Genomic DNA, 57,671 nt, shown 5'->3' with positions numbered 1-57,671 from the left:
CCCCGAACGCCATGTCGGCCGCGATCCCGGCCTCGCGCAGCTCCGCGACCAGGTCGAACACGCGCCGCTCGGCGCCCTCGCCCAGCGCCACGCCGAAGACCTCGCAGCGCGGCTTGGGCGTGAACTCCGCGCTCCGCTCGCCGGACTCGGACTCGGCCTCCAGGGCGAGGATCGTCCGGTCCAGGCCGAGGCCGAAGCCGATGCCGGGCAGCTCGGGGCCGCCGATGTCCTCCGACAGGCCGTCGTAGCGTCCGCCGCCGCCGATGCCGGACTGGGCGCCGAGCAGGGGGTGGTCGAACTCGAAGGTGGTGCGGGTGTAGTAGTCCAGCCCGCGGACCAGGGTCGGGGTGTCCTCGAAGGCGATGCCGAGGCCCGTGAGCAGCTCGCGGACCCGGTCGTGGTAGGCCTTGCAGTCGCCGCACAGGTGGTCGGCCATGAGCGGGGCGCCCACGAGCTGCTCGCGGACGGCCGGACGCTTGTCGTCCAGGACGCGCAGCGGGTTGATCTCGATGCGCTCGCGGGTCGCCTCGTCCAGGTCCAGGCCGCGCAGGAACTCCTGCAGCAGGGCCCGGTAGGCCGGACGGCACCGCTTGCAGCCGAGCGAGTTCAGCAGCAGCCGCACCTGGGTGAGGCCGAGGGCGCGGTACCAGCCCGTCGCGATCGCGATCACCTCGGCGTCGACGGCCGGGTCCTCGCTGCCGATCGCCTCGAGGTCGAGCTGGTAGAACTGCCGGTAGCGGCCCTTCTGGGGCCGCTCGGCGCGGAAGGCGGGGCCGGTCGTCCACACCTTGACCGGCAGCGCGCCCTGCTTGTGCAGGCCGTGCTCCAGGACGGCGCGCAGCACCCCGGCGGTGAACTCCGGACGCAGCGTCAGCGACCGGTCGCCCCGGTCGGTGAAGGTGTACATCTCCTTGGAGACCACGTCGGTGGACTCGCCGACCCCGCGCTTGAACAGGTTGGTGTCCTCGAACACCGCCAGTTCCAGATAGCCGTATCCGGCCAGCCGGGCGCGCTCGGCGAACGCCTCGCGCACGGCGTAGAGGAGGTCCGCGCGGGGCGGCACGTACTCACTGATGCCCTTGGGGGCCTGGAAGCTCGAACTCATGTCTGTGGGTCAGAATCCCTTGTGCGGGCCGTCGGCGGGTTTCAGATCCGCCAGGTTGCGATCCTCGTCAGTCCCCGGGGACTGACGCCACTGGGCGAGGAAGGGGTTGGTCGCGCGCTCACGGCCGATGGTCGTCTGGGGTCCGTGGCCGGGCAGGACCGCGGTCTCGTCGGGCCTGCTGAGGCACACCCGGGAGAGGCTGTCCAGGATCTGCTCGTAGGAGCCGCCCGGCAGGTCGGTGCGTCCGATGGAACCGGCGAACAGCAGGTCCCCGGTGAACATCACGTCGGGGATCTCCTGCGTGGCCGGGGTCCGGAAGGTCACCGACCCGCCGGTATGGCCCGGCGCGTGGTCGACGGTGATCTCCAGCCCGGCCAGTTCCAGCGTCGCGCCGTCGGCCAGCTCGCGGACGTCGTCCGGCTCGGTGAGCGTCAGGCCGCCGAGGAACTGCTGCCTGGTGGCCAGGGACAGGCCCTTGCCGGGATCGGTCAGCAGGTCCCGGTCGTCCGGGTGGACGAACGCGGGGACGTCCCTGGCGCCGCAGACCGGCGCGACCGACCAGACGTGGTCGATGTGGCCGTGGGTGAGCAGCACGGCGACCGGCTTCAGCCGGTGCTCGCGCAGGATCTCGTCGATCCCGGCCTCGGCGTCCTGGCCGGGGTCGATGATCACGCACTCCTCGCCCGCGGCGGGCGCCACGACGTAGCAGTTGGCGGCGAACGATCCGGCGGGGAACCCGGCGACGAGCACGGCCGTCCTTCCTGTGAATTCGCTGAGTGTGCGGTGGGCGCGGGGCGCCCGCGCCCCGTCCGGATCCGGACGGCGCGGCGGGCCCGGCGTTCTGGCCGGGGAAACGGCCCGTCACCGCCGCACACGCGGTCCTACGAGGGTACCGGCGCGGCCGGTCCCGCCGCGAACGAGATCCCGGGATCGCCGTGTCGGCGGGCCTCCGGGCCCGTCCGGCGTGGTCGGAGGGGCCAACGACAGCCCCGGTACCGCTACTATGCGCTGCACGTTCACCTGATCACACGGTGATCAAACGGAGGGGCAGGCACGTGGCGGCGAAGGACCGCAAGAAGCAGCTCGCGCGTCAGCGCTATGAGCGCCAGCAGGCACGCCGCGAGGCCGAGCAGGCCCGCGCCCGTAACCTGCGGATCGTCGGTGCGGCCGTCGCGGCCGTCGTCGTCATCGGCGGTGGCTCGGCCGCCGCGTTCGCCCTGAACAAGGACGACAAGAAGAAGGACGACGCCAAGGCCTCGGCCACGGCCGACCAGTCCAAGGCCAAGCCCGGCGAGTGCGCCTACAACGCCTCCCAGGACCAGGGCGCCCTGAAGGACGGCTCGAAGCCGTCCGTCAAGCCCGCCTACGCCGGCGCGGTGAAGGCGACGGTCAAGACCTCCCAGGGCGACATCGGCCTGACGCTGGACGGGGCGAAGGCCCCCTGCGCCACCAACTCCTTCGCGTTCCTCGCGAACAAGAAGTTCTGGGACGCCAGCCACTGCCACCGGCTGTCCACGGGGACCGGCCTGCAGATGCTGCAGTGCGGCGACCCGACCGGCACCGGCCAGGGCGGCCCGGGCTACAAGTTCGCGAACGAGAACACGACGGGCGCCAAGTACACCGCCGGTACCCTCGCCATGGCGAACGCGGGCCCGGACACCAACGGCAGCCAGTTCTTCCTCGTGTACGGGGACTCGCAGCTCTCGCCGGACTACACCGTGTTCGGCAAGATCACCTCGGGTATGGACGTGCTGTCGAAGGTCGCCAAGGCCGGCATCGCCAAGGCGGGTGACGACGGCACGGGTGAGCCCAAGAAGAAGGTCACGATCGAGGACGTCGCGATCGCCGGGAAATAGGGGATCGGGATACTAAGGTGTGGAGGGTCCGATGAGTGTGGACACGACCGCGCACTCCGGCGCGCACACGATCGGACCCGCGATTCAGGAGGCAAGGGTGTCCAGCGCGACCGATCCCTGGGGCCGGGTGGACGAGGACGGCACGGTCTACGTGCGTACCGCTGACGGCGAACGCGTCGTCGGGTCCTGGCAGGCCGGGGCCCCGGATGAGGCCCTCGGCTACTTCCGGCGCAAGTACGACGCTCTCGTCACCGAGATCGGGCTCCTGGAACAGCGGGTCCGGACCACCGACCTGCAGCCCCAGCAGGCGCAGCAGAGCATCGCCAAGCTGCGCGAGCAGGTCACCGAGGCGCACGCCGTCGGCGACCTGGACGCCCTGGTGCGCCGGCTGGACGGCCTGGACGGGCTGGTCGGCAAGCGCCGCGAGGAGGTCAAGGCCCAGCGCGAGCACGCCCGGTCCGAGGCCCGCGAGGTCAAGGAGCGCATCGTCGCCGAGGCCGAGCGGATCGCGGCCGAGGAGACGCACTGGAAGAACGGCGGCGAGCGGCTCCGCGAGCTGGTCGAGGAGTGGAAGGCCGCCGAGCGCGTCGACCGTCCCACCGAGACCTCGCTGTGGAAGCGGCTGTCGACCGCCCGCAACGCCTTCACCAAGCGCCGCAAGGCCTACTTCGCCACGCTGGACGACCAGCGCGAGGACGCCCGGCGAGAGAAGGACCGCCTGGTCGCCGAGGCCGAGGCCATGTCCCGCTCGACCGACTGGGGCGAGACGGCCGCCGCCTACCGCGACCTGATGCGCCGCTGGAAGCTCGCCGGACGCGCCTCCCGGGAGGCCGAGGAGGAGCTGTGGGCCCGCTTCAAGGGCGCGCAGGACGTCTTCTTCCAGGCCCGCAGCGCGGCGTTCGCCGAGCGCGACGCCGAGTTCCAGGGCAACGCCGAGGTGAAGGAGCGCATCCTCGCCGAGGCGGAGAAGCTGGTCCCGGTCTCCGACGTCCGGGCGGCCCGGCAGGCGCTGCGCGGCATCCAGGAGCGCTGGGAGGCCGCCGGGATGGTCCCGCGCGAGATGCGGGACCGGCTCGAGGGACGGCTCCGGAAGGTCGAGGAGACCGTCCGGACGGCCGAGGAGTCGGAGTGGCGGCGCACCAACCCCGAGGCCCGCGCCCGCGCCGAGGCCACGGTGAACCAGCTGCGGTCCTCGATCGAGCAGCTGGAGAAGCGGCTGGAGAAGGCCCGCGCGTCGGGCCGCGACAAGGACGTCCGGGACGCCGAGGAGTCCCTGGAGGCCCGCCGCGCCTGGCTCTCGGAGGCCGAGCGCACCCTCGCCGAGTTCTCCTGACCCGATCTCGCACGAGCTGAGCCCGGCGGGCCCTTCGGGGCCGCCGGGCTCACGCGTGTCCCGGGGCGATCGTTCAGGGAACGCTCATGGTGCGGTCCGGTGTCCGGCGGGGTCGCGGCCGAGGAAGGACAGCAGCCGGGTCTGCTCGCCCGAGCCGGGCGGGGCGGTGAGCGGCGCGCCGAGACGACCTTCGGCGCGCATCGGCGCGGCGATCACGCGCGCGGTGGCGAAGGCGTGGTGCACCAGGTCCGGGTCCAGCCGGGACGGCTGCCCGGTGGCGACCGCGAGGTCCCAGGCGTGGACGAGCGGCTCCAGGATGTACCCGCCGAGGAAGTCGCCGAGCGGGAGGTCGCCGAGCGGGCCGAGGTGGACGGGCCGGGCGAGCGCCTCGTCCGACAGCGCCGCCGCGCAGCCCTCGCGGGCGTCGCGCCAGGCGAGCAGGACGTCGCCCGGGCAGAACCGCTCGGGACCGGTGTTGACGTCGGGCCGTGGCGCGCCGGCGGCGAGGGCTTTGATCATGTGCTGGCCGCCGGTGACGTGCCCGGCCACCTGGCGGGTCGTCCAGCCGGCGCACGGGGTGGGCGCGTCCCAGCCGCCCGGGGGGACCGCGCCGACCACGTCCTCGAACAGGTCCAGGGCCCTCTGGTAGCCGCTGGGGAGTTCGCGGGAGCCGGGGCGGGCGCCTCCGCCGGTTCGCCGGACCTGACCGCCGTCTGTGCTGCCGCTCGCTCCGCTGGACGTCATGCCGCCCAGTCACCCGCGATCGGCGGGCGGTGTCAAGCGGGATGCCGGGGCCGGTCCGCGTGGACCGGCCCCGTCCCGTCAGGCCGCCGGGCGAGGCCCCGGCACGCGCCGCCTCACGTGGTGGGTCACACCGCCGGGGCGCCGCGCTCGCCGAGCATCCGCTCCATCAGCGTGATCTCCGCCTGCTGCCCCTCGACCATCGTCCGGGCGAGCCGGGTGACCTGGGCGTTCCCGGTCCGGCCGAGGACGGCCTCGGCCATCGAGACGCCGCCCCGGTGGTGGGCGATCATCAGCCGCAGGTACAGGGTCTCGGCCTGCCGCCCCGACGCCCTCCCCAGCTCGGCGAGCTGCGCGGGCGTCGCCATGCCGGGCATGGAGCCGTCCGCGGGGAGGGACGTCCCGCCGTGCCCGCCGTGGCCCATCCAGCGCATCGGCCCGGCCGGGTCGGCCTTGGGCAGGCCCCAGCCGTCCAGCCAGGCCGTCATCATGCCGATCTGGGCCCGCTGGGTGTTGATGATGTCGTACGCGAGCAGCCGGACGGGCTTGTCCTGCGTCCGGTCGCGCACGATGAACGACATCTCGACGGCCTGCGCGTGGTGGACGCTCATGTCCCGCGCGAACCCGGCCTCCGGCCCCTCGGCGGCGGGCTTGCCGGACCGCTGCGTCCAGACGGCGAGGGCGGCGGCGACCGCCACGACGGCCGCCACCAGGATGATGATCGTCCGCCGTCCGCGCGGGGGCCCGGAGGCGGTGGCACCGGGCTCGGGTTCGGCCTCGGTTTCGGGGAGCGCGGTCACGGGGTGGCCTTGCCGCCGGTGCAGGCCGCGCCCGGCTCCTGCGTCTGCGGGCCCTGTACGAACGCGCGCAGGAACTCGTCCACCCGCTTGTCGTTGGCGCTCTGGACCTTGAGCTGCTTGCCCCACGCGCTCAGCGCGACCGGGGTGTCCAGGCCCGGGTAGGGGCTGAGCAGCGTGTAGGCGGTCGCGCCGACCTTCGCCGACAGCTTGACCACCTGGTCCTTGGGCAGGTCGGGCCGGTAGGTGATCCACACCGCGCCGTGCTCGAGCGCGTGGACGGCGTTCTCGTTGCGGAGCGCGCTGGTGTAGACGCCGCAGTTCTGCCAGAGCGGGTCGTGCGCCCCGCCCATCGGCGGGGTGGAGTCGTACTTGACCGAGGTCTGGACGTGGTCGCGGTTCGTCTCCTCCTTGCTGACCAGGCCCGCGATCTTGGCTCCGTCGGCGGACGAGCGGGCCTGGGTGAACGCGAAGCCGATCGCGACGGCCGCGACCAGCCCGATCACGGTGAAGAAGGCGATCGTGCCCCACGGCGTCTGCCGCTCCGTCAGGGCGTTCTTCCTCTGCGGGGGCTTCTTGCCCCCGGACTTGCCTGACGCGGGCTTCGCGGCAGCGGATTTGGCGGCGGTGGCCTTACCGGCGGCGGGCTTGCCCTTGTTCGGGGTGTTCTTGGGCGCGTTCGGACGCGCGTTCTCGGACATGGCTGTAGAGGTCCTCTCGGATGGCCGTGCTCAGGGATGTCGAGGCGAGGCCGCAGGGGGTGCGGCCGGGGCCCCTACAGCCGGAGGACCTGCAGGGCGGCCAGGGAGAGGGGCGCGGGGGACGGACGGGCCGGGTCGGCGGAGCGCCAGCCCACGCGGGCGGGCAGCAGCAGCTGCCAGCGGCCCGGACGCGCCGCCAGCGCGAGCAGCATGATGCCCAGCAGGACGGCCAGGCAGAGGCAGGTGTCGATGGGGCTGGGCGGCGTCCGGTCGTGCGAGGTGAAGGTGGCGAACGGCGCCCCGCCGTCGCCCGGGGCGGGCCGGTGGTGCGCGCCGTCGGCGCCCGGGACGAACCAGGTGACGACGTCGTGCGGGTGGCAGAGGTCCGGTGGCGGGGCGTGCTCGAGCCCGTAGCTGAACATGAGCCCGGCAACGGCGAAGAGCACCACGAGCAGGCCCGCCAGTCCGTGGCGTCGCTGTGGTGTGCCCTCGAGGCCCTGGGACGCGCGCTGCCGCGCGAGCTGGGCCACCGTTCCGGTCACCGGGTTCGGTTCACCTCCCGGGACGGACCAACGCCGCTCTCGTTCCCGGCGTTCCCGATCAACCAGACTTGTCACCGAACCGAGATACTGTCGGAAGGTGACGAGCAGCCTGGGAGCAGGGGAGCCGGAGGGGCTCTTCGACGATCCGACCGCCGCCGAGCCGGAGCCGGCCCGGGGCCCCGAGCCCCTGCCGAGGAACGGCGCGGTCGCCGCCGACCCCCACCAGCCGCTCGCGGTGCGGATGCGCCCGCGCGGCCTGGACGAGGTGGTCGGCCAGCAGCACCTGCTCGGCCCCGGCACCCCGATCCGGCAGCTCGTGGAGCGCGACGCCCCCATGTCGCTGGTGCTCTGGGGGCCGCCCGGCACCGGCAAGACCACCCTGGCGACCGTCGTGAGCCACGTCACCAGCCGCCGGTTCGTGGAGATCTCCGCCGTCACCGACGGGGTGAAGCGGGTCCGCGCCGAGATCGACCTGGCCCGCCGCGAGCTCGGCATGACCGGCCGCCAGACCGTCCTGTTCGTGGACGAGGTGCACCGCTTCAACAAGGCCCAGCAGGACGCGCTGCTCCCCGCCGTGGAGAACCGCTGGGTCTCGTTCATCGGCGCGACCACCGAGAATCCGTTCTTCTCGGTGATCAGCCCGCTGTTGTCCCGGTCGCTGCTGCTCACCCTCGAGCCGCTCGCCGAGGACGACCTGCGCGAGGTGATCCGCAGGGCCCTCGCCGACGAGCGCGGCCTCAAGGGCGAGACCGGGCTCGACCCGGCCGCCGAGGACCACCTGATCAGGCTCGCGGGCGGCGACGCCCGCCGCACCCTGACCTACCTGGAGGCGGCCGCCATGGTCGCCGAGCCCGGGACGACCGTCGACGTGGGGGTGCTGGAGCGCGCCGTCGACCGGGCCGCCGTCCGCTACGACCGCGAGGGCGACCAGCACTACGACGTCATCAGCGCGTTCATCAAGAGCATCCGGGGCAGCGACGCCGACGCCGCGCTGCACTACCTCGCCCGCATGATCGAGGCGGGGGAGGACCCGCGGTTCATCGCCCGGCGGCTGATCGTCCACGCCAGCGAGGACGTCGGCATGGCCGACCCGACCGCGCTGCAGACCGCCGTCGCCGCCGCCCAGGCGGTCGAGTTCGTCGGGCTGCCCGAGGCCCGGATCAACCTCGCCCAGGCGGTGATCCACCTGGCGATGGCGCCCAAGTCCAACGCCGTGATCAGGGCCGTGGACGAGGCGATCGGCGACGTCCGCAAGGGCCTGGTCGGGCCCGTCCCGGGGCACCTGCGTGACGCCCACTACAAGGGCGCGGCGAAGATCGGGCATGGTGAGGGGTACAAATACGCCCACGACCACCCCGGCGGGGTCGTCCGGCAGCAGTACGCTCCCGACAACGTGCACGGGCGTGAGTACTACCGGCCGACCCGGCACGGCGCCGAGGCCCGGTTCACGGAGGTTCTGGGACGAATCCGCGCCGTTCTGCGAGGTACGTCCCGTCCGAAGGAGAACTGAACCCGGCCCGGGACCCGGACCCGGACGGGCCCGAGATGATCTTCGGTGGAGGGTCGGGGAGGTGGCCCGCCGCCGGGGCCGGACCACGGTAAGGTCTGTCAGACCAGCCCGGCCATGGCCGAAACCGCGTACAGACGACACAGCGAACGGAAAGCCCTGATGCTCACTGGTGGACAGCTTGCAGGTCTCATCGTGGCCGTGTTCTGGGCGGTGCTGGTGTCCTTCCTCGCCTACACCCTCCTCAAACTCGCCCGGCTGATCGGGGAGGCGACCAAGATGGTCGCCGACCTCGGCGAGCAGGCAGGGCCGCTGATGGACGACATGGCCCGCACCGTCCGCCGCGCCAACGAGCAGCTCGGCCGCACCGACGTGATCACCAAGCAGGTCGGCACGGTCACCCAGAACGTCTCGGCGGTCACCACCGTGATGACCTCGGTCGTCGGCGGGCCGCTGGTGAAGGCCGCCGCGTTCTCCTACGGGGTGCGCAAGGCCCTCGGCAACCGGGCGGGGGAGGAGCGGCCGCCGAGCCGTCCGCAGCTCCCGGCCCAGGCTTCGCGGAGCACCGCGCGCGGCGGCTCGGGCACCACGCGCGGCGGGTCCGGGACGTCCGGACGCGGCGGGAGGCGGCGGTGAAGCGGCTGTTCTGGCTCACGCTCGGCGCCGGGGCGGGCGTCTACGCCTCGCACCGGGTCAAGCGGCGCGTCGAGCGCCTGGCCCACGAATGGTCGCCGGAGGGCGTCGCCGTCCGGGCCGTCCACGCCGGGCAGGGCGCGGGCCGCAGGCTCCGCGACTTCGCCGCCGACGTGAAGGCCGAGACCTCCGCGCGCGAAGAGGAGCTTCGGGAGGCGGTCGGGCTCGACCAGACCCCTCCCGAACCCGAGGAGCCCCGCGCCCGGCGCCGGGTCCTGCGGGCGCGTTACACGATCGTCAACGACAAGGATGGCCACTGATATGGAGTCGGCAGAGGTCGCACGCCGCTTCCTCAAGTTCTTCGAGGAGCGCGGGCACTTGGTGGTGCCCTCGGCCAGCCTGGTCGCCGAGGACCCGACCCTCCTGCTGGTGAACGCCGGGATGGTCCCGTTCAAGCCGTACATGCTCGGCCAGCGGACGCCGCCGTCGCAGCGGATGACCAGCGCCCAGAAGTGCGTGCGCACCCCGGACATCGACGAGGTCGGCCGGACCACCCGGCACGCCACGTTCTTCCAGATGCTGGGCAACTTCTCGATCGGGGACTACTTCAAGGAGCAGGCGATCCCGTTCGCCTGGGACCTGCTGACCAAGCCCCGCTCCGAGGGCGGGTTCGGGTTCCCGGAGGAGAAGCTCTGGGTCACCGTCTTCCACGACGACGACGAGGCCGCAGAGATCTGGCACAAGAAGGTCGGCGTCCCCACCGAGCGCATCCAGCGCCGCGGCATGGCCGACAACTTCTGGTCGATGGGCGTCCCCGGGCCGTGCGGCCCGTGCTCGGAGATCTACTACGACCGCGGCCCGGAGTACGGCCGCGAGGGCGGCCCGGTCGTCGACGAGGACCGCTACCTCGAAGTGTGGAACCTGGTGTTCATGCAGTTCGAGCGGGGCGCGGGCGAGGGCAAGGAGGACTTCCCGATCCTCGGCCCGCTCGCGCACAAGAACATCGACACCGGCATGGGCCTGGAGCGGATGGCCGCGATCCTCCAGGGCGTCGACAACATCTACGAGACCGACACGCTGTGGCGGGTGCTCGACCGCGCGGCCAAGCTCACCGACACCTCCTACGGCCGCGAGCACCGCGCGGACGTGTCGCTGCGGGTCATCGCCGACCACGTCCGGTCCGGCACGATGATGGTCGCCGACGGCATCCGCCCCGGCAACGAGGGCCGCGGTTACGTGCTGCGCCGCATCCTGCGCCGCTCGATCCGCAACCTGCGGCTGCTCGGCGCGCAGGACGCCGGCCTCATGCACGAGCTGACCGACGTCGCGATCAAGGCGATGGGCGAGCAGTACCCCGAGCTGGTCCGCACCGCCGCGAACATCCACACGGTGATCGACGCGGAGGAGGAGTCCTTCCTCTCCACGCTGCGCACCGGGACGACGATCTTCGACACGGCCGTCGCGGAGACCAAGGGCTCCGGCGCCAAGGTGCTCGCGGGCGACCAGGCGTTCAAGCTGCACGACACCTACGGCTTCCCGATCGACCTCACCCTCGAGATGGCCGCCGAGCAGGGCCTGTCGGTGGACGAGGACGGCTTCCGCCGGCTGATGAAGGAGCAGCGCGACCGCGCCAAGCAGGACGCGCGCGAGAAGAAGACCGGCAACCTGGACGTCTCCGTCCTGGACGCCCTGCTCACCGAGGCGGGCGGCAGGGTCGACTTCATCGGCTACGGCCAGCTGATCGGCGAGGCCCGCCTGGTCGGCCTGCTGGTGAACGGCGCGAACGTGCCCGCCGCGGGCGAGGGCGCCGAGGTCGAGGTCGTCCTCGACCGCACCCCGTTCTACGCCGAGGGCGGCGGCCAGCTCGCCGACACCGGCGTGATCCGGCTCGGCAACGGCGCGTCCATCGAGGTCCGCGACGTCCAGTCGCCGCTGAAGGGCCTGACCGTGCACCGGGGCGTCGTGCGCGGCGGCGAGGCGCGGGCGGGCGACACCGCCCACGCCGAGGTCGACGTCGAGCGCCGCCACGCGATCTCCCGCTCCCACTCGGCGACGCACATGGTGCACGCCGGGTTCCGGCGGGCGCTCGGCGAGTCCGCGGCCCAGGCCGGTTCGGAGAACTCGCCCGGCCGGTTCCGGTTCGACTTCACCGCCTCCGGCGCCGTCCCGGTCAGCGTGCTGCGCGACGTCGAGGACGAGGTCAACGAGGTCCTGGTCAACGACCTGGACGTCCGGGCGTTCCACACCTCGATCGACGAGGCCCGCGCCATGGGCGCGCTCGCCCTGTTCGGCGAGAAGTACGGCGACGAGGTCCGGGTCGTGGAGATCGGCGAGTACTCCCGGGAGCTGTGCGGCGGCACGCACGTCGCGCGCTCCGGGCAGCTCGGCCTGGTCAAGGTGCTCGGCGAGTCGTCCATCGGCGCCGGCGTGCGCCGCGTCGAGGCGCTGGTCGGCATCGACGCGTTCCGCTTCCTGGCCCGCGAGAGCGTGCTGGTCAACCAGCTCTCCGAGCAGCTGAAGGCGCGCAAGGAGGAGCTGCCCGAGCGGATCTCCGGCATCGTCACCCGGCTGCGCGACGCCGAGAAGGAGCTGGAGAAGGTCCGCGCCCAGCAGGTGCTGCAGGCCGCGGCCGGGCTCGCCGAGCAGGCCGTGGACGTGAACGGGATCGCCTTCGTGGGTCACCGCGCCCCCGACGGCACCGGCGCGGACGACCTGCGCAAGCTCGCCGTGGACGTGCGCGGACGCCTCCAGGGCCGTCCGGCCGTGGTGATGGTCGCGGGCGCGCCCAAGGACCGTCCGGTCGTCGTGATCGCCCTGACCGAGGGCGCCCGCGAGCGCGGCCTGAAGGCCGGGCAGCTGGTCGGTCTCGCCGCCAGGACCCTCGGCGGGGGCGGCGGCGGCAAGGACGACCTTGCACAGGGCGGAGGCGCGGACGCCGGCAAGATCGGCGAAGCGCTGGCCGCCGTCGAACGAGCCGTAGGGGCCGCATGAGGATCGGAGTCCGACTCGGAGTCGACGTGGGCAGCGTCCGGATCGGCGTGGCCCGCAGCGACCCCGGCGGCGTCCTCGCCTCTCCCCTGGAGACCGTGAAGGCGGGCAAGGGGGACGTCGACCGGCTGGTGAGGCTGGTCGAGGAGAACGAGGCGATCGAGGTCATCGTGGGACTTCCGACGTCGCTGTCGGGCCGTGAGGGCCCGGCGGCGGCGTCCGCCCGCAGGTTCGCCGCGATGCTGGCGGGCCGTCTATCCCCGGAGGCGGTCCGGTTGTACGACGAGCGGCTCACCACCGTCACCGCCGAGAGCGGTCTACGCGCGGGCGGAGTCCACGGCCAGGCCCGGCGGAAGGTCGTCGACCAGGCCGCCGCGGCGGTCCTGCTCCAGGCGGCCCTGGACGGCGAGCGGCTGACCGGGCGTCCACCGGGCGAGAGCGTCCCGGGGAGCGGGTGAGTGACGTGGACTTCTTCCCCGACCCCCAGAACGGTCCCGACCAGCGCGGTCCCGACCAGGGTGCCCCCGACCGGCGCGGCCGTGGACGCCGGGCCCGCCCCCAGGGCCGACACCCCCAGCACCCCCAGGGCCAGGTCCCCCAAGAGCAGCATCCCCAAGGCCAGTACCCCCAGGACCAGTTCTCCCAGGAGCAGTACGGCCAGGGACACGGCGGCGCCCGCCAGCACGACCCGCGGCAGTACGAGCAGCAGCAACAGCACCAGTACGCGCAGCCTCAGCAGTACGAGCAGCAGCAGTACGGCGGCCAGGGGCAGTACGACCAGTACGGTCAGCAGGGCCAGGGCCATCCGGGGCAGCATCCCGGTCAGCAGCGGCACGCTCAGTCGCAGTACGAGCAGGACGAGTACTACGACGACGAGTACGACGAGTACGAGGAACAGGCCCAGAGCGGTCAGGGCGGCAACCTCCTCGACGACCAGCTGAACCGGGGCGGCGAGCTCAGCCGCGACGACCAGCGCCGCTCCCGCAAGAAGCAGCGCCGCCGCAAGGGCAAGGGACGCGCGGCGGTGCTGTTCGCGCTGGCGTTCCTGGTCGCGATCGTCGGCACGGGCGGCGTGCTCGGCTACGCCTGGCTCGACGGGCGGATGCACCCGCCGGACTACGCCGGCCCGGGGTCGGGCAACGTGATCGTCCAGGTCAAGGAGGGGGCCACCGGCTCGTCGATCGCCGCGACGCTGCAGCAGCACGACGTGGTGAAGAGCGTCCGGGCGTTCCTGAAGGTGTACGCCAAGGAGCCGAAGGCGTCGAGCCTCCAGCCGGGGTACTACCAGATGCGGCTGAGGATGTCGTCCAAGGCGGCGATGGCGCTGCTGCTGGACCCGAAGGCCCGCGCCGGCAACATGATCACGCTTCCGGAGGGGCTGCGCGCGACCGAGGTCTACGCCAAGCTCTCGAAGAAGACCGGCATCCCGGTGCGCAACTTCGTGACCGCCGCCAAGGACGCCAAGGGTCTCGGCCTCCCGTCCTACGCCAAGGGCAAGGTGGAGGGCTACCTCTACCCCGGGCAGTACAACCTGAACCCGAACGCCCCGGCCAAGGACATCCTCAAGATGATGGTGGAGCGGTTCAACGAGGAGGCGCGCGAGCTCGACCTGGTCAACAAGTCCAAGTCGGTCAAGCTCGACCCGGGACAGGTCGTCACCCTCGCCAGCCTGCTGCAGGCGGAGGGCGGCACCAAGGCGGACTACCCGAAGATCGCGCGGGTGCTCTACAACCGCATCAAGATCGGCCGTCCGCTTCAGCTCGACACGACCGTCCTGTACGCGCTGAACAAGCGGACCCTCGCCGTCACCTACAAGGACACGGAGATCAGGTCGCCCTACAACTCCTACCGGGTGAAGCCGCTGCCGATCGGCGCGATCGACAGCCCGGGCGCGGAGGCGCTGAAGGCCGCGCTGAACCCGACGCCGGGCGACTGGCTGTACTTCGTGACCACCGACCCGTCCACCGGGTTCACCGAGTACGGGACGACGGACGCGGAGTTCAGGAGGATGAAGGCCAAGTTCGACGCCTGGCTGGCCAAGCACCCGGGGGGCAAGTGAGCGCCGCCCGCGCCGCGGTCCTGGGATCGCCGGTCGCCCATTCGCTGTCCCCGGTGCTGCACCGCGCCGCGTACGCCGGGATGGGCCTGGACGACTGGTCCTACGACGCGTTCGAGGTCGGCGAGGACGCCCTGGAGGGGTTCCTCGCCGACCTGGACGGATCGTGGCGCGGGCTGTCGCTGACGATGCCGCTGAAGCGGGTGGCGCTGTCGCTCGCCGACTCGGTGTCCGACCTCGCGGCCAAGGTCGGCGGCGCGAACACGCTCGTCCTGCGGGACGGGCGGCGCGCCGCCGACAACACCGACGTGCACGGGATCGTCACGGCGCTGCGCGAGGCGGGGCTGGACGGTGTCGCGTCCGCGCTCGTGCTGGGCGGCGGCGCGACGGCCGCGTCCGCGCTGGCCGCGCTGTCCCGGCTCGGGGTGTCGCGGGTCGCGGTCGCGGTCCGCAGCCCGGAACGGGCCGCCGAGGCGATCGAGGTGGGAGCGCGGTTCGGCGTGTCCGCGCAGGTCGTCCGGCTGGACGAGCTCGACGCGGCGCTCCCCGCCGACCTGGTCGTCTCCACGCTTCCCGGACGGGCGGCCGACGCGTTCGCCGAGCCCGTCGCCGCGTCCGGGGCGGCGCTGTTCGACGTGGTGTACGCGCCGTGGCCGACCGCGCTGGCGCACGCGGTCGACACCGCCGGCGGACGCGTCGTCGGCGGCTTCGAGATGCTGCTGCACCAGGCCGTGCGGCAGGTCGTCCTGATGACCGGCCGCGACGACGTGCCGGTCGAGGCGATGCGCGCCGCGGGCGAGGCCGAACTGGCCCGCCGCTCCGCCTGACCTGCACCGCCTGACCTGCACCGCCCGATCCGCTTCGCCTGGCTCGCGCGGGGTCCGGGCTCGCTCACCCGGCGGTTCTGCGGCGGCGCAGGGATTCGTGCGCGGTCGTCATGGCCATCGGGATGATCACGCTGAGCCAGAACTCGCGCCATCCCCAGGCGCGGCCGAGCACCCCGCCGAGTCCACCGGCCACGACCGCGCCGAGCAGCACCGACGACCAGTACCGCCGGACGAACCGCACCGGGTCCACGCGCGGACGCCTCGGCAGCAGCGCGGGCAGGGACCGGTCGCGGGCGTGCGCCCGCTGCACGACCGTGGCGTCCGGCAGCCAGTGCAGCACGTCGCGGGAGCGGGCGAGCGGCATCCGGGCCAGCTCGATCAGCGCGTCGAGCCGCCACCACAGCGTCCACAGCGAGGTGGGGCCGTCCCCCGGGTGGCCCGGCCAGGACGGCGCCCCGGGGGCGCTGGTGAGCAGTGTCCGGACGGCCCGTCCGAGCAGCGGCCCGGGAGCCCCGCGCGGGTCGTGCACGAGCGCGGCCACCGCGAGCGGCAGCCCGGAGTGCCAGAGCGCCATCCGCCAGATCGGGGCGGCGGCGGGGCCGTGGGGCATCACGTCGTAGGTCTCGATCCAGGTGTGCCCGTCGGACGGGTCGAGGTGGGCGGCGAGCCAGTCGTAGGCCCCGAGCAGCCGCTCGTCCTCCTGCCGGGGCCGGGCCTCGGCCAGCGTGACCAGGGCGAACGCGGTGTGCGCGACGGTCGGTGCGGCGGCCGGGGTCGGGCCCCAGCCGGGCCGCAGCGCGGTCCGGTCGGCGGTCAGCCACTCCACACCCCGCTCGACGGCCGGGTCGTAGGGGTTGAGCCGGGCGAGCGCGCGCAGGGCCAGGCAGGTCAGCCAGGTCCGGGACGGCGCGCCGCTCAGCGATCCCCAGCCGCCGTCGGGGTTCTGGTTGTTGAGCAGCCAGCGGTAGGCGCGGCGCAGGTCCGGCGCGTCCGGACGCAGGTCGCAGCGGGCGACGGCGAGGAAGCGGGCGATCCACGCGGTCGCCTCCACCACCGGCATGCCGAGGCTGGTCTTGGTGGTCCACCCGCCGTCGCGCAGCGGATCGGTGGAGTCCACCTGGCGGTGGGCGAGGAACGCCAGGCCCGCGTCGAAGTGCTCGAAGGGCCGTCCGGCGGTGGTGAAGGCGAGCAGGCCGAGCGCGGTGGCGGTCGTGCCGGGTTCGGGCCGGGCCAGCTCGTGGTACCAGCCGCCGCCGGTGCCGTTCACGGGCGCGTAGGTGTCACGGAGGACGTCGAGGGAGTCGTCGAGCGCCTGGTGGAGCAGCGCCATGTCCAGCCGGTCGCCGCCCGGTACGTCGCCGTCCGTCCGGATGTCCGGAGGACGTTCGGTGCGCTGTGGTCGCTGGTTCAGGTGGATGTTCACTGTCGGGGCCTTCTACCGGGTATGTGCCCATATGGACAGGTGCTCTACCGTCCGGGCGTCAGGGTTGTGGCGGTTCCGCGCAGATCGCGGACGTCCCGGCGGGCACCCTCCGGACGACGGAGGAGGCGGCATGGCGGCGGGCCGGTCGACCACGAACGCGCGAACCACAACGAAGGCGCAGACGACCACGGACGTCGAACCGGAGCCGAACCTCGAACCGGACGCGAACGTGGACTGCGTCCTGTGCCCGCCCCTGCTGTTCCGGCTGAACGCGATCGCCGGACTGCCGGGACGGGACGCGGTGCTCGCGGCCGACGACGCGTTCTTCCTGATGCCCGACCTCGCGCCCCTCACCGCGGGCCACCTGCTGCTCGTCTCGGCCGCGCACCTGCCGTGCGCGGGAGCCTTCGGCCCCGACCTGTGGGAACGCGCCCTCGCCTGGCGCGGAACGGTCGCGAACCTCTACCGCCGCGCGTACGGTGATCCGGCGCTGCTCGTCCTGGAGCACGGCCCCGCGACGCCGCAGGGAGGAGGGGCCTGCGTCGACCACTTCCACTGGCACCTGCTGCCCGGCGTCACCGGCGTCCGCGCCCTGCTCGCCCAGGACGATCTGGACGGCGTCCCGGCAAGCCACGGCGCGCTGCGCGAACGGCACCGCGCCGGACGCTCCTACCTCCTCGTCGAGGAATCAGGCGACGCGACCGTCCACCCGGGCGACGGCGTGCCCAGCCAATACCTCAGGCAGGCGACCGCGACCGTGCTCCGCCGCCCCGGCCCCTGGCGCTGGCAGGAGGTCTTCGCGCTCCCCGAGAGCAAAGCGCTCTTCCACGACACCCTGGCCACCCTCCGCGCGGCGATCGAGGACACGGGCCTCGCCGCCTGAACACCCCACGTCCACGCCCTAGCGTGTTGCCTGGCGTGCGAGCCACCAGTACAGCTCGGCGGACGCGAGCCGATCCCCGAACCCGACGCGCTCCACACCCTCCCGGTACCCGGACGGGTAGACGAGGGTCAGATCGTCACGGCGGTGCGCGAGCACGCCCTCCAGCGAGGACGGCCCGAACCGCAGCAGCCAGAGCGGACGCCCGGGCACCAGCGCGTCCAGCGCCGGGACGAGCGCGCGCATGTCGTCGGCCGTCAGCGGGGCGGGCAGCCCCAGCAGTCGCGCCAGCGTCGCGGCCTCGCTGATCACGATGTCCGCGAGGGGGAGCGGCGCGAGGACGTCCTGGATGGGGAGCCGGGCGTCCACGTCATGCGGGACGAGGTCGAACAGCACCAGCGTGCCCGCCGCCCGCGCCGTCTCCATCGCGGTGCGCAGTGCCGCCCGCGAGACCGGGGAGAGCGAGGCGTACCCGTCGCAGCACAGCGCGTCGGCCCGGCGGATCGGACGCGCCGCGTCCCGCACGTCGGCGGGGGAGAGGCGCCGGTCCGGAGCGTCCCGCTCGGCGACGAGCAGCCGTGCGCCGCGCCCGCCGTCCGGCGCAAGGTCGCGCAGCATGACCGTCACGCCGTTCGCGGTGCCCGGCTCGGCCCGCAGCAGGTCACGCGCCCCGATCCGCCGCACCTCCCGCCGGACGACCGGGGTGAAGTCGTCGTCGCCGATCCGGCCGAGCACCGCCACCCGGCGGAAGTACCGGACCGCCCACCGCGCCATGTTCACCGCCGTCCCGCCGACCACGGCCCGCGCGGGCGCGTACGCCAGCCGGTCCGCGGACACCTCGGCGAACCGGACGTCCGGCAGCGTCGCCCGCACCTCGATCCGCACGTCGCCCAGGACCACGACCGAGAACCGCCGCCGCGCCGCACCGTCCAGCCCCGGCTCCCAGGCCGCGGCCGGCGCCCCGCGCGGCCCGTCCGGACGGCCGCCCGGCGGCATCAGCGGATCGCCGGGTACCGGCGCAGGAACTCCCGCAGCACCGGACGCAGGCTCGGGATCAGGTCCAGCGACTCCGCCGCGCCGAGCGGCACCCACGCCGACTCCTCCAGATGATCGTCCGGCACACGGTTCTCCAGGCTCACGTCCAGGGTCAGCGGACGGCAGTGCCGCGCCGCCGCGACCACCCGGACCCGCTCACCCGAGCCGTCCGGCATGAACCACTGCCACAGGTGGAACGGAGGCCCCGGGTCGATCTTCAGCCCGACCTCCTCCCACACCTCGCGCCGGATGTGGTCGTCGAGATCGAGGTCGCCCGCGACGTGCAGCCGTCCGCCGGGCACCTCCCAGCGGCCCGGATGATGCGGGTCGGTCTCGGCCTTCCGCACCATGAGCAGCCGGTCGCCGGACACCGGATCGCCGGACACGATGAACGCCTTCTGCGCGAACTCGAGCCGGACCGGAGCCCCGGGCAGCGGAAAGGACAGGGAGGACGATGCCGGCAAGGCGGATGCGGGCAGTGCAGATGCTGACATGGCGGAAACCCCTGGCAGCGCGGCCCGACGGGCCGTCCTGGTCCAACCGTAACTCCGGCATCGGACGCGCGCTTAGCACCGTCCGGACAGACGCACCTCACCGCCGGCGGACATCCGGCCCTGTCCCTCAGGACAGCCCCTGAGGGAGCACCGGATCCTTTTTTCACATGGTGAGATACTCGCCACTCAGCGTAATCATGGTCCCGGGGGAGAGCGATGCACGGTCCCACGCCACGTCCCACGCCGCGGCAGCGGTTGCGCTACCGGTTCGACAACACCATGGCCCGGGGGACGCCCGCCCTGATCGGCTGGCTGGCCGCCGTCTCGGTCGCCCTGGTGATCGCGCTCAGCGCGCTGCTCGTCATGGTGGACGACCGGCGCCCGTCGGCCTCGGAGGGCGCCCCGGCCCAGATCTGGCGCAACGCGGTCCACGCGTTCGACCTCGGCGACGCCGCACGGGGCGGGTGGCTCCACCGGGCCGGGGTCCTCGGCCTGGCCCTCGCCGGGCTGTTCTTCGCCAGCGCCCTGGTCAGCCTGCTCACCTCCGGCGTGCACCACCGGATCGACGAGCTGCGCAAGGGCCGCACGGCCGTCCTGGAGAAGGGCCACACCGTGATCATCGGCTGGTCCGACCAGGTGTTCCCCATGGTCGCCGAGCTGGCCGGGGCCCGGACGCGCCGCCGGGGCGGCTGCGTCGCGATCCTCGCCGACCGGGACCGGGCCGAGATGGAGGACGAGATCCGCCGCGTCGCCGGACGGACCGGCGGCGCCCGCGTGGTGTGCCGGACCGGCAACCCCATCGACCCGGCCGACCTGGACATCGTCAGCCCGCAGACGGCGCGTTCGGTCATCGTGCTCAGCCCGCCCGGCGAGGCCGCGGACGCCCATGTCACCAAGACCCTGCTGGCCATCACCAACAGCCCCACCCGGCGACGTGGCCCGTACCACATCGTCGCCGCCGTCAGGGACTCCCGGAACCGCGCGGCGGCGCTGCTCGCCGGGGGCGCCGAGACCGTCCTGGTGGACGCGGGCGACATCGCGGCGCGCCTGATCGTCCGGACCTGCGGCCAGTCCGGCCTCGCCGTCGTCTACCAGGACCTGCTCGACTCCGGCGGGGACGAGATCACCCTGGCCCGCGAGCCCGGCGTCGTCGGCCGGGCCTTCGGCGAGGTCCTGCACCTGTACCCGGAGGCCGCGGTGATCGGGATCCGCCGGGCCGGCGGGCGGGTGGAGGTGCGCCCGCCGATGGGCGCGGTGTTCGAGGACGGCGACGAGGTGATCGCGATCTCCGCCGCCGGCCGCGCCCCCGTCCCCGCGGCCTGGGACGGCGAGATCGTCGAGCGCGCCGTCGCGCCGCCGCCCGACCGCGGGGCCCGGCCGTCCCGCACCCTGATGCTCGGCTGGAACCGGCGGGCCGCCGGGATCGTCCGGCGGCTGGACGCCCACGTCACCGCGGGCTCCCGGCTCGACGTGGTCGCCGACCTTCCGGACGGCAAGGCCGAGCTGGACGAGGCGCGGCCCGGCCTGACCCGGCTGGACGTGGCGTTCGCGCTCGGCGACACCGGCACCCGCGCCGCGCTGGAGGCGTGCGACCCGGCGTCCTACGACCAGGTGATCGTGCTCTGCTACGACGAGGACGACGCCCAGTACGCCGACAGTCGCGCGCTGATCACCCTGCTGCACCTGCGCCAGATGCAGGCCGGGCACGGCCGCCGGTGCGCGATCGTCAGCGAGATGAGCGACGAGCGGAACCGGCGGCTCGCCCAGGTCACCCGCGCGGACGACTTCGTGGTGGGGGACAAGCTGCTCAGCCTGCTCATGGTCCGGCTGTCGGAGGATCGGCACCTCGCCGAGGTGTTCGGTCACCTGTTCGATCCCCAGGGCGCCGACGTGCACCTCCGGCCCGTCACCCACTACGTCTGGACGGGCGTGCCGATGGACTTCCACACCGTGGTCGAGGCCGCGCGCCGCCGGGGGGACGTGGCGATCGGCTACCGTGTCGGTGCGCAGGCGCTCGTCCCGCCCGCCTGCGGCGTGGTGCTCAACCCGGACAAGAGCCTCCCGCTCACCTTCGCCGAGGACGACCGGATCATCGTCCTCACCGAGGACGCCGCCGCCGACCACGCCGGCCGGTAGCCCCCGCCCCCCGGCTCGCACCGCCGACGGACGCCTGAGGGCGTCCCGATCGGCCGCCGACCGGGACGACCGGCCGGAATTTCGGCGGAGAAACCGGTCTGAACCGGGCGGATTCCCGGGTGAGGTGGAACAAGGAGTCCCTGGAAGGTGTTAGTCTTGGTGGTCGACCGGTCCTGCGCCTTCTTCCTCGCGGAGGGAACGCGCCGGACGTTCAAGCGGAGGCCACCTCCCACCTGACCGGCCGTTCGGCCGGTGGGTCCCGGTCCGTGAACGGCGCCTCGGCGTCCGTTCCTGAGCGCGCCGTCCCGGCGGGGACATGCGCTCGACCGAAGGTGGCCCCGCATGCGTGTCGTGCGGGGCTTTTCGCATGAGGGGCCCCGGGGTAAACCGGTCGCAAGCTTTCACAGGTACGGCTCCTAGGAGGTCCCATCAGCGCCGAACCGCGTATCAACGACCGCATTCGCGTGCCCGAGGTCCGGCTCGTCGGCCCGAACGGCGAACAGGTGGGTATCGTGCCCATCGCCAAGGCCCTTGATCTCGCGCGTGAGTCGGATCTTGACCTGGTCGAGGTGGCGCCCACCGCCCGCCCGCCCGTCGCCAAGCTCATGGACTACGGCAAGTTCAAGTACGAGTCCGCGATGAAGGCCCGTGAGGCGCGGAAGAACCAGGCGCACACGATCATCAAGGAGATCAAGCTCCGGCCGAAGATCGACCCGCACGACTACGAGACCAAGAAGGGTCACGTGGTGCGGTTCCTCAAGGCCGGGGACAAGGTCAAGGTGACCATCATGTTCCGCGGTCGTGAGCAGTCCCGGCCCGAGCTGGGCTACCGGCTGCTCCAGCGCCTTGCCGAGGACGTCGACGAGCTCGGCTTCGTCGAGTCCCGCCCGAAGCAGGACGGCCGGAACATGATCATGGTGCTCGGCCCGCACAAGAAGAAGGCCGAGGCCAAGGCCGAGGCCAAGGCCGAGCGCGCCGCCCGGGAGCAGGAGCAGGGGCAAGAGCAGGAGTCCGCCCAGGGCTGAGCGTCGCCGCGCCCCGGCGGGGCCGCGTGCCCCGCGGCAGCGGGGCGAGGACGCACGTACATTGAGCCTGACCTGGCGTCGCACCGCGCGACCCGTGGTGCAACGCCGATCAGGCGCGCCTCCGTGCCCGAGCACGGGGGTCCGAACGAGAGGGAGACGACGGCGCCATGCCGAAGACCAAGACCCACAGCGGGGCCAAGAAGCGGTTCAAGCTGACCGGCTCCGGCAAGGTGATCCGCCGCCGCGCCAACAAGAACCACCTGCTCGAGCACAAGCCCACCAAGCGGACCCGCCGTCTCGACGGCACCGTCGTGGTGTCGCCCGCCGACGCGAAGAACATCAAGAAGCTGCTGCGCAAGTAAGCAGCCGCCAGACCAGTAGTCCGAACGACCGGCCGGCACCCGAGTGGCCGGCCCCCACGAAGGAGTTCAACACGTGGCACGCGTGAAGCGGGCGGTCAACGCCGCCAAGAAGCGTCGGGTCGTCCTGGAGCGGTCTAGCGGCTACCGCGGCCAGCGGTCGCGCCTGTACCGCAAGGCCAAGGAGCAGCAGCTCCACTCCATGACCTACGCCTTCCGGGACCGCAAGGACCGGAAGGGCCAGTTCCGCCGGCTGTGGATCCAGCGGATCAACGCCGCCGCCCGCGCGAACGGCATGACCTACAACCGGTTCGTCCAGGGCCTGAAGGCCGCCGAGGTCGAGGTCGACCGGCGCATGCTGGCCGAGCTGGCCGTCAACGACGCCGCCGCGTTCGCGGCGCTCGTCGAGGTCGCCAAGGCCGCGCTGCCGGCCGAGGGCGAGAAGGCCGCCTGAGCGCGGCCGGAACGACCAGGGGCACGAGTACCGGCGTGAGCATGGCGGGCCGCGAGCTGACCTCGCTCCGATCACCACGGGTGAAGGCCGCTCGGCGGCTCGCCAAGCGCGCGTTCCGGCGCCGGGAGCACCAGTTCCTCGCCGAGGGCCCGCAGGCCGTCCGCGAGGCCCTGGCGATTCCCGGCGGTCTCGCCGAGCTGTTCACCACCGCCGAGGCGGAGAACCGCCACCCCGAGCTGGTCACGGCCGCCGAGAAGGCGGGCGTGCCGGTGCTGCGGGTGAGCGGCGAGGTGATGGCCGAACTCGCCCAGACCGTCACCCCGCAGGGGCTGCTGGCGGTCTGCGGGTTCGTGGACGTCCAGCTCGGCGACGCCCTGGCGGCCTCGCCGAAGCTGGTGACGGTCCTCGCGCACGTGCGCGACCCCGGCAACGCGGGGACGGTGCTGCGCACCGCCGACGCGGCCGGGGCCGACTCGGTGGTGTTCACCGACGCGTCGGTGGACCCCTACAACGGCAAGTGCGTCCGGGCGTCCGCGGGCAGCCTCTTCCACCTGCCGGTGGTGACGGGCCCGCGGTTCGAGGGACTGGCCGCCGACCTGAAGGCCGCGGGGCTGACCGTGCTCGCCGCCGACGGCGCCGGCGACCGGACCCTGGACGAGGCCATCGACGACGGGCTGCTGGCCCGTCCCACCGCCTGGGTCTTCGGGAACGAGGCGTGGGGCCTGCCGGAGGAGACCCTCCGGCACGCGGACGAGGTGGTCCGCGTCCCGATCTACGGCCGCGCCGAGAGCCTGAACCTGGCCACGGCCGCCGCCGTGTGCCTGTACGCCTCCGCACGGGCGCAGCGCGCCTGACGCACGGGCGCGGCGCGCCCGGTGCGCCGGGCGCGGCTCGCCCGACGGAGGCGCTCCGGCCGGCCCGGCCGGAAGAACATCCGATTCGCCCCGTTTTCGGGGGATGCCCTGGTCGCGGCCGTGGAACGTCCCGGAGAAGACGGAGTCGCGGGCCGTCCGGTTCGGCGCTGACCGCAACCGGACGGTTCCGCGCCGTACGGCCGCCGTACCCCGCGCGGCCTGCGAAGATGGACCCCGTTCGGACGGCGCGGCGGGGACCGCGCCACCCGCCGCTCGGCGGCGGGCCGGGGCCGGACGCCCTGGACCGGCGGTTCCTTCCTCGGGAGGAGGACCCAACCGGTCCAGCGGGGGATTCACACGCGTTGACCGCCGCCTACGGTGGATCCGTGGGACGGCGACGACGCCGCGAGATGGGGGATCGAATGACCGACCACAGGGGGACGGCGGCCCGGCACACGGCCCGGCGCGGACCCGAGGTCCGATGCCGCACCGGCGTCCCCGCGGGCCGCCTGGCGGGCGTCTCGCCGGCCGGACGCGCCGCGTCCGCCTGCGCGGGCCCCGCGCAGCTGCGGGCCGAGCTCACCGCCGTCCACGGCACGACCACGGTCGTCGCCGTCGCCGGCGAGATCGACCTGCGCACCGCCGACGCGCTGCGCTCCCGGCTGACCGAGTTCGCCGGTCCTCAGGGCGCGTCCGCCTGCGCCGACCTGGTGATCGACTTCGGCGGGGTGCGATTCTGCGACGCCAGCGGCCTCGGCGTGCTGGTGTCGGTCCGCAACGCCCTCGCCGCGCGGGGCGGCCGGGTCCGGCTCGCCGGGGTCCGCCCGGCGCAGCGGCGCCTGCTGCGCGTCGTCGGCCTGGACGCCCTGTTCCCGCTGCACGCCGACGTCGCGGGCGCGATCGCCGCCGCCGAGGCGGCCACCGCCGCGGGACGCGGCTGACCGCGCGCCGACACCGAGCCTCGCGTCCGCGGCCCGGGCCCCTGCCGGGGCCCGGGCCGCGGCGTTCGTCAGGGACACAAAACGCTTGCCCCGCAGAGGCTCTCGGGTCCCGCGGCGTCGCCGTCTCCGGATAGAGTCTGTTGTCGTCAGGCCGCGTCCCGTCCGGTGTTCTGGAGGCCGTCCGTGGGTGGAGAGCACTCCCCGACCGCGCGTCGGCGCGTGCCCGGTCCGAGGGCCGAGCACGCCGCCCCGCCGGCGACCGGGGCGCTCGATCCCGACGATCTTCCGGACGGCCTGCTGGTCGCCGGGCCGGACGGCCGGGTGGCGGTGTTCAACGCCGCCGCGCGGCGGCTCACCGGGGTCGCGGCGGAGGCGGCGATCGGCCGCGACTTCCGCGACGTCCTGCCGCTGCACGACGCCGAGGGCCGCGACTGGTGGAAGTGCTCGGCGCCCTACGACGGCCTGTCCACCCGCACGCGCCACCCCGAGCAGACGCTCTTCCTCCCCGACGGCACCGAGCTCCTGGTGAGCGCCGCCTACCGCCGGGACGCGGGCGGGCGCGTGGAACGATTCACGATCACCCTGCGGGACGCGCTGCGCCGGGCCCGCCGCGAGCGCGACCGCGCCGACCTGGTCTCGACCGTCGCGCACGAGCTGCGGTCGCCGCTGACGAGCGTGAAGGGCTTCACGGCGACGCTGCTGTCCAAGTGGCACCGGTTCAACGACGACCAGAAGCTGGTCATGCTGGAGACGGTGAACGCCGACGCCGACCGGGTGACCCGGCTGATCACCGAGCTGCTCGACGTGTCCCGGATCGAGGCCGGGCGGCTGGAGATGCGCCGCCAGGTGGTGGATCTCGCCGAGGAGGTCCGCAAGATCATCGCGGGCCGGGTCGCGGCGGGCGAGCCCGCCGACCGGTTCCGCTTCGAACTGCGCGGCGAACCGCCCGAGCTGTGGCTCGACCCCGACAAGATGGACCAGGTCCTCGGCAACCTCGTGGAAAACGCGGTGCGGCACGGCGCTGGTACTGTCACGATCGTGGTGGAGCCGGACGGACACGGAGAAGGAGCCGCGGTGTCGGTACGCGACGAGGGCGAGGGCATTCCGCCCGAGGCCGCCCAGCGCGTCTTCCGGCAGTTCTGGCGCGGGCCCGCCTCCGGCCGCCGCGGCGGCACCGGCCTCGGCCTCTACATCGTGAAGGGCCTCGTCGAGGCGCACGGCGGCGTGATCACCGTGCGGCGCGCGCCAGGCGGCGGCGCCGAGTTCCGATTTACCGTGCCCGCCGGGGCCCCCGACCACGCCACCGCCTGAGCGTCCGCTCAGCCGCCACGGCACCGGGCTCCCCGTGCGGGCGGCGCGCATGCGCACGCTTTTCCGGATCTTTCCCGTCCGCGCACTAGACTGCGGACGTCCCACGCCGACCGGAGTCATCACATCACCATGTCTGCACCCAACAAGTCCTACGACCCCGTCGAGGTGACCGCGTTGCAACCTGCGGAGCTCGACAAGGCCCGAGACGCGGCGCTCGCCGCGATCGCGGCCGCCACCGACCTGGACGACCTGAAGGCCGTCCGGCTCGCCCACGCGGGCGACCGTTCGCCGCTGGCCCTGGCCAACCGGGAGATCGGCGCGCTGCCGCCCCAGGCCAAGGCCGAGGCCGGCAAGCGCGTCGGCCAGGCCCGCGGCGCCGTCGCCCAGGCGATGAAGAAGCGCCAGGCCGAGCTGGAGGAGGAGCGCGACCAGCGCGTCCTCGTCGAGGAGACCGTCGACGTCACCCTGCCCTGGGACCGCGCCCCGCGCGGCGCCCGGCACCCGCTGACCACGCTCCAGGAGCGGATGGCCGACGTGTTCGTCGCCATGGGCTTCGAGGTCTCCGAGGGCCCCGAGGTGGAGGCGGGCTGGTTCAACTTCGACGCGCTGAATTTCAAGCCCGACCACCCCGCGCGGTCCATGCAGGACACCTTCTTCGTGGAGTCGGAGGAGTCCGACGTGGTGATGCGCACGCACACCTCGCCGGTCCAGATCCGCTCCCTGCTGTCGCGCGAGCTGCCCGTGTACGTGGTCGCGCCGGGCCGCACCTTCCGCACCGACGAGCTGGACGCGACGCACGCTCCGGTCTTCCACCAGCTCGAGGGCCTGGCGGTGGACGAGGGCCTGACGATGGCCGACCTGCGGGGCGCGATCGACGCCTTCGTCACCGGCATGTTCGGCGGCGGGCTGAAGACGCGGTTCCGGCCGTCCTACTTCCCGTTCACCGAGCCGTCCGCCGAGGTGGACATGCAGTGCTTCGTGTGCCACGGGGCGTCGGCCGAGCCGGGCGGCGAGCCGTGCCGCACCTGCTCGTCCGAGGGCTGGATCGAGCTCGGCGGCTGCGGCATGGTCAACCCGCGCGTGCTGGTGGCCTGCGGCATCGACACGAGCCGGTACAGCGGCTGGGCGTTCGGCCTCGGCGTCGAGCGGACGCTGATGTTCCGGCACGGCGTCGAGGACATGCACGACATGGTGGAGGGCGACGTCCGTTTCACCCTTCCGTTCGGGATGGAGATCTGATGCGGGCCCCGCTTTCCTGGCTGCGCGAGCACGTCGAGCTGCCCGAGGGGATCACCGGCCGCGAGCTGGCGGCGAAGCTGATCGACGCGGGCCTGGAGGTCGAGACCGTCGAGCGCGCGGGCGCCGACATCGTCGGCCCGCTCGTGGTCGGCGAGGTGCTGACCATCGAGGAGCTCACCGGGTTCAAGAAGCCGATCCGGTTCTGCACGGTGAACGTCGGCGACGCCAACGGCACCGGTGAGCCGCAGCAGATCATCTGCGGCGCGACGAACTTCGAGGTCGGCGACCATGTCGTCGTCATCCTGCCCGGGGGCGAGCTGCCCGGCGGGTTCAAGATCGGCGCGCGGAAGACCTACGGGCACATGTCCGAGGGCATGATCTGCTCGGTCCGCGAGCTGGCGATCGGCGACGACCACGACGGCATCCTGGTGCTGCCGCCGGACACCGTCGTCGGCGCCGACGCCATGGAGCTGCTCGGCCTGCGCGACGACGTCCTCGACATCGCCGTCACCCCGGACCGGGGCTACGCGCTGTCGATCCGCGGCATCGCGCGCGAGGCGGCGACCGTCTACGGTGTGCCGTTCCGCGACCCGGCCGACGTCGAACCGCCGGACGGGTCCGGCGAGTCGTACCCGGCGTCGATCGGCGACGCGTCCGGCTGTGACCGGTTCGTCGTGCGCGAGGTGCGCGGGTTCGACCCGTCCGCCGAGACGCCGCTGCGGATGAGGGTGCGGCTGTTCCGCGCCGGCGTCCGCCCGGTGTCGCTCGCCGTGGACGTCGCGAACTACGTGATGCTCGAGCTCGGCCAGCCGCTGCACACCTTCGACCGTGCCAAGCTGACCGGCCCGATCGTGGTGCGGCGCGCGGCGGCGGGGGAGAAGCTGGAGACCCTCGACCACGTCAAGCGCAAGCTCGACGCCGAGGACCTGCTGATCACCGACGGGTCCGGGCCGATCGGGCTGGCCGGGACGATGGGCGGGCTCGCCACCGAGATCGACGAGAAGTCGTCCGACATCGTGATCGAGGCCGCGCACTTCGACGAGGTCGTGGTCGCGCGGATGGCACGCCGCCACAGGCTGCACAGCGAGGCGTCCTACCGGTTCGAGCGCGGCGTCGACCGCGAGCTGCCGCTGTACGCGTCGGCGCGCGCGGCGCGGATGCTGGCCGAGCTGGGCGGCGCGGAGATCGTCCCGGGGGTCACGCACGCCGAGGCGCCGGTCGAGCCGCGCACGATCGCGATGTCGGCCGGGCACCCGGCGAAGGTCGCGGGCGTCGCCTACGACCGTGAGACCGTCGTGCGCCGCCTGGAGCAGGTCGGCTGCGCGGTCGCGGGCGACGACGAGCTGGTCGTGACGCCGCCGTCGTGGCGTCCGGACCTGGGCGACCCCAACGACCTGGCCGAGGAGGTCATCCGGCTCGAGGGGTACGACAACATCCCGTCGCGCGCGCCGCGTCCGGTCGCGGGCCGCGGGCTGACCGCCGACCAGCGGCTGCGCCGCCGGATCGGCCGCGCCCTCGCCGGTTCCGGGTACGTGGAGGTGCTGAACTTCCCGTTCACCGCCGCGAAGGACGCCGACGACCTGCAGCTTCCGGCCGACGACGCCCGCCGGGCCGCGCTGCGGCTGGCGAACCCGCTGTCGGAGGACGAGCCGCTGCTGCGCACGACGCTGCTGCCGGGGCTGCTGAAGTCCCTGTCCCGCAACGTCGGCCGCGGCTTCGGCGACGTCGCGCTGTACGAGACCGGACGGGTGTTCCGGCGGCGTCCGGACGCGCCGAAGGGCGCGCCGCGCCTGCCGGTCGACCAGGCGCCGTCCGCCGAGGACATCGCCTCGATCGACGCCGCCCTTCCGGACCAGCCGTTCCGCGTCGCGGTCGTGCTGTCCGGCGAGCGGGCCCCGTCCGGCTGGTGGGGCAAGGGCGAGGGCGCGATCTGGGCGGACGCCGTCGAGGCGGCCCGCGTGGTCGCCCGCGAGGCGGGCGTCGAGCTGACGGTGAAGGCCGACCGGCACGCGCCGTGGCACCCGGGCCGCTGCGCCGCGCTGTACGCGGGCGACACGCTCGTGGGCCACGCGGGGGAGCTGCACCCGCGCGTGGTGAAGGCGTTCGGGCTTCCGGCCCGCACGTGCGCGATGGAGCTGGAGGTCCGCGCGCTCGGCGAGCCGCGCGACGTCCGCGCCCCGGACGTGTCGGCGTACCCGGTCGCGACGCAGGACGTGGCGCTGACGGTGGACGCCGAGGTGCCCGCCGCCGAGGTCGCGTCCGCCCTGCGGGACGGCGCGGGCGAGCTGCTGGAGTCGCTGCGCCTGTTCGACGTGTACACCGGCGAGCAGGTGGGCGAGGGCCGCAAGTCCCTGGCCTACTCGCTGCGGTTCCGCGCGTCCGACCGGACGCTGACCGCCGAGGAGGCGAACGGGGCCCGCGACGCGGCCGTCGCCGTCGCGGCGGAGCGCACCGGCGCGGTCCTGCGCGGCGCGTAACACGCCACACCGACGCGCCCCCGGCCTTCTCACGAAGGCCGGGGGCGCGTTCGCCTTTCGGGGCGGTCTGGCCGCGGCGGCCGTGTCAGTTCCTCGTGGCCGGGTTCTCAGCCTGCGTGGTCGAGGGTGCCGGTGCGGCGGCCGGTGGCTACCAGGCGGTCCATGGAGAGCCAGGCGATCGTGTACCAGGCCGTCCCGACCAGTGCCTCGAGTCCGACCTGGGCGAGGACGTGGCCGGTGGGGGCGCCGTCCAGGATGCCGCGGACGGCCTGCAACCCATGGACGAGCGGCAGGAACTCCAGTGCCGCGCGCAGGGGAGCGGGCCAGAACGACAGGGGGACGTTGACGCCGCCGAACGTCATGACGATTCCGTACGCGAAGTTCAGGACGAGCCACTCGACCCCGCGCAGGCGCAGCGCGACGCCCGCCAGCGCGCATCCGTAGCCGTAGCTGCTGAGCAGGATGAGGGCGATGACCGGGATCGCGTACGCCGCGCGCGGCCACGGCAGCGGGACGCCGAGCAGCGGCGGCAGGACGGTCCAGGCGACGAGTGAGCTGACCAGGCCGGTCGTCATCCACTGGACGCCGCGTCCCAGGTAGACGGGCAGGTGCCCGGCGGGCGCGACGGCGAGCAGCGGCAGCGTCCCCTGGGCGCGCTCCCCGGCGAGCGAGATGACCACGATGGTGGACTCCAGGCACGCCAGGACGACGATGTTCCCGACCAGGACGTACCGGGTCAGGCCCGGGTCGCCGAGGTAGGAGCCGAGCAGGGCGTAGAAGCTCACCTGGCAGAGCAGCCGGACGAGCCAGCCGAACGTCCACGTCCGCCAGGTGTAGACGCGGCCCATCTCGGCGAACCCGAGCATCGTCGCCTGCCGGACGATCCGGAGCACGTGGATCATGCGTGTCCCACCGTTCCCTTGCGCCGGGCGAGGTTGACGAGGCGGTGCGTCAGCCACATGCCGCCCGCGAGGGCCGCCGTTCCGAGCGCGAGGATCGTCGCGAGCGCGAGCGGCCAGTCGTGCGCCGTCCCGTGGACGGAGTCGCGCAGCAGGCGCGCGCTCCAGGACAGGAACACCAGGTGGCTGAGGGGGCGCACCCAGCCGGGCAGCACCGTGAGCGGGAACACGATCCCGCCGAGGATGTAGAACGGGTAGCTGAGCGAGTTCTGGAGGACGTCCCGCGCCCTCGACAGCGAGATGACCCCCGACATCAGCATCGCCGTCCCGACGGACGCGAGGCAGGTGGCCAGGACGGCCGCGGTGAACACCCCGGGGGCGCGGACGGTCAGCACCCGCCCGAATCCGAGCGCCGCGACCAGCCAGGACTCGCCGAACGCCATCGCGCCCACCAGCACGACGGCGGTGACGCGCCCGGCGACGACCAGCGTGAGCGGGACCGGCGCGGCGACCATGGGGGTGAACCGCCCGGCCCACTGGTCCTCGGGGACGACGCGTCCGGCGTAGTCGAGCGAGGACACCCACAGGCCGATGAGGCCGGGCGCGATGACGGCGGTCGCCACCGCGTCCGGGCGGTGCGCGTGGAGGGTCATCGCCAGCAGGCTCGTCGTCTGCATGGGCGCGATCAGAAGGATCAGCAGGTGCGCGGGGCTGCGCCGCGACAGTAGGGCCTGGAGCTGGAAGGCCCGCCACACCACCGACAGGTGCGTCATACCCTCATCCCCCGGTCGCCGACGGTCCGCAGGTAGACCTCCTCGAGCGTCGGCTGCGCGTGCCGTCCGGTGAGGACGTCCCGCTCGACCAGCCAGGCCAGGACGCGCCGCGAACCCTCACGGTCGGCGGTGTGCGCGCGCCACCGGTCGTCCAGCCGCTCGACGTCGAGGACCGACGGGAGGGTGGCCAGGTCCCGCGCGAGCGCGTCGTCCTCGTGGACGAAGTCGACGCACTCGCGGTCGCCGAGGATCCGCCCGACGTTCGAGGTGTCGTCGGTGAGGAGCAGCCGTCCGCGATCGATGAGCGAGACCCGGTCGCAGAGCGCGGTCGCCTCGTCCATGTCGTGGGTGGCCAGCAGGAACGTGCGTCCCTCGTCGCGCAGTTCCAGGACGAGCCGCCGGAACGCGACCGCCGCCACCGGGTCGAGGCCGGAGGTCGGCTCGTCCAGGAACAGGACCCGGGGTTCGTGCAGCAGCCCGCGCGCCAGGTGCAGGCGCTGCCGCATGCCGCGCGAGAACCGTTCGACGGGATCGTCGGCGCGCTCGGCGAGCCCGACCCGTTCGAGCAGCGCGTCGGCCCGCCTCCGGACCGTTCGGGAGTCGAGCTTGTACAGCGCCCCCCAGAACAGCAGGTTGCGGCGCGCGGTGAGACGGTCGTACAGCCCCCGGTCCCCGCCGAGGACGAGCCCGACGAGCGACCGCACGGCCTTGGTCTCGGCGACGACGTCGTGTCCGAGCACGCGCGCGGTCCCCGATGTCGGCAGCAGCACGGTCGAGAGGATCTTGACGAGGGTGGTCTTGCCCGCGCCGTTCGGCCCGAGCAGCCCGTGGATCTCGTTCTGGGCGATGGTCAGCGTGAGGTCGTCCAAGGCGACGACGGCGTCCTTCCGCCTGCGCTCGTACATGCGGCGCAGCGAGGACGCGGCGACAGCGGCTTCCATGCGCCGACCGTGACCCTAAGGCACCGCCCGAAGCCATAAGGCCGCGCCCTAGTCGGGGACGGCTCCTGTGTTCGGAGAGTGAGCGAACGCGTCGGCGCATAGGGTGGGCCGTGTCCCGCCGCAGGACGGGCACGGTCTCTCGGAGGTGGATGATGACGTCCCCGTTGGCTCCCGATCGTGCGCCGGTCGGCGACATCGCGGCCGCGCTGACCGTCCTCGACACGCGCCTCAAGTCCCTCGGCAGCGGTGAGGCCGCCGGTGAGGACGAGCTGAGGAGCCGATACCTGGAGTCCTTCGGCCCGCAGGGGGCCGCCGACGTGCTCGACGGCGCGTGCACGCTGATCTACGTGTACATGCAGTGGCTCGAGGACGCCTACGCCTCCCAGGACGAGGACGTGATGGAGCATGTCGTCCCCTGGGTGCTCGGGACGATGAAGCTGATGAAGGTCGTCAACGACGAGGGCATCCCCACCGTCGCGGCGCTGCTGGTCGCCCCGGTGGTCGGCATCAGCCCGACGCTGTGGCGGCGCGAGCACGGCGCCTGGCGGAAGGAGGAGATGACGGCGCTGGAGGTCGCGATGGTCCTGCTCGGCCTGCGCGTGAACGAGCTCACCGGTGACGACGACGCCGCCGTGCGGCTGATCACCGATCTCCTCGACCGGGTCGAGGCGGAGGACGACGACGTCACCTGACCCACCGCCCGGCGCACGGTCACTCCGCCGACGGACATCCCGGCGGTGACGCGGGTGCTTGTCGGATCTTTCGGCCTGTGTTCTTCTGTTGACTGACGGTGCGACCACTGTCGAATATCATCTTGGCCGCCTGGTAAAGGACGGGACGGATGGGACGTCGCGGCAGGGACACGCTCGTCGTGGTCGAGGCGCAACTGACACCCGAGGGAATTCTGTGGCCCCTCGTCGCGGCGGAACTCGGCCTCGCCACCGTCTTTCTCACGAACGATCTCCAGCGCTATGCCAAGGTTCCCCGGTTCGGCGCCGTTTTCGGCCGGGACGACGTCTCCGTCATGACCGCCGACACCAATTCGACGGCATCCATCGTCGAAATGATGAGGGGCGTTTCCGAAACCCGACGGGTCCGTGGGATCTTCACGCAGTGTGACTACAACCTGCCGCTGGTGGCCGAGGTGGCGCGGGAACTCGGGCTTCCCGGGCTGAATCCGCGCGCCGCCGCGCTCGCCCGCAACAAGCTGCTCACCCGTGAGGCCTGCCGCGAGGCCGGGGTGCCGTCCCCGGACTTCCTGAACGCCACCAGCGCCGAGGAGGCGGTGGCGTTCGCCGAGAAGGTCGGGTTCCCCTGCGTGGTCAAGCCGATGACCGAGTCGGCCAGCACCGACGTGGCGCTCGGCCGCGACGCGGGCGAGGTCGCGCGGCTGTTCGAGCGGATCTCCGGGCAGCCGCTGGACCGGCGCGGGCAGCGCCGTCCGCCGGGCGCGCTGGTCGAGGAGTACTGCGCGGGCCACGAGGTCAGCGTCGAGACGTTCACCGTGGACGGGCAGGTCACCGTGCTCGGCGTCGTCGACAAGGCGGTGAGTCCGCATCCGTACTTCGCCGAGGTCGGTCAGGTCTTCCCCAGCGTGCTCCCCGAGCGCGTCACGGGTGAACTGGCCGCGACGGCGGTCGCGGCGCTGCGTGCCGTCGGGCACGACTTCGGCGCCGCGCACACCGAGGTCCGCATGACGGAGAGAGGCCCGCGCCTCATCGAGATCAACGCGCGCCTGGCCGGGGAGGACATCCCCGAGCTCGTGGACGCGTCGCTGGGCCTGGCGACGCGCCGTCAGGTCCTGGCGATGCACGTGGGCGAGCGGCCCGATCTCACGGTCACCGCCCGGCGGGGCGCCGCCACCAGGAAGATCACCTTTCCGGCGTCCGGCACGATTCGGCGCGTCGACGGGCTCGACGCCGCGCGCCGTTCTCCGGGCGTCGTCGAAGTGCTGCTCGCGGTGGGAGAGGGCGATCGCGTGGACGCGCTCGTGAGTAATCACGAGTCGTACGGGCAGGTGCGCGCCGAGGCTTCCGAACCGGGCGAGGCGCAGCGGCTCGCGGAGGCCGCCCTCAACCAGATCTCGTTCGTCGTGGACCGTGCCGAAGACCGCGACTGATTCGACAACTCTGGCCGCTCCAAGGGAGACAAGGAGTACGCGAGTGAACCCCTCCACCCACGCCGGAGACAATTACCAGGTCATCGAGATTCCGGAGCCGAGCACGGAGATCCGGACCGAGTTCGCCCGCCTTCCCCTGGATCGCTTCGCCGGAGGAGAACAGCGCTACCGGCGCTTCTCCCAGTACAGGATCACCTGGGACGAGGCCGCGGACGCGTGGGCGCTCGAACTGCTGGAGCACCGTCCGTTCCTGCAGTCCCCGGAGGTCAACTCCTACGTCGGCGGGGTCCAGCGCGACTTCGAGCCCCTGCGGATCGACCCCACCGCGCAGATCGACGCGGGAGCCAAGGCGCTCGGACTGGACGCGGGCGACGCGTGGCAGATCAACGTCCACCAGTGCAGGGTCGTCGCCAACGCCGAGGTGCGCGGCGTGTCGGTGCCCGAGGGCCCCCATCGCGACGGCCACGAGTTCGGCATGCTCGCCGTCTTCGCGCGCGAGAACATCGACGGCGGGGAGAACCAGCTCATCCCCACCGGGGGCGGTGAGCCGTTCTTCACCGTCACGCTCCAGCCGAACCAGGCGCTGGTGTACGACGACGCCGCGATGTGGCACCACGCCACCGACATCGTCCCGCGCGACGACTCGGGCGGTCATCGCGACCTGTGGATCGTCGCCTTCAACCGGTGGGCGAACCGCAAGTACGGCCCCGACTTCGAGCGCGCGGCCACCGCGACCGGTGAGGGCCGCCGGTGACGGCGTCCGAAGGGGTCCTGCCCGGCTTCGGCGACCTCGACCTCAGGACGCTGGGGGGCCGGTTCGGCACCCCGCTGTACGTGGTGTCGCTCGACCGCCTCCGCGAGGACGCCGCCAGGCTCGCGACGGCGCTGGAACCGGCCGGGGTGCGGCTGCTGTACTCGCTGAAGACGAACTACCTGCCCGCCGTCGTCGCGACGCTGGCGGACGAGGGCCTGGGCGTGGACGTCGTGTCCGGCTACGAGCTCCGCGCCGCCCTGGAGTGCGGGCTGCCCGGGGAGCGGATCGTGTTCAACGGGCCGGTGAAGACCGAGGAGGAGCTGGCCCAGGCGGTGCGGCACGGGGTCTTCGTCAACGTCGACGGTGTCGAGGAGATCGCCGTCCTGGCCCGGCTCGCCGCCGAGCGCGGGGACGGGCCGCTGCCGGTCGGCCTGCGGGTGTACCCGCCGCACAACGTGTACGCCGAGCCGGGCGGGCCGGTCGGGCGCGCGGTGCCGTCCAAGTTCGGCTGGCCGATCGCGGACGGCGCCGCCGACGAGATCGCCGGGAAGATCATGGCCGAGCCGATGCTGCGGCTGACCGGCGTCCACTGCCATCTCGGATCCCAGATCGTCCGGACCGGCAATCTGCTGGCGGCGCTCGAAGCCGTGTGCGCGTGGGCGGCGCGGCTGCGAACCCGTACGGAGTTGACCGTCCTCAACGTCGGCGGCGGATTCGGCGTGGAGGGCATTCATCGCCTTCCGGGCGCGGTCGCCTCGCTGAGCGAGGTGCGGGCGTGCCGTCCGGACGGGGCGCCGGTGTCCCGGCGGCCACGGTTCGACGTCGCGCTGTTCGCCCGGGGACTGGCCGAGACGCTGCGCCGTCACCACCTCGACGACCTCGCGGTGTTCGCCGAGCCCGGCCGCGCGCTGGTGTCGGCGGCGGCCGTCCTGCTGACGCGGGTGATCGGCAAGAAGGACCTCGGCGTCCACCGCTGGGTCCTGCTGGACGGAGGGCTCAGCCTGTTGCCGACCGCCGGTGTCGCCGAGGAGCACCGGTTCACGCCACTCGTCTCGGAGGCCGGAGCTTCGCGGCCGTGCCTGGTCGGCGGGCCGCTCTGCTACGAGGGCGACGTCTTCGGCGTCGGCATCGACCTGCCGGAGACCCTCGAGACCGGCGACTACGTGGTGGTGCAGGACGCCGGCGCCTACGGGTTCTCGCGCGCCACCAGCTTCAACAGGCTTCGTCCGGCGACGGTGACGATCTCGGCCGGGGTCGCCGAGCTCGCCTGGCGGGCCGAGACCTACGAGGACCTGATGAGCCCGGCGACGCCGGTTCGCGTGGCCCGTCCGGACGTCCGAGGGAGGGGCGCCCGGTGACCGACGGCGCGGCACGGTCCGCGGTGGCGCTGTGGGCGGTGCCCCGCTCGGTCTCCACCGCGCTGGAGAAGAGCCTGTCGCAGCATCCGGACGTCGGGCCCGTCCACGAGCCGTTCACCGACTGCTACTACTTCAGCGAGCGGCGCCGGAGCGGCCGGTACGGCGACCAGCCGCACAAGCTGTCGTACGGGATGACCGACGTGGACGCGCAGCTCCAGGCGGTGACCGTGCCGGTCCCGCTGATCAAGGACCTGTGCTTCCAGGCCGAGCCGTACGTGACCGACGACCGCCTCGCCGCCTGGAGCAACGTCTTCGTGGTCCGCCACCCGGCCCGGGTGTGGCTGTCGCTCAGCCGCCTCAAGCCCGACTTCACCGAGGACGAGTTCGGCTTCACCGCGCTGGACCGGATGTGGGGCCGGGTGGTCGGGGACCTCGGACTCCCCGGCCGGATCGTGGAGGGCGACCGCTTCCGGCGGCACACCAGGGCCGTCCTGCACGACCTGTGCCACTGGCTGGGCCTGGGGTTCGACGGCCGCATGACGAGCTGGGCGGACGGCAGGATCAGGCCGTGGTCACCGGACGAGTGCGAGTCCCAGAGGAAGTGGCACCGCGTCCTGGAGGGCAGTCGCGGCGTGCTGCCGCCCGACCCCGAGCTTCCGCCGGACTGGGAGCTGGCCGAGCCGGATCCGCCGCGCAGGTTGATCTACCACCGGGCGCTCGAGATCCACGACAAGATCATGAGCCTCGGCCAGGTGGCCGGAGCGGCCTGACCCGACGGCGCGGGTCAGTGGATCCAGGCTGGTCCGCGAGCCGATGCCGCGGTCAGTGGATCCAGCGGGTCCGGGCGACGACCTCCTCCTCGCCCGCGCCGTCGAACAGGGCGGCCTCGCCCCGGCGGACGAGGCAGATCGTCCTGACCATCGCCTCTCCGAGCGCCTCCTCCAGGGCGTCGTCGCTCTCCAGCGCCCGGACGGCCTCCTCCAGCGAGGACGGGAGCGCCGCGATCCCGTGTTCCGGGCCCAGCTTCGCCGGGTTGACGTCGACGGGCTCGGGGAGCACCGCCTTCTCGCCGAGTCCGGCGTGACCGGCGGCGAGCACTCCGGCCATCACCAGGTAGGGGTTGGCGGCACCGTCGAAGCTCTTGATCTCGAAGTTCGCCGCGCGGGCGCCGTCCCCGGCGGCCCCGGTCACGAGCCGGAGCGCCGCCTCGCGGTTCTCCCATCCCCAGCAGGCGAACGCGCCCGCCCAGTGGAACGGGATCAGCCGCAGGTAGCTGGCCGCCGAGGGCGCGCCGATCGCCAGGAGCGCGGGCAGCCGCGACAGGACGCCGGCGGCGAAGCTCTCGCCGGGCTGCGTGAGGCCGTACCGGCCGTCGCCTCCGGCCATCAGGTTGAGGCCGTCCCGCCAGAGGCTGATGTGGACGTGCGCGCCGTTGCCGACGCCGTCGGCGAGGACCATCGGGGCGAACGTCGCGCGCAGGCCGTGACGGTGGCTGACCGCGCGGATCGTCTCGCGCACCAGGACCACGGTGTCGGCGGCGGCGACCGGATCGGAGGCCGCGACCGAGATCTCGTACTGCCCCGAGGCGTACTCGGGATGGATCTGGTCCACGGCGACACCCGACGCGGTCACGGCGTCCAGCACGTCCCGCAGGTAGTCCGCCTGCTCCATGAGGCGGGTCATCCCGTAAGCGGGGCCGGAGCACGCCGGGACGAACTCGTCACCGTGGCCGGCGGAGAGCGCCCACTCGATCTCGAACGAGGCGCGCACGCCGTAGCCGTCGGCGGCGAGGCGCTCGACGGCGCGACGCGCCAGGCCACGGCCGTCGTGCGGATGCCGTTCGCCGTCCAGGCCGTACCGGTCGGCGGGCGCCCAGGCCCATCCCGGCAGCGCGGCCAGCACCGCCAGCCTGTCGGCGTCGGGGTGCATGCGCAGGTCGCCCACCGGACCGGCGGCGAAGCGTCCCTTCAGGATCGAGTCGTCCACCATGCAGAAGTCGAAGGCGGGCGACATGCCGACCCCCCAGGCGGCGGCGTGCTCCAGCCGGCTGGACGGCACCGCCTTGACCCTGGTGACGCCGCTGGTGTCGACCCAGGTGACGGCGACGGCGCTCACTCCGCGAGCGGCGAGTTCCTCGGCCGCGCGACGTCCCGCCTGGGCACGTCGTGTTCGTTCCGCCTCGTCCATGAACCGACCTCACCGGGCACCTCGCCGATACCGACACCCTCGCCTATACCCCGGCCGATCCCGCGCCGACCGTCCCGGCCCGGCAGCGGGCGCTCGCGGTGGTCACAGGAGGCGGACGTCACAGGAGGCCGCGGTCGCGGGCGACGGCCACGGCCTCGCCCCGGGAGGACACCTCGAGCTTGGCCATCAGGTTGGAGACGTGAACGCTGGCGGTCTTGGGGGAGATGAACAGCTCCGCGGCGATCTCCTTGTTGGAACGGCCCCGGGCGAGGAGGCGGAGGACCTCGGACTCGCGGGCGGTGAGCGTGCCCCTGGGGGAGCCCGCCAGTCCCGCGCGGCGGGCGCGTTCGGAGATCTGGCGGCGGAGCGGGGCGGCGCCCAGGTCCGCGGCGATCGCGTCGGCGCGGTGCAGGCGGTCGGCGGCTTGTCCGCGGGCCCCGGCGGACAGGTCCGCGCATGCCGCGTCGAAGAGGGACCGGGCCAGGGAGTAGGGGTGGTTCAGGCGTTCCCAGATCTCGATCGCGGTGTCCCAGCCGGACGCGTCGCCGCTGCGGGCGGCGACCGACGCGGCGTGCGCGGTGCCGATCGCGCCCTCGACCGGCGCGTCCGCGATCGCCTCGGGCGGGGCGAGGACGCCCGCGCGGGCGGCGGCGGCGAGGAGCGGCCAGGCGAAGATGGGCTGGAGGGTCAGGTCGGGGTGGGCCAGGGCGGTCTCGGCGACGGCGCGCGCGGCGGGACGGTCGTCCTCGGACAGCCGCAGGTCGATGAGCGCCTGCGCGAGCGGCAGGGACGTCTGCGGGTAGCCGGAGCCGACGGGTTCGGCGAGGGCGATGGGGTCAGGTTCGGGGCCGGTGCCCGTCGCGGCGCGGAGCGCGGCGGCCCAGATGCCGAGCTGGATGCGCATCGCCGGGTTGTGGTGGCGGTCGAGGGCTCGGCGGAGGTGCCCGGCTGCCTCGTCCCAGCGTCCGAGCCGGAACAGGGCTTCGATCCGGTTGTTGACCAGGGCGAGGCCCGCGCTGTGGGTGAGGCCGGTCCGCTCGGCGAGCGCCAGGCCCTCGTCGACCATCGCCAGCGCGTCCGCGGACCGTCCGGCGCCCTCGTAGGAGTGGGACAGGTGGGTGAACACCCGGACGCGCGCCTCGTCGTTCAGGTCCGCCGAGCGGAGCCGTTCGAGCGGGCGGACGTCGCCGAGCCCGTCGAGGGCGGCGGCGGACGCGACGGTGACGCGCAGGGCGTCCACGGCCGGATGCCCGCCGAGCTCGCCGGCCAGGTCCAGGCCCTCCCGGCCGATCCGTCCGGCGGAGGCCAGGTCGCCGCGCACCGACAGCCGCCCGCTGAGCTGGGTGAGCGCCCACACGCGCTGCGGGGTGGGACGCGATGCCAGCCGCTCGGCCTCGCGGTAGTCGTCCAGGTCGTCGCTCTGCCCGGCGAAGCCGCGGAACGTGCCGCGCAGGCAGAGCAGCTCGGAGATCTCGTCGGGGTCCTCGGCGCGTTCCAGCAGCGTCCGGACGGTCCGCATGCCGTACTCGAAGTCGGCGGTCGTGATGGCCACCCGCGCGGAGGTCCGCATGACCTCCGCGCGGCCGGCGCCGATCCGGGCCTCGGCGTCGGGGACGCGGTCCCACAGGTCCAGGACGCGTTCCAGCAGCGTCAGGCACTCGGCGTAGGCGGCGGCGCGGGCGCGCTCGCCGGACGCGTGCCAGGCGGCCTCCAGCGCCCGGGCGTGGTCGCCGCACGCGTGCCAGTGGACGGCCAGCGCGCTGGTCGGGGCCTCGGCCAGAGACGGGTCGCGTTCGATCGCCTCGGCGTAACGGCGGTGCAGCCGGGCGCGCTCGCCGGGCAGCAGGTCCAGGTGGACGGCCTCGCGGATCAGCGCGTGCCGGAAGGCGTACCCCTCCTCGTCGGCGACCAGCAGGCCGCGGTCGACCGCCGGACGCAGCGCCTCCTCAAGCCCGCGGTCATCGGCGGAGGCGGTGAGCAGGCCGTGGCCGACCCGGTCTCCGGCGGCGCTCGCGACACGGACCGCGGTGCGGGTGTTGTCCGGGAGCGTCCGGAACCGGGTCAGCAGCAGGTCGCGCAGCGAGCCGGGCACCGCCTCGCCGGGGTTCTCCGCGAGGGCCTCGATGAACAGCGGGTTGCCGCCGCCGCGCGCGTGGACGTCCCGGATCATCGCCGGGGCGGCGCCGCCGAGCAGCGCGCGGACCTGGGCGGCGACCTCGTGGCGGGTGAGGGGCGGCAGGTCCAGCCGGGTCACGTGCGGGAGCCGCGCCAGCTCGGCGAACAGCGTGCCCGACTCCGGCTCGTCCGGGCGGAAGATCTCGTCCGCGCGGAAGGTGACGATGAGCAGCACCTTCGCGGGCACGGGGTTGCGCACCAGGAACGCGAGCAGGTCGCGGGTGGAGCGGTCGGCCCAGTGCGCGTCCTCCACGACCAGGACGACCGGTTCGTCCGCGCCGAGCCGCTCGGTGAGCCCGAGGACGTGCTCGAACAGGCGCACCTGCCCGGAGCCCTCGTCGGGCGCGGCGTCGCCGAGCGCGGGCAGGAGCCGGGCCAGCTCGCGCCGGGCGGCCGGGGACGTCAGCCCGGTGACGGCGTCGGGGCCGAGGCGCCGCAGCATCGCGGTGAACGGCGCGTACGGCAGGCTCGCCGCGCCGAGGTCCAGGCAGCCGCCGACCAGGGCGCGACGGTCCCGGACGAACTCCTCCACCAGCCGCGACTTGCCGCCACCGGCCTCGGCCGCGACCAGCACGACGGTCATCTCGCTCTGCTCCGCGCGCGCGTGGGCGGCGCGCAGCGCGGCGAGCTCGGTGGTGCGTCCGACGAAAACCCTGCTCCTCACCGGACAAGCATGTCGAGGTTTGGGGGAGATCGTCCACTGGCTATCGCGGGCCGTCGGCGCCGGCCGCTATCGCGTGCGGAGCCCGTCGACGACGTAGGTGAAGAGCCGGTCGTGCAGGGAGGTGTCGCCGGGGGACTGCTCGGCTGCGGTGGCGACCATGCCCGCCAGGTACAACACGTCGTGAGGCTGCGCGTCCGGACGCACCTTCCCGGCTTCCTGCGCGCGCACGAGTAGCGCTCGCCCGCCCGCGCGCATGCCGTGGCACGACACGTACAGGTCGGACGTCTCGTCCTGGAGCGCGGCCATCATCGCCTGCGCGAGGCCGTGGTAGACGGCCGTGCCCGAGGCGATGCGGTGCAGCCAGGCGACCAGCGCCCCGAACGGGTCGTCCGCGCCGAGCAGCTCCTCGGCGTAGGCGCGCAGGCCGTCGAACCGGTCGCGCAGCAGCGCCTCGAGCAGCGCCTCCCGGGTGGGGAAGTGCCGGTACAGGGTGCCGATCCCGACGCCCGCGCGGCGCGCGACCTCCTCCAGCGACGCGTCCGTGCCCTGTTCGGAGACCACCGCCCTGGCCTCGGCGAGCAGGCGCTCGTAGTTGCGGCGCGCGTCGGCGCGCATGGGCCGTCCCTGGTTCGGCACGCTTCCACCTCTTGTCAATCGGAGGACACCTCCGCTTAAATGGAGGGCCCCTCAGCTTACTGTCTACGGAGGTGTCCATGATGGACGTGGAAACGGTGCGCGAGACCCGGCGGCGACTCGGACGCGTCGGAGTGTGGCTCAACAAGCAGGTGTACGGCCCGACCTCGGCGGCCGAGGAGATGCGCGAGGTCGCCCGGATCGAGGCCCTCGGCTACGGATCGGTCTGGACGGGTGAGACCGTCGGCGGCAAGGACGCCTTCGCCCAGCACGCCCTCTACCTCGCCGCGACCGAGAACCTGGTCGTCGGCACCGGCATCGCCAACGTGTGGGCGCGGCACGGCGGCACCGCGCACGGCGGCTCCGCAACGCTCGCGGACGCCTACCCGGGCCGTTTCGTCTTCGGTCTCGGCGCGGGGCATCCGTTCCAGGCGCAGGCCGCGGGGGCGACCGAGTGGAAGCCGCTGAAGAAGATGCGCGCCTACCTGGACGAGATGGACGCCGGGACCCCCATGCCGCCCGGAATCCCGAGCCGTTCACTCATCTCCGAGGTGCCGTATCCGCGCGTGCTCGCCGCGATCAACCCGCGCATGCTCGACCTCGCGCGCGACCGCGCGGACGGTGTCCACACCTTCTTCGTCCCGGTCGCGCACACCGCCGACGCGCGGCGCGTCCTCGGCCCCGACAAACTGGTGATTCCGCAGGTCAGCGCCCTACTGGAGCCGGACCCGGACGCGGCCCGCGCGACCCTCCGCGGCCTGGCGGGCCACGGCCTGGCGATCCCCGCCTACGCGCGGAACCTGGAGCGGCTGGGCTTCGCCGCGGACGAGCTCGAGACGGCGGCCGACCGCGTGCTCGACGCCGTCTACGCGCACGGCGACGAAGGGGCGATCGCGCGGCGGGTCGCCGAGCATCTGGACGCCGGGGCCGACCACGTGCTGATCACGCCGTCCGCCGGAAGCATGTCCGGCATGGTCGACCTCCTGGAACGCCTCGCGCCCGCCCTTCTCAAAGAAACTCACTAATGCGACTTGTGTTGCATTAGTGTTCCGGCTAGTCTGGTTCGCGTCACAACGTCGTCCGGCAGGGGAGTCCCTTGGAGATCTGAGGTCGCAGGCACCGCGCAGTCGCCTCGCCCGTCAACGGGCTCGAGGACGCGCAGCGATCTCAGCGGACTTCCCGGCCGGGCTTTTCCATGCCCGCGCGCGATGCGCGACGGCCGCGGTGCCTCCATGTGTCCCGCTCATCACCAGACACGTTCATGGAGGCCCTCATGTCATTCGCCATCGTCTGCTCCGACCTCTCGTTCGCCTGGCAGGACGGCACGGTCGTCCTCGACGGCCTGGACGCCGCGTTCGGCGCCGGCCGCACCGGCCTGATCGGCGTCAACGGCTCCGGCAAGTCGACACTGCTGAGGCTGGCCGCCGGAGAGCTGCGCCCGGCGTCCGGGTCGGTGTCGGTGCGCGGCCGGGTCGGCTACCTGCCGCAGTCGCTGCCGCTCGGCACCGCCCGGACGGTCGCCGACCTTCTCGGGATCTCCGAGGCCCGCGCCGCGCTGCACGCCATCGAGCGCGGCGAGGCCACCGAGGAGAACTTCACCGCGGTCGGCGACGACTGGGACGTCGAGGAGCGCGCCCGCGCCGAACTCGACCGGCTCGGCCTGCGCCACCTGGACCTCGACCGGACGGTCGGGACGCTGTCCGGCGGCGAGACCGTCCTGGTCGGGCTGGCGGCGCTGCTGCTCGCCCGCCCGGACGTGCTCCTGCTGGACGAGCCGACCAACAACCTCGACGTCGACGCCCGCCGCCGCCTCCACGACGCGGTGGACGCCTGGACCGGGGTGCTGGTCGTGGTCAGCCACGACCGCGAGCTGCTCGACCGCGTCGACGAGATCGCCGACCTGCGCGACGGCCGGGTCCGCACGTTCGGCGGCAACCTCACCGCCTACGAGGAGCTCCTCGAGGTGGAGCGCGAGGCCGCCGAACGGATGGTCCGCACGGCCGAGAGCGACGTGCGGAAGCAGAAGCGCGAGCTGGTCGAGGCGCACACCAAACTGGCGCGGCGCGTCCGGTACGGCCACAAGATGTACGAGCAGAAACGCGAGCCGAGGGCGGTGATGAAGCTGCGCAAACGCCAGCAGCAGGTGTCGGCGGGCAAGCACCGCCAGCTGCACGAGGACCGCCTCGAAGGCGCGCGCGACCGGCTCGCCGAGGCCGAGGAGCTGGTCCGCGACGACACCGAGATCAGGATCGAACTGCCCGCGACGCACGTTCCCGCGGGCCGGACGGTCCTGACCGTCGGCGGCCTGAACGCGCCCGAGCCCGTCCCGGGGACGCTGGACGAGCTGATCGTCCGCGGTCCCGAGCGGATCGCGCTGGTCGGTCCGAACGGCTCGGGCAAGACGACCCTCCTACGCTCCCTGATGGGGGAGCGCACCGGAGAGGGAGTCGAGGTGAAGGTGGGCGTGGACGGCGTCCGGTACCTGCCGCAGCGCCTGGACGTGCTGGACGACGGCCTGAGCGTGCTGGACAACGTCCGCGCGGTCGCGCCGGACGCGCCGGTCCAGGCCGTCCGCGCGGGTCTGGCCCGGTTCCTGTTCCGAGGCGACCGGGCCGAACGCCCGGCCGGGACGCTCAGCGGCGGCGAGCGGTTCCGCGCCGTGCTGGCGTCGCTGCTGCTGGCCGAGCCCGCCCCGCGGCTCCTGCTGCTGGACGAGCCGACCAACAACCTCGACCTGGCCGCCGTCCGGCAACTCGGCCAGGCCCTCGACGCCTACGAGGGCGCTCTGGTCGTGGTGAGCCACGACCTGTCGTTCCTGCGCGGCCTCGGGATCACCCGCTGGCTGCGCCTGGACCGCGCCGAGGGCCTGACCGAGACCGACCCCATGTAGGCGAGGCGCGCCGTCCACGCGCGGGGCACCCCACGCGTGGACGGCGCGCACATGGACCAGGGGACGGAACGCCCGCCGCGTCCCGCGCACTACTGCAGGACGCGGCGGGTGAACGTCCGCGTGGCGAGCCAGCCGAGCAGGACGGTCCCGGCGAGCAGGACGCCGAGGTACGCCCACGCCGACATGTGCGCGACCTGCGGGGTGAGCGCGGCGCGCAGCCCCTCGTTCACGTACACCATCGGGTTGGCCAGCACGAGGATCTGCAGCCAGCGGATGTGGTCCATCGCCGCCCACGGGTAGTACACGCAGCCGAGCATCGACATCGGCAGCAGGACCAGCGCGAACAGCATCTGCACCTTCTGCGGGTCCATGAGCGTGCCGAGCCACAGGCCGCCCGCGGCCGACATCGCCGCCCCGAGCACCAGCACGAGGACGAGCGTCGCCCAGTTGCCCACGTGGACCTGCGGGCCCTCGCCCGAGGCGTGCACGAACAGCACGCACGGGAAGACCAGCAGCCCGCCGATGAGCGCCTGCAGCCCGGCCGCGGTGATCTTCTGGACGGCCAGCATCGGCACCGACAGCGGCGCGAGCGCCCGGTCGGTGATCGACCGCTGCCAGTTCAGCTCCATCATCAGCGGGAAGATCACCGCCATCATCCCCTGCATCACCACGGCCGACCCGACCAGGCCGGGCACGAGGACGGTGGAGAAGGTGGCGCCGCCCCCGGCGGCCGTCATCGCGCCCGTCCCGGCGCCGCCGATCTTCGGCAGCACGTAGGAGAACACGAACACGAACATCAGCGGCTGGATCAGCACCCGGGCGAACGTGGCGACGAAGTTCTTGCGCAGCACCCGCATCTCGCGGGCCATCATCGCCAGGAAGGTGCGCGGCAGCGTGGGCCGCACGGCGGGCGCGGCGCTCGCGGCCGAGGTCACGGCGGTCATTCGCGGTACTCCCGTCCGGTCAGGGTGAGGAAGGCCGACTCCAGGCTGGGCCGGAGCTGGGAGGCGTCGGTGACGCCGGTCCCGGCGGACGTGCCGATCGCGACGAGCTCGCCGAGCAGGCCGTCGGAGGACTGCGCGAACACGCGCACCTGGTCGCCCACGACCTCGACCTTGGTGACGCCGTCGCGGTCGCGGAGCTTGGCCACGCCGTCCGGGACGGGCCCGTCGTAGGCGACCGTGATGACCGTGTCGGCCCCGGCGGAAGCCTTGAGGTCGTCCACGGTGCCGCTGGCCAGGACCCGGCCGTGGTCGATGACCGCGACGCGCTCGCACAGCGCCTCGGCCTCCTCCATGTAGTGCGTGGTCAGGAGGATGGTCTGGCCCTCGCGCTGCAGCTCGCGCAGTACGTCCCACAGGTTGACGCGGGTCTGCGGGTCGAGGCCGGCGGTCGGCTCGTCCAGGAACAGCACCTCGGGACGGTGCACCAGGGCGCGGCAGATCATCAGCCGCTTGGCCTGCCCGCCGGACATCTCGAACGGCTTGCCCTTGCGCCGGTCGGTGAGGTTGAACATCTCCATCAGCTCGTCCGCGCGGCGGCGCGCGTCGCGGGCCGACAGCCCGAAGTAGCGGCCCCGGAACTCCAGGTTCTCCAGGGCGTTCAGCTCGTTGTCCAGGGTGTTGCCCTGGGACACCATGCCGATGCGGCGCTTCACCTCCACCGGGTCCCTGGCGACGTCGAAACCGCAGACGACGGCCCGTCCGGACGTCGGGACGACCAGGGACGTCAGCATCCCGATCGTGGTGGACTTCCCGGCGCCGTTCGGCCCGAGCAGGCCGTAGAACCCGCCGTGCGCGATCGACAGGTCGATCCCGCGGACGGCCTCCACGTCGCCGCCGGGGCCCTTGTAGGTCTTGTGCAGGTCGACGGTCCGGACGGCGGCCCGGATCTCGTCGATCGGTGGTTCGGCGGGAAGGCGGTCCGTGGCGGACCGCTCCGCGGTGGGTCTGTCTAGCACTCCCGGTCTCCCTTCGAGTACTCCTCGAACCGGTCGATCATGCTGAGCAGGAATCGGCGGACGGCCGGCTCGTCCTCGGGCGGCACCACGTCGTAGAGCGCGTTCATGTCGGCGCCGATGCCGGGCCCGACCTCGGCGAGCAGCGCCTCGCCCGCCTCGGTGGCGTGCAGCAGGACGGCGCGCCGGTCGTCCGGGTGGCGGCGGCGTTCGACGTAGCCGTCGCGTTCGAGCGTGTTGACGACCGAGGTGAGCGTCGCCGGGGTCACCCCGAGTCCCCGCGCCGCGTCGCCCGCGCGCAGGCCCTCCGGGTGGGCGCGGAGCACGTGGAGCAGGAAGAACCCGGCCGGGGTCATCCCGTGCCGCTCCACGATCCGCCACATGACGGGGCCCCCGAGCCGCATCGCGGCGCCGAACAGCCGGCCGATCGGCCACTCCTCGGGCGGGCCCAGGAAGCCCAGGCTCCCGAAGCCCAACTTCTCGGTGTCCATGACGACATTGTTAGCCAACATACTGTTAGCCGTCAAATCATTAGATGCCTAAGTAGTGCTGTCGGACGTCTCACATCGTGGGAGGTCCGGCGGCGCGGTGTTGAATAATCATCCACTCCAGTGCATACTTTTGCTCATTGCGTCGGAAGGGCAGTGAGAGATGGGAATCCGAGCGGCGGTCGCCGGTGCCAGCGGGTACGCGGGCGGCGAGATCCTTCGTGTGCTGGCGGGACATCCGGAATTCGAGATCCGAACCGTGACGGCGGGCTCCAACGCGGGCCGCCGCCTGGGGGAGCACCAGCCCCACCTGCGATCCCTGGCGGACCGCGTCCTCGACCCGACCAGCCCGGCGACCCTCGCCGGCCACGACGTCGTCTTCCTCGCGCTCCCGCACGGCGAGTCCGGCCCCATCGCGCGGCTGCTCGGCGACGAGACCCTCGTGGTGGACTGCGGCGCCGACTTCCGCCTGACCGACCCGGACGAGTGGGACTCCTTCTACGGCTCCCCGCACGCGGGCACCTGGCCCTACGGCCTCCCGGAACTCCCCGGCCAGCGCGAACTCCTCCGCCAGGCGAACCGGATCGCCGTCCCCGGCTGCTACCCGACCTCGGTCGCCCTGGCCATGTACCCGGCCATGATGACCGGCCTCGCCGAACCCGACGTCGTGGTCGTCGCCGCGTCCGGGACGTCCGGCGCGGGCAAGGGCCTGAAGACCCACCTGCTCGGCAGCGAGGTCATGGGCTCGGTCAGCGCCTACGGCGTCGGCGGCGTCCACCGGCACACCCCCGAGATGGCGCAGAGCCTGTCGGCCGTCGCGGGCGAGCCGGTCACCGTGTCGTTCACCCCGACCCTCGCCCCGATGAGCCGCGGCATCCTCGCCACCTGTACCGCCAAGGCCCGGCCCGGCCTCACCGCGGCGCGGCTGCGCGACGCCTACGCCGCCGCCTACGACGGCGAGCCGTTCGTCGAGCTGCTGCCCGAGGGGCAGTGGCCCGCCACGGCGATGACCACCGGCGCGAACACCGCGCTCGTCCAGGTCGCGCTCGACGAGCGCGCCGGACGGATCGTCGCGGTCGCCGCCATCGACAACCTCACCAAGGGCACCGCCGGTGGCGCCGTGCAGAGCGCCAACCTCGCCCTCGGTCTCCCCGAAACCCTCGGCCTCACCACGATCGGAGTCGCACCGTGAGCGTCACCGCCCCCCAAGGATTCCGCGCCGCAGGCGTCAGCGCCGGACTCAAGGCCAACGGCGGACGCGACGTCGCCCTCGTCGTCAACGAGGGGCCGTCCCGCGCCGCCGCCGCCGTCTTCACCGGCAACCGGGTGAAGGCCGCCCCCGTGATCTGGTCCGAGCAGGTGATCAAGGGCGGGCGGCTGCGCGCGGTGGTGCTGAACTCCGGCGGGGCCAACGCCTGCACCGGCCCGGACGGCTTCGCCGACACGCACGCCACCGCCGAGCGCGTCGCGGACCTGCTGTCGGACTCGGCGGGCGAGGTCATGGTCTGCTCCACCGGCCTCATCGGCACCCGGCTCGACATGGACGCCCTGCTGCCCGGCGTCGAGGCCGCCGCCGCCGAGCTGTCGCGCGGGGACGGCGGGCTCGCCGCCGCCGACGCGATCCGCACCACCGACACCGTCGCCAAGATCGCCTTCCGGCAGGGCGACGGCTACATGATCGGCGGCATGGCCAAGGGCGCGGGCATGCTCGCGCCGTCCCTGGCGACCATGCTGTGCGTCGTCACCACCGACGCCGACCTGCCCGCCGGGGCCCTGGACCGCGCGCTGCGCACCGCCACCGGCGCGACCCTGGACCGGCTCGACGCCGACGGCTGCATGTCCACCAACGACACCGTCGTGATCATGGCGTCCGGCGCGAGCGGCGTCACCCCGGACGTGGCCGCCTTCACCGACCTGCTCGTCGACCTGTGCGCCGACCTCACCCGGCAGATGCTCGTCGACGCCGAGGGCGCGTCCAAGGCCATCGCCGTCGAGGTGGTCGGCGCGGCCAGCGAGGCCGACGCGGTCACCGTCGGACGCACCGTCGCCCGCAACAACCTGCTCAAGTGCGCCATCCACGGCGAGGACCCCAACTGGGGCCGGGTGCTGGCGGCGGTCGGCACCACCGACGCCGTCTTCGAGCCCGACGAGCTGAACGTCGCGATCAACGGCGTCTGGGTCTGCCGCAACGGCTCGTTCGGCGACGACCGGGACAAGGTCGACCTGCGCCCCCGCGACGTCACCATCACCGTGGACCTGTCCGCGGGCCCGCACAGCGCCACCGTCTGGACGACCGACCTCACGGCCGACTACGTCCACGAGAACTCGGCGTACAGCTCATGAGCGCCCTGATCTCCGGGGAGCGGATGCGGCGGCGGCGCGAGGCCGTCCTGCCGAAGGCGAGCACGCTGATCGACGCGCTGCCCTGGCTCGGGCGCTTCCACGGCAAGACCGTCGTCATCAAGTACGGCGGCCACGCCATGACCGACGAGGCCCTGCGGCACCAGTTCGCCGAGGACGTCGTCTTCCTGCGCTACGCCGGCCTGCGGCCGGTCATCGTGCATGGCGGCGGCCCCCAGATCAACGCCGCGCTCGCCACCCACGGCATCGAGTCGTCCTTCACCGCCGGGCTGCGCGTCACCACGCCCGAGGCGATGGAGGTCGTCCGGATGGTGCTGGTCGGGCAGGTGCAGCGGGACGTCGTCGGGCTCATCAACCGGCACGGCGCGTTCGCGGTCGGGATGTCCGGCGAGGACGCCAACCTGTTCACCGCCGAGCGCAAGCACGCCTTCGTGGACGGCGCGCAGGTCGACATCGGCCAGGTCGGCGAGATCGTCGAGGTCCAGGTCGGCGCGGTCAGGGCCATGCTGAACGACGGGCGCGTCCCGGTCGTGTCCAGCGTCGCGCGCGGCGACAACGGCGAGGTCTACAACGTCAACGCCGACACCGCCGCGTCCGCGCTCGCCGTCGCGCTCGACGCGGCCAAGCTGGTCGTCCTCACCGACGTGGAGGGCCTGTACGCCGACTGGCCCGCGTCCGACGACGTCATCGACCGGCTGACCACCGACGAGCTGGCGGCGCTGCTGCCGGACCTGTCGGCGGGCATGGTCCCCAAGATGGAGGCGTGCCTGGCGGCGGTGCGCGGCGGCGTCCCGCAGGCCCACGTCCTGGACGGACGGGGCCCGCACGCGCTGCTGCTGGAGATCTTCACCGAAGAGGGCATCGGGACGATGGTCACGCCCGGCATTCCGGGCGGGCCCGTCACGATCGAGGAAGAACCGGCGGCGCCGGAGGGAGAACCCGCGTGACCACCCCCCACAACGACGACCTGAGGAAGCGGTACGAGACCGCGTTCATGCCGAACTACGGCGTCCCGCCCCTCGCGCTCGCGCGCGGCGAGGGCTGCACCGTCTGGGACGCCGACGGCAACGCCTACCTCGACCTGGTCGGCGGCATCGCCGTCACCTCCCTCGGCCACGCCCACCCCGCGCTCGTCGCCGCCGTGACCCAGCAGGTCACCAGGATCGCCCACACGTCCAACCTGTACGTGAACGAACCGGAGATCCTGCTCGCCGAGAAGCTGCGCGAGCTGCTCGGCGGCGACGGACGGGTCTTCCTCGCCAACAGCGGCACCGAGGCCAACGAGGCCGCGCTGAAGCTCGCCATCAAGTACGGCAGGACGCACGGCAGGACCTACTTCGTCGCCACCGAGGACGGCTTCCACGGCCGCAGCCTCGGCGCGCTCTCCCTCACCGGCAAGCAGGCGATCCGCGAGCCGTTCGGGCCGTTCGCGCTGGACGTCCGGTTCGTCCCGTACGGTGACGCGGAGGCGCTCAAGGCCGCCGTCACCGAGGACTGCGCCGCCGTCTTCCTGGAGCCCACGCAGGGCGAGGCCGGGGTCGTCCCGCCGCCGCCCGGCTACCTCGCCGCCGCCCGCGAGATCTGCACCGCCAACGGCGCGCTCTACGTCGGCGACGAGATCCAGTCCGCGATCGGCCGCACCGGCGCGTGGTTCGCCTTCCAGCACGAAGGCGCCCGCCCCGACATCCTCACCCTCGCCAAGGGCCTCGGCGGCGGCCTGCCGATCGGCGCGGTCGTCGCGTTCGGCGAGCACGGCGACATCTTCGCCAAGGGCGACCACGGCAGCACCTTCGGCGGCAACCCCGTCGCCGCGGCCGCCGCCCTCGCCGTCCTGACCACCCTGGAGGCCGACGGCCTGCTCGCCAACGCCGCCGAGGTCGGAGCCGTCCTCACGGGCGGCATCGCCGCCATCGACCACCCGCTGCTCGCGGGCGTCCGGGGCCGCGGCCTGTGGCAGGCGATCGTCCTGGCCGCCCCCGTGTCCGGGGCCGTCCAGGACGCCGCGCTCGCCGCCGGATTCCTGGTCAACGCCCTCCGCCCGGACGCCGTCCGCCTCGCCCCGCCGCTCACCCTCACCGCCGCGCAGGCCCGCGGCTTCGTGGACGCCCTGCCCGCCATCCTCGACCAGGCCGCCCAGACGCAGGAGACCCCCCAGTGACCGTCCGGCACTTCCTCCGCGACGACGACCTGACCCCCGCCGAGCAGGCCCAGGTCCTCGATCTCGCCGCCGTCATGAAGAAGGACCGCTTCGCCCACAAGCCCCTCGCCGGGCCCCGGACGGTCGCGGTCCTGTTCGACAAGTCCTCCACCCGCACCCGCGTCTCCTTCGCCGTCGGCATCGCCGAACTCGGCGGGAACCCCCTCGTCCTCGACACCGGCAACAGCCAGATGGGACGCGGCGAGTCGATCGCCGACAGCGCCCGCGTCCTCGAACGGCAGGCCGCCGCGATCGTCTGGCGCACCGGCGACCAGCCCCGCGTCGAGGAGATGGCGGACGGCACGACCGTCCCCGTCGTCAACGCCCTGACCGACCAGTTCCACCCCTGCCAGGTCCTCGCCGACCTGCAGACCGTCCGCGAGCACAAGGGCGACCTCGCCGGACTCACCCTCGCCTACTTCGGCGACGGCGCGAACAACATGGCGCACTCCTACCTGCTCGGCTGCGCCACCGCGGGCATGCACGTCCGGATCGCCGCGCCCGCGTCCCTCCCGCCCGACCCCGCGGTGGTCGCGCGCGCCGAGGAGATCGTCGCCACGACCGGCGGATCGGTTCTGGTCACCGCCGACCCCGCCGAGGCCGCGACCGGAACCGACGTTCTCGCGACCGACACATGGGTGTCCATGGGCCAGGAAGGGAAGGACACCGGCCTCTACGAACCGTATTCTGTGGACGAGGCGCTGCTCACGCACGCCGCGCCCGACGCGGTCGTGCTGCACTGCCTTCCCGCCTACCGCGGCAAGGAGGTCTCCGCCGCCGTCCTGGACGGCCCGCAGAGCGTGGTCTGGGACGAGGCCGAAAACCGTCTGCACGCGCAGAAGGCCCTGCTCACCTGGCTACTGGAGAACACTGCGTGACCACACCGATGACCAAGGCCGCCCGGCACGCCCGGGTGATCGAACTGCTGTCCCGGCACCCCGTCCACTCCCAGGGCGAGCTCGCCAAACTCCTGGCGGACGCGGGCGTCGAGGTCACCCAGGCCACCCTGTCCCGGGACCTGGTGGAGATCGGCGCGGTGAAACTGCGCGCCGAGGACGGCAGCCTGATCTACGCCGTGCCGGGGGAGGGGGGCGAGCGCATCCGCCGCGTCCCCACCGGCGCCGCCGAGACCTTCGACGGCCGCCTCACCCGGCTCGCCGCCGAACTGCTCGTCTCGGCGGAGGCGTCGGCCAACCTGGTCATCGTCCGCACCCCGCCCGGCGCGGCCCAGTACCTCGCCTCGGCCATCGACCACGCCGAATGGCCGTCCGTCCTCGGCACGGTCGCGGGCGACGACTCCATCCTCGTCATCTCCCGCGACCCCGCCGGCGGACGGGAGCTCGCCGAGGCCCTGCTCCGCCTCCCCGGCGGACGCGAACGACGAAGCTAGCCCGGCGCCGGACACCGGCGCGGGGTTCCGGCGTGGGACTTGGCGCAACCGCGCCGCCACGCGACCAGAGTGCAGTGAGAACAGACAACCGACAGCGGTCAACAAAAGAGGATCTACCAGTGACGAAGGCACCGACCCGACTGTGGGGCGGCAGGTTCGAAGGCGGCCCGTCGGACGCGCTCGCGCGGCTCTCGGTGAGCGTCCAGTTCGACTGGCGGCTCGCCCCCTACGACCTGATGGGCTCGCGCGCGCACGCCCGCGTGCTCAACCGCGCAGGCCTGCTCACGGGCGAGGAACTCGACCGGATGCTCGGCGCCCTCGACGACCTCGAGGAGGCGTGCAAGAACGGCGAGTTCCGTCCGACCGTCGCCGACGAGGACGTGCACACCGCCCTCGAACGCGGCCTGCTCGAACGCCTCGGCGCGCTCGGCGGCAAGCTGCGCGCCGGCCGCTCCCGCAACGACCAGGTCGCCACCGACCTGCGCCTCTACCTGCGCGACCACGCCCGCCAGATCGTGTCCCGCCTGGTCGAGCTGGAGACCGCGCTGATCGCGCAGGCCGAGCACAACCTCGGCGTCGCCGCGCCCGGCATGACCCACCTCCAGCACGCCCAGCCCGTGCTGTTCTCCCACCAGCTGCTCGCCCACGTGCAGCCGCTCACCCGCGACATCTCCCGCATGCTCGACTGGGACAGGCGCACCGCCGTGTCCCCGCTCGGCTCGGGCGCGCTCGCCGGATCATCCCTGCCGCTCGACCCGCAGGCCACCGCCGCCGAACTCGGCTTCGACTCCGCCGCGCCCAACTCCATGGACGCGGTGTCCGACCGCGACTTCGTCGCCGAGTTCCTCTTCGTCACCGCGCTGATCGGCGTCCACCTGTCCCGGCTCGGCGAGGAGATCTGCCTCTGGGCCTCCCAGGAGTTCCGCTGGATCGAGATGGACGACACCTACGCCACCGGGTCGTCGATCATGCCGCAGAAGAAGAACCCGGACGTCGCCGAGCTCGCCCGCGGCAAGGCGGGCCGCCTCATCGGCCACCTCGTCGGCCTGCTCACCACCCTCAAGGGCCTGCCGCTCACCTACAACCGCGACCTCCAGGAGGACAAGGAGGGCGCGTTCGACGCCGTCGAGACCCTCCTGACCGTCCTGCCCGCCATGTCCGGGCTGGTCGCGACCATGCGGGTCAACACCGAGCGGCTCGAGGCGCTCGCCCCCCAGGGCTACGCCCTGGCCACCGACCTCGCCGAGCTCCTGGTCCGGCGCGGCGTCGTCTTCCGCGACGCGCACGAGATCGTCGGCCACCTCGTCGTCTGGTGCCAGGTCAACGACAAGGACTTCGGCGACCTCACCGACGAGGAGCTCGCCAAGGTGTCCGAGCACCTCACCCCGGACGTCCGGGAGGTGCTGAACGTGCCGGGCGCGCTCGCGTCCCGCAAGGCGCACGGAGGCACCGCCCCCGACCGCGTCCGCGAGCAGCTGGACTCCCTGCGAGCCCAGGTCAACGAGCACGCCGCCTGGGCCTCCGGCAACGGCTCCTGAGCCCGCGGCGACGCCGTCCGGGCCTCCGGCACCGGCTGCCTGACACCGGTCCACGCCGTCCGGCGGCCCTCGGGACGATCGTCCTGCGGGCCGCCGGGCGGCCGGTACGGTGGAACCGGCCGAGCCGGACGACCAGGGTGAGGGAATGCACGGAGCACCACTGCCGCGGACCTTCTACGACGCCCCCGTGGAGTTCGTCGCTCCGCGCCTGCTCGGCAGCGTCCTCGTCCACACCACCGACGAGGGCACCGTCGCCGTCCGGCTCACCGAGGTCGAGGCCTACGCGGGCCCCCGCGACCCCGCCTCCCACGCCTTCCGGGGACGGACCGCCCGCAACGCCGTGATGTTCGGCCCGCCGGGCCACTCCTACGTGTACTTCACCTATGGCATGCATCACTGCGTCAACCTGGTCTGCGGCCCCGACGGCACCGCGTCCGGGATCCTCCTGCGCGCAGGGGAGATCATCGAAGGCCAGGACCTGGCCGCCGCCCGGCGGCCCCGCTCCTCGGCCCGTGACCTCGCCCGCGGCCCCGCCCGCCTCTGCAACGCCCTCGCCATCGCCCGCCCCGAGAACGGCCTGGACGTCTGCGACCCGGACGGCCCCCTGCGCGTCCTGGCCGGCGATCCGGTCGTCCCCACGTCCGTCCGCTCGGGCCCCCGCGTCGGCGTGAACGGCGGCAAGGACACCCCCTGGCGGTTCTGGATCGACGGTGACCCCACCGTCTCCGCCTACCGCCCCCACGTCCCGAGGCGCCGCGCCCCCGCGGCCCCCTGACCTGGGACGGGGCGCCACGACCCCACGCGGCGGCCGGAACCCCATCGGCCGTTGCCGAATATCGTTAGCCTGTGCAGCGTCCATCGGGAACGCTGTGGACGACAGACAAAAGCAAGCCGGAGACGAGGGAGACCGTGACCGACATCCTGGACGATCTCGCATGGCGCGACCTGATCGCGCAGTCCACCGACCTGAGTGAACTGCGGGCCTTGCTCGCCGCGGGGCCGGTCACGCTCTATTGCGGGTTCGATCCGACGGCGCCCTCGCTGCACCTCGGCAACCTCATCCAGATCCTCACCCTGCGCCGCTTCCAGAAGGCCGGGCACCGGCCCATCGGCCTGGTCGGCGGGGCCACCGGCCTCATCGGCGACCCCAGCGGCAAGAGCGCCGAACGCGTCCTCAACACCGAGGAGACCGTCGCGGCCTGGGTCGAGCGCATCCGCGGCCAGGTCTCCAGGTTCCTGGAGTTCGACGAGAGCCCGAGCGGCGCGACCATGGTCAGCAACCTCGACTGGACCGGCCCCATGTCGGTCATCGAGTTCCTGCGGGACATCGGCAAGCACTTCCCGGTCAACAAGATGCTCGCCCGCGAGACCGTCAAGGCGCGGCTCGAGTCGTCCGGGATGAGCTACACCGAGTTCAGCTACGTCCTGCTCCAGTCCATGGACTACCTGGAGCTGTACCGCCGCCACGGCTGCCTCCTCCAGACCGGCGGCAGCGACCAGTGGGGCAACCTCACCGCCGGGGTCGACCTGATCCGGCGCGTCGAGGGCGGCAGCGCGCACGCGCTCACCACCCCGCTGCTCACCAAGGCGGACGGCTCCAAGTTCGGCAAGACCGCCGGCGGCGAGACCTACTGGCTCGACCCCGAGCTGACCTCGCCGTACGCCTTCTACCAGTTCTGGATCAACGCCGACGACCGGGACATCGAGAACTACCTCAAGGTCTTCTCGTTCAAGCCCCGCGAGGAGATCGAGCAGCTGGTCAAGGACGGCGCGGAGCGCCCCGCCGCCCGCATCCCGCAGCGCGCGCTCGCCGAGGAGATGACCACCCTCGTCCACGGCGCGGACGAGACCGCCGCCGCCATCGCCGCCTCCAAGGCGCTGTTCGGCCAGGGCGAGCTCCGCGAGCTGGACGAGCGGACCCTCGCCGCGGCCCTGTCGGAGGTCCCGCGCACGGAGGTCGCCCCCGGCGACCTGCCGCCCGTCGCGGACCTGCTCGCCGCGTCCGGGCTGTGCAAGAGCAAGTCCGAGGCCCGGCGCGCGATCGCCCAGGGCGGCGCGTACGTGAACAACGCGAAGGTCGAGTCGGAGGACGCCGTCCCGTCCGCCGACGACCTCCTGCACGACCGCTTCCTGGTGCTGCGCCGCGGCAAGCGCAACATCGGCGGCGTGGAGATCGTCCGCTCCTGACCCGGACGAGAAGGCCCCGTCCGAGACCTCGGACGGGGCCTTCGGTATGCCCAGGGGAAAAGCTCGGTAGATTCACGTCACAGTGCGGTCACGGGAAACGCCGTCGCAACGCTCCAAGCCCCCTGTACGGGGGCGCTGAGCAGGCAAATTACGTTCCCGGGCGCCGATTTGACGGTGCCGCCGACCGGATCTAGTGTTCTACCTGCCCCGAGGGGAACGGGACGCCGGAGACGGCGGCCGACCTGAGGGGAACCCCCGGAACGACAGCGAAGGCCACGGCCTCCGATGACGCGTCGGTGGGTGCCTGAACCGGACGAAGTTGCACGAATCGGACGGATCGAGTAGATTAGCAGGGTTGCCCCGGAGCGAGGCCCGCGAGAGTGGGTCGAGCGCGGTGGGTGTCCGTTTCTTGAGAACTCAACAGCGTGTTAAAAGCCAGTGCCTTT

General features: G+C 73.1%; 53 protein-coding genes (1 of these 53 running past the window's edge). 35 read left to right on the top strand and 18 right to left on the bottom strand.

All coding sequences use genetic code 11. The features are described from left to right. Both hisS and P696_RS0128710 read right to left on the bottom strand, forming a co-directional pair. Positions 1-1,105, bottom strand: the 5' portion of a protein-coding gene (gene hisS, locus P696_RS0128715) for a histidine--tRNA ligase (protein WP_026415028.1). It extends 182 nt beyond the left edge of the window; only the first 1,105 of its 1,287 coding nucleotides appear in the window; its start codon is at positions 1,103-1,105; its stop codon lies beyond the left edge, outside the window. A 9-nt stretch (positions 1,106-1,114) separates the two neighbouring features. Further along, positions 1,115-1,855, bottom strand: coding sequence for an MBL fold metallo-hydrolase (locus P696_RS0128710; RefSeq protein ID WP_026415027.1), 741 nt, complete (start codon positions 1,853-1,855; stop codon positions 1,115-1,117). A 305-nt stretch (positions 1,856-2,160) separates the two neighbouring features. On the opposite strand from P696_RS0128710, the gene P696_RS0128705 reads away from it, so the two are divergent. Continuing rightward, entirely contained in the window at positions 2,161-2,961 is an 801-nt protein-coding gene (locus tag P696_RS0128705; protein ID WP_026415026.1) for a peptidylprolyl isomerase, read from the top strand. A 31-nt stretch (positions 2,962-2,992) separates the two neighbouring features. Beyond that, entirely contained in the window at positions 2,993-4,294 is a 1,302-nt protein-coding gene (locus tag P696_RS0128700) for a DUF349 domain-containing protein (protein ID WP_084338316.1), read from the top strand. Positions 4,295-4,378: 84 nt separating this feature from the next. Here P696_RS0128700 and P696_RS48790 read toward each other — a convergent pair whose 3' ends face one another. The 4 genes from P696_RS48790 to P696_RS0128680 form a co-directional block, all read right to left on the bottom strand. Then, entirely contained in the window at positions 4,379-5,038 is a 660-nt protein-coding gene (locus P696_RS48790; RefSeq protein ID WP_051468303.1) for a TIGR03086 family metal-binding protein, read from the bottom strand. Positions 5,039-5,163: 125 nt separating this feature from the next. Then, positions 5,164-5,835: a DUF305 domain-containing protein gene (locus tag P696_RS0128690; RefSeq protein ID WP_026415024.1), complete on the bottom strand. Its 672-nt coding sequence runs from the start codon at positions 5,833-5,835 to the stop codon at positions 5,164-5,166. Continuing rightward, a complete protein-coding gene (locus tag P696_RS48785) occupies positions 5,832-6,533 on the bottom strand; it encodes a thioredoxin-like domain-containing protein (RefSeq protein WP_084338314.1) in 702 nt (233 codons plus the stop codon). Before P696_RS48785 ends, P696_RS0128690 begins: the two co-directional genes overlap by 4 nt. Positions 6,534-6,607: 74 nt before the next feature. Continuing rightward, a complete protein-coding gene (locus P696_RS0128680; RefSeq protein ID WP_026415023.1) occupies positions 6,608-7,075 on the bottom strand; it encodes a hypothetical protein in 468 nt (155 codons plus the stop codon). Positions 7,076-7,316: 241 nt separating this feature from the next. Here P696_RS0128680 and P696_RS0128675 point away from each other — a divergent pair, with 241 nt between their 5' ends. The 7 genes from P696_RS0128675 (at position 7,317) to P696_RS0128645 (ending at position 15,086) form a co-directional block, all read left to right on the top strand. After that, positions 7,317-8,585, top strand: coding sequence for a replication-associated recombination protein A (locus P696_RS0128675; RefSeq protein WP_084338340.1), 1,269 nt, complete (start codon positions 7,317-7,319; stop codon positions 8,583-8,585). A gap of 159 nt (positions 8,586-8,744) precedes the next feature. Then, positions 8,745-9,218 (top strand): DUF948 domain-containing protein, encoded by a 474-nt coding sequence (locus P696_RS48780; protein ID WP_051468302.1) that lies wholly within the window; start codon positions 8,745-8,747, stop codon positions 9,216-9,218. Further along, positions 9,215-9,535 (top strand): DUF6167 family protein, encoded by a 321-nt coding sequence (locus tag P696_RS0128665; RefSeq protein ID WP_026415020.1) that lies wholly within the window; start codon positions 9,215-9,217, stop codon positions 9,533-9,535. Before P696_RS48780 ends, P696_RS0128665 begins: the two co-directional genes overlap by 4 nt. Position 9,536: 1 nt before the next feature. Then, on the top strand, positions 9,537-12,206 hold the full coding sequence (gene alaS, locus P696_RS0128660; protein WP_026415019.1) for an alanine--tRNA ligase: 2,670 nt from the start codon (positions 9,537-9,539) through the stop codon (positions 12,204-12,206). Continuing rightward, positions 12,203-12,661: a Holliday junction resolvase RuvX gene (gene ruvX, locus P696_RS0128655; protein ID WP_026415018.1), complete on the top strand. Its 459-nt coding sequence runs from the start codon at positions 12,203-12,205 to the stop codon at positions 12,659-12,661. The genes alaS and ruvX overlap by 4 nt, the downstream gene beginning before the upstream one ends. Continuing rightward, the gene (gene mltG, locus P696_RS0128650; RefSeq protein ID WP_245627845.1) at positions 12,658-14,262 is read left to right on the top strand and encodes an endolytic transglycosylase MltG; all 1,605 of its coding nucleotides are present in this window, start codon (positions 12,658-12,660) and stop codon (positions 14,260-14,262) included. The genes ruvX and mltG overlap by 4 nt, the downstream gene beginning before the upstream one ends. Beyond that, a complete protein-coding gene (locus P696_RS0128645) occupies positions 14,259-15,086 on the top strand; it encodes a shikimate dehydrogenase (protein ID WP_026415016.1) in 828 nt (275 codons plus the stop codon). Before mltG ends, P696_RS0128645 begins: the two co-directional genes overlap by 4 nt. Before the next feature lie 64 nt (positions 15,087-15,150). Here P696_RS0128645 and P696_RS0128640 read toward each other — a convergent pair whose 3' ends face one another. Continuing rightward, the gene (locus tag P696_RS0128640; RefSeq protein WP_026415015.1) at positions 15,151-16,509 is read right to left on the bottom strand and encodes a prenyltransferase/squalene oxidase repeat-containing protein; all 1,359 of its coding nucleotides are present in this window, start codon (positions 16,507-16,509) and stop codon (positions 15,151-15,153) included. Positions 16,510-16,639: 130 nt separating this feature from the next. Between P696_RS0128640 and P696_RS0128635 the strand changes: the two genes are divergently transcribed. Beyond that, entirely contained in the window at positions 16,640-17,392 is a 753-nt protein-coding gene (locus P696_RS0128635; RefSeq protein ID WP_026415014.1) for an HIT family protein, read from the top strand. A gap of 18 nt (positions 17,393-17,410) precedes the next feature. Here the strand turns inward: P696_RS0128635 and P696_RS0128630 are convergent, their stop codons facing one another. Both P696_RS0128630 and P696_RS53060 read right to left on the bottom strand, forming a co-directional pair. Beyond that, positions 17,411-18,385, bottom strand: coding sequence for a PfkB family carbohydrate kinase (locus tag P696_RS0128630; RefSeq protein ID WP_026415013.1), 975 nt, complete (start codon positions 18,383-18,385; stop codon positions 17,411-17,413). Further along, the gene (locus P696_RS53060) at positions 18,385-18,918 is read right to left on the bottom strand and encodes an NUDIX domain-containing protein (RefSeq protein ID WP_084338312.1); all 534 of its coding nucleotides are present in this window, start codon (positions 18,916-18,918) and stop codon (positions 18,385-18,387) included. The genes P696_RS0128630 and P696_RS53060 overlap by 1 nt, the downstream gene beginning before the upstream one ends. 216 nt (positions 18,919-19,134) lie before the next feature. On the opposite strand from P696_RS53060, the gene P696_RS0128620 reads away from it, so the two are divergent. The 9 genes from P696_RS0128620 (at position 19,135) to pheT (ending at position 29,714) form a co-directional block, all read left to right on the top strand. Beyond that, on the top strand, positions 19,135-21,054 hold the full coding sequence (locus P696_RS0128620) for a CASTOR/POLLUX-related putative ion channel (protein ID WP_026415011.1): 1,920 nt from the start codon (positions 19,135-19,137) through the stop codon (positions 21,052-21,054). A gap of 464 nt (positions 21,055-21,518) precedes the next feature. Beyond that, on the top strand, positions 21,519-22,079 hold the full coding sequence (gene infC / locus P696_RS0128615; RefSeq protein WP_026415010.1) for a translation initiation factor IF-3: 561 nt from the start codon (positions 21,519-21,521) through the stop codon (positions 22,077-22,079). Positions 22,080-22,246: 167 nt separating this feature from the next. Next, a complete protein-coding gene (gene rpmI, locus P696_RS0128610; RefSeq protein ID WP_026415009.1) occupies positions 22,247-22,441 on the top strand; it encodes a 50S ribosomal protein L35 in 195 nt (64 codons plus the stop codon). Between the two features lie 73 nt (positions 22,442-22,514). Continuing rightward, positions 22,515-22,892 carry a 50S ribosomal protein L20 gene (gene rplT / locus P696_RS0128605; RefSeq protein ID WP_026415008.1) on the top strand — a complete coding sequence of 126 codons (378 nt, stop codon included), beginning with the start codon at positions 22,515-22,517 and terminating at the stop codon, positions 22,890-22,892. A 41-nt stretch (positions 22,893-22,933) separates the two neighbouring features. Next, positions 22,934-23,746: a TrmH family RNA methyltransferase gene (locus tag P696_RS0128600; protein WP_026415007.1), complete on the top strand. Its 813-nt coding sequence runs from the start codon at positions 22,934-22,936 to the stop codon at positions 23,744-23,746. Positions 23,747-24,168: 422 nt separating this feature from the next. Next, positions 24,169-24,687 carry an STAS domain-containing protein gene (locus P696_RS0128595; protein ID WP_051468301.1) on the top strand — a complete coding sequence of 173 codons (519 nt, stop codon included), beginning with the start codon at positions 24,169-24,171 and terminating at the stop codon, positions 24,685-24,687. Between the two features lie 219 nt (positions 24,688-24,906). After that, on the top strand, positions 24,907-25,998 hold the full coding sequence (locus P696_RS0128590) for a sensor histidine kinase (RefSeq protein ID WP_026415005.1): 1,092 nt from the start codon (positions 24,907-24,909) through the stop codon (positions 25,996-25,998). 129 nt (positions 25,999-26,127) lie between these two features. Continuing rightward, positions 26,128-27,237: a phenylalanine--tRNA ligase subunit alpha gene (pheS, locus tag P696_RS0128585; RefSeq protein WP_026415004.1), complete on the top strand. Its 1,110-nt coding sequence runs from the start codon at positions 26,128-26,130 to the stop codon at positions 27,235-27,237. Then, the gene (gene pheT, locus P696_RS0128580) at positions 27,237-29,714 is read left to right on the top strand and encodes a phenylalanine--tRNA ligase subunit beta (protein ID WP_026415003.1); all 2,478 of its coding nucleotides are present in this window, start codon (positions 27,237-27,239) and stop codon (positions 29,712-29,714) included. The genes pheS and pheT overlap by 1 nt, the downstream gene beginning before the upstream one ends. A gap of 107 nt (positions 29,715-29,821) precedes the next feature. Here the strand turns inward: pheT and P696_RS0128575 are convergent, their stop codons facing one another. Genes P696_RS0128575 through P696_RS0128565 form a run of 3 tightly spaced genes read right to left on the bottom strand, consistent with a single transcriptional unit; the run spans position 29,822 to position 32,327 of the window. Next, positions 29,822-30,616 carry an ABC transporter permease gene (locus P696_RS0128575; protein ID WP_026415002.1) on the bottom strand — a complete coding sequence of 265 codons (795 nt, stop codon included), beginning with the start codon at positions 30,614-30,616 and terminating at the stop codon, positions 29,822-29,824. Continuing rightward, on the bottom strand, positions 30,613-31,386 hold the full coding sequence (locus P696_RS0128570) for an ABC transporter permease (protein ID WP_026415001.1): 774 nt from the start codon (positions 31,384-31,386) through the stop codon (positions 30,613-30,615). The genes P696_RS0128575 and P696_RS0128570 overlap by 4 nt, the downstream gene beginning before the upstream one ends. After that, positions 31,383-32,327, bottom strand: coding sequence for an ABC transporter ATP-binding protein (locus tag P696_RS0128565; protein WP_026415000.1), 945 nt, complete (start codon positions 32,325-32,327; stop codon positions 31,383-31,385). Before P696_RS0128565 ends, P696_RS0128570 begins: the two co-directional genes overlap by 4 nt. 164 nt (positions 32,328-32,491) lie before the next feature. On the opposite strand from P696_RS0128565, the gene P696_RS0128560 reads away from it, so the two are divergent. From P696_RS0128560 to P696_RS48765, 5 genes are all read left to right on the top strand, one after another. Then, positions 32,492-33,019, top strand: coding sequence for a hypothetical protein (locus P696_RS0128560; protein ID WP_157429974.1), 528 nt, complete (start codon positions 32,492-32,494; stop codon positions 33,017-33,019). A 149-nt stretch (positions 33,020-33,168) separates the two neighbouring features. Then, positions 33,169-34,446, top strand: a complete 1,278-nt coding sequence (locus tag P696_RS48770) for an ATP-grasp domain-containing protein (protein ID WP_051468299.1) — start codon at positions 33,169-33,171, stop codon at positions 34,444-34,446. A gap of 43 nt (positions 34,447-34,489) precedes the next feature. Next, entirely contained in the window at positions 34,490-35,200 is a 711-nt protein-coding gene (locus P696_RS0128550; RefSeq protein WP_034487499.1) for a 2OG-Fe dioxygenase family protein, read from the top strand. After that, positions 35,197-36,558, top strand: coding sequence for a diaminopimelate decarboxylase family protein (locus tag P696_RS0128545; protein ID WP_026414997.1), 1,362 nt, complete (start codon positions 35,197-35,199; stop codon positions 36,556-36,558). The genes P696_RS0128550 and P696_RS0128545 overlap by 4 nt, the downstream gene beginning before the upstream one ends. Continuing rightward, on the top strand, positions 36,555-37,328 hold the full coding sequence (locus tag P696_RS48765; protein ID WP_051468298.1) for a sulfotransferase-like domain-containing protein: 774 nt from the start codon (positions 36,555-36,557) through the stop codon (positions 37,326-37,328). The genes P696_RS0128545 and P696_RS48765 overlap by 4 nt, the downstream gene beginning before the upstream one ends. Positions 37,329-37,380: 52 nt before the next feature. On the opposite strand, the gene P696_RS0128535 is transcribed toward P696_RS48765, so the two are convergent. The 3 genes from P696_RS0128535 to P696_RS0128525 form a co-directional block, all read right to left on the bottom strand. Next, positions 37,381-38,745, bottom strand: a complete 1,365-nt coding sequence (locus tag P696_RS0128535) for a glutamine synthetase family protein (protein ID WP_026414996.1) — start codon at positions 38,743-38,745, stop codon at positions 37,381-37,383. A 118-nt stretch (positions 38,746-38,863) separates the two neighbouring features. Continuing rightward, positions 38,864-41,584, bottom strand: a complete 2,721-nt coding sequence (locus tag P696_RS58880) for an ATP-binding protein (protein WP_026414995.1) — start codon at positions 41,582-41,584, stop codon at positions 38,864-38,866. 66 nt (positions 41,585-41,650) lie between these two features. Further along, entirely contained in the window at positions 41,651-42,220 is a 570-nt protein-coding gene (locus P696_RS0128525; protein WP_026414994.1) for a TetR/AcrR family transcriptional regulator, read from the bottom strand. Positions 42,221-42,297: 77 nt separating this feature from the next. Here P696_RS0128525 and P696_RS0128520 point away from each other — a divergent pair, with 77 nt between their 5' ends. Together P696_RS0128520 and P696_RS0128515 are read left to right on the top strand one after the other, a co-directional pair. After that, positions 42,298-43,242 (top strand): TIGR03620 family F420-dependent LLM class oxidoreductase, encoded by a 945-nt coding sequence (locus P696_RS0128520; RefSeq protein ID WP_026414993.1) that lies wholly within the window; start codon positions 42,298-42,300, stop codon positions 43,240-43,242. A 248-nt stretch (positions 43,243-43,490) separates the two neighbouring features. Next, positions 43,491-45,107 (top strand): ABC-F family ATP-binding cassette domain-containing protein, encoded by a 1,617-nt coding sequence (locus P696_RS0128515; RefSeq protein WP_026414992.1) that lies wholly within the window; start codon positions 43,491-43,493, stop codon positions 45,105-45,107. Positions 45,108-45,196: 89 nt separating this feature from the next. Here P696_RS0128515 and P696_RS0128510 read toward each other — a convergent pair whose 3' ends face one another. From P696_RS0128510 to P696_RS0128500, 3 genes are read right to left on the bottom strand one after another with little or no spacing between them, the layout of a single operon-like run. Continuing rightward, a complete protein-coding gene (locus tag P696_RS0128510) occupies positions 45,197-46,051 on the bottom strand; it encodes an ABC transporter permease (RefSeq protein ID WP_026414991.1) in 855 nt (284 codons plus the stop codon). Next, positions 46,048-47,067 carry an ABC transporter ATP-binding protein gene (locus tag P696_RS0128505; protein ID WP_084338306.1) on the bottom strand — a complete coding sequence of 340 codons (1,020 nt, stop codon included), beginning with the start codon at positions 47,065-47,067 and terminating at the stop codon, positions 46,048-46,050. The genes P696_RS0128510 and P696_RS0128505 overlap by 4 nt, the downstream gene beginning before the upstream one ends. Next, entirely contained in the window at positions 47,061-47,555 is a 495-nt protein-coding gene (locus tag P696_RS0128500; RefSeq protein ID WP_034487495.1) for a MarR family winged helix-turn-helix transcriptional regulator, read from the bottom strand. Before P696_RS0128500 ends, P696_RS0128505 begins: the two co-directional genes overlap by 7 nt. A 160-nt stretch (positions 47,556-47,715) precedes the next feature. On the opposite strand from P696_RS0128500, the gene argC reads away from it, so the two are divergent. From argC to tyrS, 9 genes are all read left to right on the top strand, one after another. After that, entirely contained in the window at positions 47,716-48,744 is a 1,029-nt protein-coding gene (gene argC / locus P696_RS0128495; protein WP_026414988.1) for an N-acetyl-gamma-glutamyl-phosphate reductase, read from the top strand. Then, entirely contained in the window at positions 48,741-49,895 is a 1,155-nt protein-coding gene (argJ, locus tag P696_RS0128490; RefSeq protein WP_026414987.1) for a bifunctional glutamate N-acetyltransferase/amino-acid acetyltransferase ArgJ, read from the top strand. The genes argC and argJ overlap by 4 nt, the downstream gene beginning before the upstream one ends. 23 nt (positions 49,896-49,918) lie before the next feature. After that, entirely contained in the window at positions 49,919-50,860 is a 942-nt protein-coding gene (gene argB, locus P696_RS0128485; RefSeq protein ID WP_026414986.1) for an acetylglutamate kinase, read from the top strand. After that, the gene (locus P696_RS0128480; protein WP_026414985.1) at positions 50,857-52,071 is read left to right on the top strand and encodes an acetylornithine transaminase; all 1,215 of its coding nucleotides are present in this window, start codon (positions 50,857-50,859) and stop codon (positions 52,069-52,071) included. Before argB ends, P696_RS0128480 begins: the two co-directional genes overlap by 4 nt. Then, positions 52,068-52,988, top strand: a complete 921-nt coding sequence (gene argF / locus P696_RS0128475) for an ornithine carbamoyltransferase (protein ID WP_026414984.1) — start codon at positions 52,068-52,070, stop codon at positions 52,986-52,988. Before P696_RS0128480 ends, argF begins: the two co-directional genes overlap by 4 nt. A gap of 8 nt (positions 52,989-52,996) precedes the next feature. Beyond that, a complete protein-coding gene (locus P696_RS0128470; RefSeq protein ID WP_034487524.1) occupies positions 52,997-53,500 on the top strand; it encodes an arginine repressor in 504 nt (167 codons plus the stop codon). 119 nt (positions 53,501-53,619) lie between these two features. Then, positions 53,620-55,038: an argininosuccinate lyase gene (argH, locus tag P696_RS0128465; RefSeq protein ID WP_026414982.1), complete on the top strand. Its 1,419-nt coding sequence runs from the start codon at positions 53,620-53,622 to the stop codon at positions 55,036-55,038. Positions 55,039-55,183: 145 nt separating this feature from the next. Next, positions 55,184-55,813 carry a DNA-3-methyladenine glycosylase gene (locus tag P696_RS0128460; RefSeq protein WP_026414981.1) on the top strand — a complete coding sequence of 210 codons (630 nt, stop codon included), beginning with the start codon at positions 55,184-55,186 and terminating at the stop codon, positions 55,811-55,813. 134 nt (positions 55,814-55,947) lie between these two features. After that, the gene (gene tyrS / locus P696_RS0128455) at positions 55,948-57,225 is read left to right on the top strand and encodes a tyrosine--tRNA ligase (RefSeq protein WP_026414980.1); all 1,278 of its coding nucleotides are present in this window, start codon (positions 55,948-55,950) and stop codon (positions 57,223-57,225) included. Positions 57,226-57,671: the final 446 nt, after the last annotated feature.

Origin of the sequence: Actinomadura oligospora ATCC 43269, assembly GCF_000518265.1 — a bacterium.
Classification (GTDB): Bacteria; Actinomycetota; Actinomycetes; order Streptosporangiales; family Streptosporangiaceae; genus Spirillospora; species Spirillospora oligospora.
Note: the sequence above shows the minus strand (reverse complement) of the source record. Positions and strands in the feature narration are given on the sequence as shown.

Coding starts and splice junctions, on each gene's coding strand:
- P696_RS0128700 (WP_084338316.1), top strand. CDS start 2,993: ATGAGTGTGGACACGACCGCGCACTCCGGCGCGCACACGATCGGACCC.
- P696_RS48790 (WP_051468303.1), bottom strand. CDS start 5,038: ATGACGTCCAGCGGAGCGAGCGGCAGCACAGACGGCGGTCAGGTCCGG.
- P696_RS48785 (WP_084338314.1), bottom strand. CDS start 6,533: ATGTCCGAGAACGCGCGTCCGAACGCGCCCAAGAACACCCCGAACAAG.
- P696_RS0128675 (WP_084338340.1), top strand. CDS start 7,317: ATGCGCCCGCGCGGCCTGGACGAGGTGGTCGGCCAGCAGCACCTGCTC.
- P696_RS48780 (WP_051468302.1), top strand. CDS start 8,745: ATGCTCACTGGTGGACAGCTTGCAGGTCTCATCGTGGCCGTGTTCTGG.
- alaS (WP_026415019.1), top strand. CDS start 9,537: ATGGAGTCGGCAGAGGTCGCACGCCGCTTCCTCAAGTTCTTCGAGGAG.
- ruvX (WP_026415018.1), top strand. CDS start 12,203: ATGAGGATCGGAGTCCGACTCGGAGTCGACGTGGGCAGCGTCCGGATC.
- P696_RS0128635 (WP_026415014.1), top strand. CDS start 16,640: ATGGCGGCGGGCCGGTCGACCACGAACGCGCGAACCACAACGAAGGCG.
- P696_RS0128630 (WP_026415013.1), bottom strand. CDS start 18,385: ATGCCGCCGGGCGGCCGTCCGGACGGGCCGCGCGGGGCGCCGGCCGCG.
- P696_RS53060 (WP_084338312.1), bottom strand. CDS start 18,918: ATGTCAGCATCTGCACTGCCCGCATCCGCCTTGCCGGCATCGTCCTCC.
- P696_RS0128620 (WP_026415011.1), top strand. CDS start 19,135: ATGCACGGTCCCACGCCACGTCCCACGCCGCGGCAGCGGTTGCGCTAC.
- rpmI (WP_026415009.1), top strand. CDS start 22,247: ATGCCGAAGACCAAGACCCACAGCGGGGCCAAGAAGCGGTTCAAGCTG.
- P696_RS0128600 (WP_026415007.1), top strand. CDS start 22,934: ATGGCGGGCCGCGAGCTGACCTCGCTCCGATCACCACGGGTGAAGGCC.
- P696_RS0128595 (WP_051468301.1), top strand. CDS start 24,169: ATGACCGACCACAGGGGGACGGCGGCCCGGCACACGGCCCGGCGCGGA.
- pheS (WP_026415004.1), top strand. CDS start 26,128: ATGTCTGCACCCAACAAGTCCTACGACCCCGTCGAGGTGACCGCGTTG.
- pheT (WP_026415003.1), top strand. CDS start 27,237: ATGCGGGCCCCGCTTTCCTGGCTGCGCGAGCACGTCGAGCTGCCCGAG.
- P696_RS0128575 (WP_026415002.1), bottom strand. CDS start 30,616: ATGATCCACGTGCTCCGGATCGTCCGGCAGGCGACGATGCTCGGGTTC.
- P696_RS0128570 (WP_026415001.1), bottom strand. CDS start 31,386: ATGACGCACCTGTCGGTGGTGTGGCGGGCCTTCCAGCTCCAGGCCCTA.
- P696_RS0128565 (WP_026415000.1), bottom strand. CDS start 32,327: ATGGAAGCCGCTGTCGCCGCGTCCTCGCTGCGCCGCATGTACGAGCGC.
- P696_RS48770 (WP_051468299.1), top strand. CDS start 33,169: ATGGGACGTCGCGGCAGGGACACGCTCGTCGTGGTCGAGGCGCAACTG.
- P696_RS0128535 (WP_026414996.1), bottom strand. CDS start 38,745: ATGGACGAGGCGGAACGAACACGACGTGCCCAGGCGGGACGTCGCGCG.
- P696_RS0128520 (WP_026414993.1), top strand. CDS start 42,298: ATGATGGACGTGGAAACGGTGCGCGAGACCCGGCGGCGACTCGGACGC.
- P696_RS0128515 (WP_026414992.1), top strand. CDS start 43,491: ATGTCATTCGCCATCGTCTGCTCCGACCTCTCGTTCGCCTGGCAGGAC.
- P696_RS0128510 (WP_026414991.1), bottom strand. CDS start 46,051: ATGACCGCCGTGACCTCGGCCGCGAGCGCCGCGCCCGCCGTGCGGCCC.
- P696_RS0128500 (WP_034487495.1), bottom strand. CDS start 47,555: ATGGACACCGAGAAGTTGGGCTTCGGGAGCCTGGGCTTCCTGGGCCCG.
- argC (WP_026414988.1), top strand. CDS start 47,716: ATGGGAATCCGAGCGGCGGTCGCCGGTGCCAGCGGGTACGCGGGCGGC.
- argB (WP_026414986.1), top strand. CDS start 49,919: ATGCGGCGGCGGCGCGAGGCCGTCCTGCCGAAGGCGAGCACGCTGATC.
- P696_RS0128470 (WP_034487524.1), top strand. CDS start 52,997: ATGACCAAGGCCGCCCGGCACGCCCGGGTGATCGAACTGCTGTCCCGG.
- P696_RS0128460 (WP_026414981.1), top strand. CDS start 55,184: ATGCACGGAGCACCACTGCCGCGGACCTTCTACGACGCCCCCGTGGAG.